Source organism: Rhizobium hidalgonense, from assembly GCF_002914525.1.
GTDB classification, from domain to species: Bacteria; Pseudomonadota; Alphaproteobacteria; order Rhizobiales; family Rhizobiaceae; genus Rhizobium; species Rhizobium hidalgonense.
Genome location: NZ_LODW01000051.1, coordinates 1 through 56775 on the forward strand (window position 1 = coordinate 1; position 56775 = coordinate 56775).

The window sequence follows — 56775 nt, forward strand, 5'->3', positions numbered from 1 at the left end:
GAACGATACCTAAAAGGCGGGTCAATTCTCGGTGGAAACGCCGGGTCAGCTCTCAGTGGAAATCAACAGCCCCTTATTAAATTGCCGTCTCTCTGGTCATCCGCAGCATCGCCGAAATGCCCAACTTCGTCAGAGTTTGCGTGCACCGAGGATGCAATCAAAAAGTGTTCCAGATCGTTTCTGAAATGTCGAATGAAGAAGCCGACGGCAGATTCTTCCACGCCCGGCTTATATTGGGCGTCCTTTTCAAAAAAACCGAGGAAGCGAGCTGATGCTCCATATCCCGCGAGATTGACTGATTGCAGTAGCAACTGAAGGGTATTGCTCATTTTAAATGCTAGCCGCTTGGGCGGTCTTGGCGGATGGCGTCGAGCCGACGATCCCTGTACCACCATTCCACGGACGGCATCTCGTTTTTTAGTCGACTCAATAAGCGCCAGCCTTCATCATAGAACTGATCCTCTTCTTCCTTTGAGGAAAAGGAAATGTCGATTTGAAAATTTGGCTGATCAAGTTTGTAAATTGAATCAAACCAATCCGACCATTGATTTACAGCCTCCGCAAGCGTCTGTGAAATTGGCAGCGTAGAGGGATCAATATTATCGAGCGTATCCACGTCCCAGATTGCCCAACATTGGACTTCGGCCATCAATTTCAGACTCTTATGGAGTAGAGTAGTAGCTTCACTGGTTGTCATTTGAAATTCGCTCCGACAATGAACCCGTTGTTTCCAACCGTGATCGCCAGCCGGTAAATCTGACCACGGTAATCAAATTCATAGATCGGACGCCCTGCTCCTCGCCCTTGATAGCCGACGACATTGTTTTGTTGAAGAGCCGCAAATAGGATGGTTGGAATTTCGAGTTCGGAAAAGCCACGCTGAGCAAATTCGGCACCATGCTCGCCGACGATATGACGAAGACCCGCAGTTGAACTGCCGGTTTCGAGCCAAATCGTCTTACCATTTACCCTTTGTATCTCAATTACACTTTGTGGGGCAACCTTGGCACCCTTTCCAATTAATTCGTCAATAAGCCGGGTCCTGGTTGTACCGGCGCTCTCAGTGGCGAGTGCCTCGCGTTCGGCCACTCTCTGCTTAACGGCGAATGGACCGCCTATTCCGGCGAAAACGCCATTGAATATCTCCCACGGCAGCATCGCCTGATCGACGTTGGCATTTGCGTTGCGTATGCCACTGATAAGCTCTGTCTGCCGTATGAGGCTGTCAACGATGCTGATCTGGGTACCATGCTCGCTGTTGTACACAGCAGATGCGAGAACGTAGAACCCAACGATTTGAGAAAAGGTCTCAGAGTTGATCGACGTATCGCGATAGACATCACCACTTGCATGGAAATAGGTCTGATTACAGCCAGCGCAGAGTCCGGGAATGGAACCTTTCGGCGCGATGCTGTCGAGAAAGGCAGATGCTGCATCGTTCTGCGGCAAGTTTGCTGCCGAGATGTCCACCTGCTTGAGCGCCTGGTTCGTCAGTTCGCCGATCGCAATGTTGATCGAGGCGCCGGAGCAAGTATCAACACTGGTGCAATATCCTTGCTGGACCGCATAGCGGGCGGCGTTAGCACCAATGAGCCTGGCCTCCTCAATGTGAAGCTGTCGGTTGAAAGTCTCGGCGTCGAGCGCAGTGGAGGCCCCTTGGTTTCCGCCAACTGCGGCGCCGACGAGAACCGCCGCCCATTGGCCGAGCGCATTGCGCTCCTCCTGCGTCAGGTTCGGATTGTCCATCAGCGCCTTGCCGATGACTGCGCCAAGCAGCTCTTGGGTGCCGCCGGCGAAGGCGCCGAGGCCTATACTTCCACCGGAGACCACCGCAGTGAGAGCGCCGGCCGCCGCATGCAAGGCAATCTTCTCGGGACTTCCGTCGGCAAAGCCCAGCTTCTGGGAGATCTCGCCGATCGCCATGTTCAGAAGTTGCGAAACGGCTGCGGCACTTGCCTGGCGGCGCTTGAGCGTTTCGATGTCATAAAAATCGGCCTGCGTGTTCGCTTTGGAGAGATCCGTGTTGAGGCTGGCGAGATCCTGCTTTTGGTCGCTGAGCGTCAGCTTGCCTGGCGACAGGGTTGCAAGCGCCTTGCCATGATCCTCCTGCCTCGCGGGCGTATCGACCACAGGCAGCGGGATACCGCTTGGGCTGAGGACGATCCCATACCCCGAAGTGGAGGCGCTCGACACGTTCTCGATGTTGGAATAGGTCAGCGCCTTGGCGCTCAACTCGTTGTTCTGAGGATCGGCGGTCGAGGCGATGACGCCGCCTTTGAGGTCGACAGTGCCGCCAGCAGCCACATGGTAACCGCCATCCCCCGCAATGATCCCGCTCTGCTCGGAGACATTGGCGAAATCGCCCTTGACTTTCCCCGTGCTAGCGCCGCCGGACAGTGCGCCGGCGGGCGACAGCCCGATCGATGCACCGGCCGTTGTTTCCCTATAGGCGGACGTGTCTTGCTGACTGACGATATTGAGGTTGCCGCCCACATTCGCAATGACGGTGTTGCCTGCGACGACAGCACCTTTGAGCGTCGTGTCATTGCCCGAGTTCAGGGCGACGGCGCCGGTGCCCATGACGTGGCTGTTCAGTTGCGTAACACCGGTTTCGCCGACTTTGCCCATCCCCACGCTGGCGCTGCCGGTCAGACCAATTCCGCCTCCGTTGGGGCCGCCGATTTCCGCGCCGACGCCAATGCTAGCGCCCGCCGACGTGCTTTTGCTCGAACTCTCGTTTGTCGCCTGCGCACTCTCCAACACGATGTCGTGGCCTGCCGACAGCAGAACATTGCCGGTGTTCGCATCGCCCGACACCGTGGGATTGCCGTTTGCATCGTAGCCAGCCGCGATCTGCGCGCCATGGCTGGTGAGGTCGCCGGATGTCGCCTCTATCGCTACCGCCCCGCCGGCCCGCACCGACGTGACGACGGGCGAAGAACTGGAAGCGGCATTTTCGTACTTTTGATAATTAAAGCCTGCCGTCAGCGACATAGAAGCGAGACTGCTGTCACCCTTCGAGATGCTGTCGAGCGTCTTATAGGCATTGATCGCCGCGAGTGCGGCCGGCGCCGCAGTGTAAAGGCCAGCATTGTCGCCGAGACCTCTTGCCGCCGATTGCACGCTCTCGGCTGCACTAACGAGTCCCGACGAAACCGAGAGAGTGATGCCGGCGAAGAACTCCTCATGCAAGTGCTCGTAGTTCGTCTGGTCCTGAGCCGAGAGCAGGTTGACATCCCGATCAGCCAAGATGGCAACATCATGTTCTGCCGAGACTTGAGCGGCCTGGAGGTTGGCGTCTCGCCCGGCTGATATCGTCAGATCACGGCCGGCAGAGAGGGTCGAGACGGCATTGGTCGCCGAAGATTGTGCAGTCTGATCGACCGACTTCCCATAGCCGATGCCAATTGAGGCGCCGCCATTGCCGGAACTGAATGCGATGCCAAAGCCGGAGCGCTTTTCCTTCTCTTCAGCAGAAGCGGTTTCCGCACCCGGTGTAATGTTGATGTCACGGGCGGCATCGAGGACAAGGTCCTGCTTGGCACTAATGCTTGAACCGAGGATGTTGACGTCGGTCTCGCGCGATTTGAGCGTCACATCCGTTCCGGCTGACAGCACCGACGCGACGTTGAGTTCCGAGGCTTGTTTGCCGCTCTTCTGTTCCTTGCCCCAGAGAGATATGAAGCCGTCGCCGGAGCCAACGAAGAGACCGGATTTCTTGCGCGTGATCTCAAGCTCATGCTGTTCGGCCGCACCGATGACAGAGACGCTGTCGCCCTCGATGGAAATTGAGCCGTCCGCATCGGCCTTGGAGCCTGCGATCACCGCTGCACCGGCGGCATTCAGGTTGATATTGCCGGATGCTCCGAGTTCGGAGGCGACGGTCGTCTCGTCATAGCTCTTGTAGCTGGACGAGCCCTTGGACAGGAAGCTGCTGCGCGAGCCCTTGTCGTCCTTGGCGCTGGTGTCCTTGCCGGATGCGATGACGAGGTCGCCCGTGGCGGTAATGTTCAAGTCGGCGGGGCCGGCCTCACTACCGGCTTCGACCCTTGAGGCGGAGATAACCGTGTCCTTGCCCGAGGTAATGTCGACACCGGCACCGCCCGTGATGGCGGAGCCGACGGCTGTCGTCGTTTCCAGATGGGTGGTCGTCTTCTCGCTCTTGCCGAGGAACCCGCCCTTGGTGCTGAGCTTGGTGTCGAGGGTCGCGGTGTCGGTGGCTTCGGCGATCGTCACGTTGCCGTCGGCCTTGAGAGCCACCTTGCCGTCGGCGTCAAGTCTGCTGCCGACGATATTGAGGTCGTGATCGCCGCTGCCGTTGCCTGCGGTCACCGAGAGATCGCCGCCGGCCGATATCTCCGAGCCGACATGGGTGATCGACGAGGCGGACTTCTTGCCGAAGGTGGACGCGGAATGCTCCTGCGCGGCCGTGACGTTGATATCGTCGCCGGCGCTGAGCGCGACATTTCCGCCGGCGTTGACGGAGGAGCCGGAGAGCAGGACGTCGTCGCCTGCCTTGATGGTCGCATTCGTGCCGGCGGAAAGCTGCGATTGCTGCTGGTCGGTGGAAAGCGTCCTGGTGTAGCCGGACTGGTTGTTGCGGGCGACATCGGTCGACACCACGGCCACCGAGCCGTTGTCGGCGGTCACATCGAGCGTCGTGCCCGCCTTGGCGGAGCTGCCGATGACGTTGACATTGTCGGTGGCCTTGATCGTCAGGGCCTTGCCGCTGGCGACCTGGCTGCCGGTGGCGTTCTGTTGGCCTGCATTGTCGACCTTGACGGCATCCAGAGTTACATTCTTGCCGGTGAGCGAGGCGTTGTCTGTGGCATTGACGACAGCACCTTTTAGCGTCAGGTCGGCTGCGGCGGCAAGGTTCGCATTGCCACCGGCGGTCACCGCGGCATTAGGATTGACCATCGCCTGGCCGCCGAGATCCATGGATTGCGCACTCAGGGTCAGCGCGCCGGAGGATGACAGCGACACGTCTTTGCCGGCCTTGAAGCTGCCGCCGTTCGACGAAATCGAGGTGCCGGACACGGAAAGGTCATTGGAGGCGACCATGGCGCCGGAATTGTTGATCTGGCCGCCCCCAACGGTGACCGATGAGGCCGACATCAGGGCGCCGGAGGCCGTCAGTTGCGCCGTTGCCGTGCTCGGAAGATAGACGACCGGCGCCCACACCTCGATGCCATTGACCACCTGCTTCTGATAGAGCACGACCGGCTTGGTCAGCGCGGCGACCGCTTCGGGGGTGAGCGCCTGGCCGAGCTGCAGATGATTGTCGCTGGCGTATTTGATGCCATTATCCAGCAGCGTCTTGACCTGCTCGGTGGCATCGCTGCCGGGGATGAAGGAGCCCGGTCCCAGGCCCTGGCCGGCAAGCTGCTGGATCTGCTTTGCGATCAACTGGTTTTCGAAATAGGCGTCGCCAAGGAAGGGAACCGTCGTGTCAGGCTGATAGCCAATGCGGTTCATGAAATAGCTGGAGCCGTAGAGGGTGCCGACATCGAGGAATTTGGCGCGCGATTCGAACAGGAAGGTCTGTCCCGGGATCGGGTCGCCGACACCACCCGATTGCGGATCGATCGGGGGCGCTAGGGCAGCGCCGCCGAGCCCCGAATTGACGTTGAACAGTGCACCGCCGGCCGTCAGCCCGGAGAGCGCCGAGAGCGGATTGCCGGGATTGCTTGCGGCGGCCACGCTGGCGCCGCCGGCCATCGAGCCGGCCGCCGACGTATTGTTGACGCTGCTGTAATTGACAGAGAGGGCGCCGCCGGCCTTGATATTGGCCGATACGCCGCCGATCGCCTGGACGGAGCTGACGATCGTCGAGCCGTTGGCGATGTTCTTCGAGGGATTGGCAGTGCCGTTGGCATTATAGGCCGTGCAGGCGCCCTGGGCGTGGCAGGTCGTCGTCGTCGTGCGAAACAGGCTGACGCCGGTATTATCAAGCGTCGAGCCCTTCAGCGTCGCGCTGCCACCGGCCTCGATCGAGCTGTAGGAATTGGTGAGATTGGTAGCGTCGATGTTGAGGTTGCGGCTCGCCCGGATCGTCGCTTCCGGGCTGAGCGTGCCGACCAACCGGTCTTCGTAGACCGACTGGCTGAGGTTTGACGACCAGTCCCATGAATAGGTGGTGCTTTCGTCAGAGCCGCTGAAATTCACCTCGTCGACGATGAAATAGCGCGACGGATCGTTGGGATCGACAACGGGATTGCCGTTCGCATCCCTCGGTACGCGGGCTCTGATCCAGTCGATGATCGGCGTGACCTTCTCCGGCCCGTCGGCCGAGATCCAGGTCCACGCGCGGTAGGTGGTACCGTCGGCAAGCGTCGCCTTCGACCAGAGCAGCGGCTGATAATCCTGCCACAACCCCGGATCGACGCCAGCATAGAGCTGGAACATGTTCTGATCCGCGGTCTCGAGATAGCCGAAAGGCAGGCCGGCGGCGACGGGGTTGAGCGTGAAGCCGCTGACGACGCCCGAGGAAACCAGCGTCCCGGTCGTCCATTGCGGAGTGGCGGCCCGCTGGTTGGTCAGATTGCTGGTCAGGATGGACATGTCGTTTCCGGCCTGGATCAGACCGGAAACATTGGTGACTTCAGCATTTCTCTGTAACGCCGTCACCCCGGCAATCGTAAGATCCTTGCCTGATATGATGGCGCCCTGGTCGTTCGTAAGGACCCCGCCGATGAACAGACGGGCATCATTGCGGGCATAGGCAAGGCCGGTGGCGTTGTTGGTCAGATCGCCGGAAATGTTGACGGTGAGATCGTGGCCGGCGGCCAATTGCCCGGCATTGGTCAGCGACGGCAGGGTCAGCGTCAGGTCGTGATCGGCGAGCAGCGCCGTGCTGGCCGAGGTGGAGAGGCTAGAGGCGTTGATGGCGATGTCGCCCGAACCGCCGGCATTGGTGACGGCATTGATCCTGGCACCGCTGAGATCGGCGGTGCCGGAGAGATTGAGGGCGAGGCCGCCGAGAGTGATGCTGCTGTTGGCGAGGTTGGCGCTGGCGGCATTGAGCGTCAGCGTACCGCCGGCGGCGAGGTTGCTCGCCCTGCCATTGGAGAGGTCGATATTGGTGGCGGTGAGCGTCAGGTTGCCGGCAGTGCTGGTGGGATTGCCGTAGCTGATCTGGCCGGAGGCGGAGAGATCGGCGTCGCCGAGGCTCCGCAGCTTGCTATAGGCGAGATTCTGGCTGGCATCGGCCGAAAGATCCCCGCTGCTCACCAGCGCATTGGAAACGGTGATCGAACCATTCGTGGCGGTAAGGCTCATATCGCCCGCCGGCTGCAGCACCAGTGCGGCATTGGCGGATTGGGCGGTGGCGGTGAGATCGACGCCGGAGGCGATCGTGGCGGCTGCAATCGAACGGCCTGAAGCCGTGACGTTGCCCTCAGCCAGGACATCACCCGATATGGCAACGTCGGCGCCGGCCGACAGCGTGAGATTGTTGCCGCTGACAAGCGAGGCGGCGGCGATCGCGCCTGAAGTCGCAGTAACGGAAAGAGAGCCTGTGCTCTTCACCGAACCTGCAATCTGGATACCGCCCAAGGTGGCGGACAGGATGAGCGCATTGCCCGCCACGACGCTGCCGGCGGCGATACCGGCAGACGACGTTATCTGGACGTTGGCGGCGCTGTTCACCTCGCCTGCGACACTCAAGAGGCCGCTGCTGCCGGACAACAGGATGTCATCATCGGCGGCGACCGTATCGAGGGTGATGCCCTGGTCCGCCTGAACGGTGACCTTTGCCTTCGACGTGACCTTGGCAGCCGTCACCTTCGCCTTCGAGGAGATCGAAACGCCCTGCTGGCCGGAGACATTGCCGAGCGAGATCTTGCCGTCGGCAGACAGGAACAGCTCGCCGGCATTGGCGGCCATGTCGCCGCGCATGCGCACGCCGGCGCCCTTTTCGGTGACGACGATCTTGATGCGGTCGGCCTGCATGGCGCCGAGCGCCGAACCGTCGATCGCATATTCCGGCGTGCCTGATGTGGCGGCAAGCGCCGTGGCGTTGCCGGTGGCATAGTCGAACTGATTGCGGCCGGCCGTGACGCGAAGATCCTTGCCGTAGACCGGGCCGTTGACGGTGACTGAACGCGAAACGATATCGAAGAGATCCACAGCGCCAGGGCCGGCGGCGAAGTTGCCGCCATTCGGTCCGATGGTGACATCGCCGCCGTTGACCGTGAATCCTTTCAGCGCGCCGTCCGCGCCGATATCGGGGACGCCTGTCGTCAGCGTCGCATGCGGCGTGTTGATGAAGCCGCAGCCGTCGCAAGTGATGCCGTTCGGGTTGGCGATGACGACATCGGCGCGCCCGCCGAACACCTCGATCGCGCCGTTCAATGCCGAGCGGTTGCCGCTGGTGACTTCGTTGAGGATGACCGATGCCGGCCCGGATGTATTGAGATTGGCATTGCCGGGCGTGACGCCGCCGAGATTGGAGTTGCCGATCTCGCCCTTGAAGTTGCTGAGGATCAGCCCCGGCGTGCTGACGTTGAAATTGTCGTATTTGTTATGCGACAGGCCCTGGCTGTTCGGCGCGACGATGTCGATCAGCGGCACGCCATTCGGCGCCGTGCCGATGGCCGGCTGGTTGGCCGCCGGCGCCGTGGTGCTTGCCGAAACCGACTGGGCGTTGGCAAGCATCGGCTGAAAGACCAGCAGCGCGCTGAGCACGATCGCAAGCGAGCGATTGGCAAATGTGCCGAGCCGGGAGGCAAGGCTTCCTGCATTCGAACCAAGATCGGTTTTCTCACGCATCGTTTTGTCTTTCCAAACGCACAACTGGTTTTGTCTCGACATCATGGCCCGGCGCTGCCTTGACTGCGGCGGTGCCGGGCTCATCGCGGTGCTTACTTCTGGGTGAGCCAGGTCTTCACATTCCGGGTGAAGGACTTGGACAGGCGCTGTGCCATGATGTCGGGCGCCCCCGAGGTCGTTGCCGCATTGATGGCGACAGCAACGATCACGCCGTAGCCACTCCCGCGCATGGAGAGGTCTTCGCCATGGATATTTTGCGCTTCGGCGATCAATTGCCCTGTCTTGGCGTCCTCCAGCCGGACGGTCCCATCGATCATGCTGTCATGGCCGCCGATAATCCGGGCCTGTTTGGTGGTGACATCGAAGACGTGCAGCGTGACGACCAACCTGCCGCGCGTGGGGCCGCCAGGCACGCCGATCAGTTCCTTCGCCATCGTGGCCTGAAGTGTGCGAACCGCCTCCTGGACCTGCTGGTCCGGCTTGTCGCCGAAACCGAATGTCTTGACGTCGGGGGCCAGCTCGATCCGAATCTCGCGCACCGATGTCCGCTGAAGGGCGGCGATCAGCCGGGGGTCTATCCTCGTGGTGACGCAGGAGGCCAACGTCGCCGCCAGCAGGAGAAGGGTTAGAAAACGCATGATACGCATAACAACTCCAGGATTCTCTAGTTCGATTGGTCTGCAGGGTTCAGTTCCGGCTGCCCGACGAGGAGGCAGGCTTCGGCTTGCTGTCGAGATGTTTGTAGAGCTCGGTCAGCTGCGACTTCGGCGCCGGGCATCCCTTCGATTTGGCGATGCTGGTCAGGACATTGTTCCTGTTGCGCAATGCATCGATCTCGACCTTCTCGGGCGATTTCGGGTCCATGAAAAACAGCGCCGGCAGGAACAGCAGCACACCGGTCGCCCCAAGGACGATGTTCTTGCCTTGCGCATCGGTCCGCTCCTTCACCGTCGACGAGATCTGCCGCTCGTTGGCCTCGAATTCACGGGTGATGCCGGCGCAATCGAAGGCGCTGTCGGACGGGTTGGTCGAAGCGACCGGACGTGCCTCTCGGCCGGCACAGCCGGCAAGAGCCAGAGAAAAGGCAAGGATCAGCGCCGTCGATCTTGGAAGGATTTAGGCGGGCTTGTTTGTCGAAATGCTGCGGGTGGTCATTGTCCTGCTTTCGTTACCAATGAGCGGATGCGCTGAAATAAAAGAGCCCGCCGTCGACATCGTCGAGGCTGCTTGCAACAATGTCGGAATAGCCGAGGTCGGCGCTGATATTGCCGCCGACGGTCCTGATGCCGGCCGTCCAGCTGGCGAGATCGCCGCCTGTCATGTCGAAGCGTTTTTGCGCATAGACATGGCCGTAGTCGAAGCCGAGATAGGGGCGCAGCTCACCGAATGCCTTCGCAGCCGCGCCGCCATTTTGGTTGGACCCCGTTCTCCAGACGATCTCGTTGTGGCTGAACGCGCCGTTATTGCCGAACAGCACGCTTTCGCGGGTGCCGCGGACATTGCCGTAACCGCCGAGCGAGATCTGTTCGGCGCCAAGGAGATTGTCGGGCGAATATTGACCTGTGATGAGCGAGGTCAGTTCAAACTGCCGGCCGCCGGCCTGGAACGGCTGCGTCACACTGATCGTGGCGTTGAATTTCGAAAATCGCGGATCGGCATTACCGGCGCCGGGATCCCCCGGGTCCACCGCATCGAACAGGCCGAGCCCCTTGTCATAGCTGGCGTCGAACATCCAGATGCCGCCGAACATGCGGCGGGAATGGGAAATGCCGATATCGCCGACCGTATAGCGGCGGCTGCCGACCTCGATCAGATTGCCGAGCAGGAAATTGTTGGTCTGTTTGTAGGTCAGGCCGCTGCGGACGGTGGTGATCGAATCCTTGTCGCGGAAGACGACGCGATCGATGCCGAGACCCGCCTGCCCCGAATTGCCCGAGGTTTCGAGCGTGCTGAAGTTTCCTTCGACGGCACTTTCATACTGGTACCAGGAGCCGTTCAGCGAAACGGTGGAGTAACCGTAGGGCACGCTGACGCTGCCGGAATAGCTGTTGCCAAAACCTTTTCCGTCGTCGCTCCACGGATAGTCCGGGCCGCTATGCTCGTAGGAGAAGTTCCACTGATCGTTGATATCGAGCAGATCGTCGAAGCCGAGCGATGCCGAACTCCGGGAAAAGCCGGTGCTTTCCTGCCCCATATTGTTGTTGCCGAAGGAAACGTGCCAGGGCCGCCCCTGACGGTTTTCGATGTTGAGGATGGAGGTTCCGTCCTTCGGACCGGGCAGCATGGCCGACTTGGCATCGTTGAACTGCAGCCGGTTCATCTGGTCGAGCCCCTGCTCGATATCGCGGATATTGACCACCCGGCCGATCAGACCTGGAAAGGCTGTCGCCAGCGAAGCGTTGCCGGCAACTTTCTGGCCATTGAGATAGATGTCGGAGAGCGTGCCTTCGACGACGAGAAGGCGGAGGATCCTGGTCTTGCGGATATCCTGCTGCGGCACATAGGCCCGCGAGGTGACGTAGCCGTGATCGATATAGAGATGGGTGACCTCTCTGAGGACCGCATTGATCTCGGCAAGACCGATGCAGCGGTTGCCGTAGGGCGCCGTCACCTTGCCGATTTCCTGCGCCGAGAGAAGGTGCGTCCCATCGATCTCGACCCGGGTGATGTCGAAACAGGCGCCGTTCCCGCCGCCGGCGGGCACAGCGCCGTGCTCCGTCTCCGCGCCGCCGCCCGGGGTGGCGCGGCGAAGCGCATCCAGCCGCTGCGTCTGCGACTGCTCGTCCTGACGGCGGTTGAAATCATCGGCCGGCGTTTGTGCATAGGCTGGAACGATCGCCACTGCCAGGGCAGCGCCAGCAACCAGAAAGCATCGAATTTCTGTGGTCATGGGTGAAAATTCGGCTACTTCGCGGCGATGGACTGGAGTTCGTCGAGGGCCGGTTTCAGCCCTTTCAGCGAGAAACGGATATTGACGTCCTGGCCGTTCATCAGCCGCACCAGCCCTTCGGCACTCGCGCCCTTTTTCAGCGCCGCGGCCGTCTTGGCATCCAGCGCCAACTGCGCCCAGCATCCGGTCTGGTTGCAGTTGCGGTAATCGAGCCTGGCGACGGGCTTGCCGTCCGCCTTGATCGACAGACCGGAGGGCAGGAAGACGTTGAGCGGCAAGAGAGCGGTCAGCACCAGCGGCGGCTTGCCCTTGTCGGCCTTGCCCTGGGAGCCGGCCGGCGGTGCTGAAATCGCCAGCGTCAGGATATTGACCGGCTTGCCGTCTTTGGCGACTTGCGCGACCTGTGCGACCTCGCACGCCTCGGTGCCTTCAGCACCGGTGCAGCGATAATACCAGTCGTCGAATTTCTGTGATCTTATTGTCGGCGCCGGTTGGGCCGGCGCCTGCACCTGTTCTTGATCCGCTGAAACGGCAGACTGCGCAAAAGACGGATTGGCACATGCAATGGATATCAAAGCCGGGGCGATCATCCGGAGGCCCCGCTTCATGCCGCTTTTCGAAAAGTATCTCATTTAAAATGCAACTTCAGGAAGATTTTATTCACGTGGCCAGTCATATCGCTACAATCCGCACCCCGGTCAACCTTAACGTGTCAGCACGGTAAAGTTTGCGTTAGGTATTTACTTCGCGTTCTGGGAGATTCCGTCCAGTCTGCCGAGACCCCACTCTCGACGACATCGCCCGCCGATTCCAAAATTAGAATGAAACCGAGTGGCGAGGCATAGGAGACGACACGCAACTTACGCGAAGCTGGCCATCAGCTCGTTATCATTGAAAATCAGGCGCATAGGCGGACGGGATGAATAATTCCGCGCTATCGGAAATCCATAGGATTTTGCGGAAGATGAGCCGCACTCATTTTGAAGAAGAGACGTTCCCAGGCGCTGGGATCATTTCCAATACTGCGCGCAAATACAGAGATGTATTTTAGAAATTCATTGCACCACCGGTTGCTATTGTTGTTCTTTCGTAAAAAGAGAGCACAACCGAATGGCGAAACGGTAATGCCGGCGTTGCTCGGAATGGAATCCGCCGATAACATTCGGGAAAATCATGTTAGCCGCGAATCGGCGATGCTGATCCTTCCTCCCTCGTGAAAGGCCGAACTGCAAGGAACGGTTTCACGCGCGGCGCAGCCGCAGGACTGTCATTTTCGAGATGACATCCGCCCCGTTCTCTGCGAAAAAGGGCGTGATGAGAGACAGGGGCGTTCGTCGGAAGACGGGCTGAGAAGCACCCTTCGAACCTGAACCGGATAATGCCGGCGGAGGGAGTCGCTCGGGGTAGCGGTTTTGCCCGCACGAATTGCCCCGTGCCCGCCCCCGCCTGAAAGGGGCCACATGCAGACCATGACCACACCAGGAGCCATGCTGAAGGCGATGCGCGAGAAGCCGCCGCTCGTTCAGTGCATCACCAATTATGTCGCGATGAATGTCGCCGCCAATGTTCTCTTGGCCGCCGGCGCTTCGCCGGCCATGGTGCATGCGGCCGAGGAAGCCGGCGAATTCGCCGGTATTGCCAATGCGCTGACCATCAATATCGGCACGCTGTCGACGCAATGGATCGACGGCATGCGGGCGGCGGCGAAGGCGGCAACCTCCGCCGGCAAACCCTGGGTGCTCGATCCGGTCGCCCATTATGCCACGGCGTTCCGCCGCGATGCGGTCGCCAGTCTGCTGGCACTCAAGCCGTCGATCATCCGCGGCAACGCTTCGGAGATCATCGCCCTTGCCGGCGGCGAAAGCCGCGGCCAGGGCGTCGACAGCCGCGACCCGGTCGAGCAGGCCGAAGGTTCGGCGCGATGGCTGGCTGAGCGCCAGCAGGCAGTGGTTGCCGTGACCGGGCCTGTCGATTTTGTCACCGACGGGGCGCAGGCGGTGCGCATAACGGGCGGATCAGCCCTGATGCCGCAGGTCACAGCGCTGGGCTGCTCGCTCACCTGCCTTGTTGGCGCCTTTGCCGCGACCGCACCCAACAATCTATTCGGCGCGACAGTCGCAGCGCTTGCAACCTTCGCCATCGCCGGCGAGGAGGCAGCGCTCGGTGCGGCCGGGCCCGGCTCCTTCGCCTGGCGCTTCCTCGATGCGCTGCACGCGCTCGACGCCGAAACACTCGACGCCAGGGCAAGGATATCGGCCGCATGAAGCATTTCGATCTTTCTCTCTATCTCGTGCTCGATCCCGATCTCTGTGCCGGGATCGGCATGGTCGAGACCGCGCGCCTTGCCGTTGCCGGCGGCGCAACGATGGTGCAGTTGCGTGACAAACACGCCGGCACCGCCGCGATGATTGAGACCGGCCGCGCCTTGAAACAGGCGCTCGCCGGGACCGGCGCCCTGCTGATCGTCAACGACGATGTCGAGGCGGCAATCGCCATCGACGCCGATGGGTTGCATATCGGCCAGGAGGATATGAATGCGTTGACGGCGCGGGGGATGATCGGCCCCGAGATGATCCTCGGCCTGTCGGTCGAGACCGAAGCGCTTGCCGCTGCCGTCGATCCCAGCCTGGTCGATTATACCGGCGTCGGGCCGGTGTTTGCGACCCCGACCAAGGCCGACCACAAGCAGCCGATCGGCTTCGAAGGTCTGGCAAAGCTGGTGAACGCCTCGCCGGTGCCGTCGGTGGCGATCGGCGGCCTCAAGGTGGAGCATGTGGCGCAAGTGTTTGCCGCCGGCGCCAAGGGGCTTGCCGTCGTCTCAGCGATCGCAGGCACGCCGGACCCTGAAGCGGCCACGCGCCGCATCGCCGCAGAAATCCGGAAGGTCCGCCCATGATCTGCAACGTTTTGTCCATCGCCGGCTCCGACCCTTCGGGCGGCGCCGGCATCCAGGCCGATCTCAAGGCCTTTTCCGCCCGCGGCGTCTACGGCATGGCGGTGCTGACGGCGCTGACGGCGCAGAACACTCAGGGTGTCAGCGGTGTGCATCTGGTGCCGCCGCAATTCGTCGCCGACCAGATAAGCGCGGTTTTTGCCGATGTGCGCGTCGACGCCGTCAAGATCGGCATGATCGCCAATGCCGGCATCGCCGAGGCTGTCGCCGCAGCCCTTTCCGCTTCTCTGGCTGCAGCACCGGCCGACCGGCGCGCCATCCCTGTCGTCATCGACCCGGTGATGATTGCCAAGGGCGGCGCCGCCCTGCTCGCGCCCGAAGCGGTCGACGTGCTGACCCGCCGGCTGCTGCCGCTTGCCACCCTTCTGACCCCGAACCTGCCTGAGGCCGCCGCCCTGCTGCATCAGCCGGTCGCAACCGACCGCGCCGAGATGGCGGCGCAGGCCGAGCAGCTGCGTGCGCTCGGCCCCGCCGCGGTGCTGGTCAAGGGCGGCCATCTCGACAGCGACGAGAGTCCCGACGTGCTGGCCACCGCCGGCGGTCTGCACTGGTTCGAAGCTTTGCGCGTGCCGACCAAGAACACCCATGGCACCGGCTGCACGCTCTCCAGCGCACTGGCGGCCGAACTCGCCAAGGGCGCCCCGGTGCAGGAGGCGGTCGCCATCGCCAAGAACTATCTCGCCGCCGCGGTCGCCGCCGCCGGAAACCTCACCGTCGGCTCCGGCCACGGCCCGGTGCAGCATTTTCATGCGCTTTGGAAAGACCGCGACTGAGCCGACCTTCTTAACAGCTGCGCAAATACCATGACTGCGCTCAAGAACGGCCCGGCCTCCCCGGGCCGTTTTGCGTTCCCCTATCGGCCCAGCAGCTCCATTCAAAAAATCCCTGTTGACAAGCCCGGCGAGATAGCCAAGTCTATCTCATTAAAAGGGTATACATTCCGCAATAACGGAATAAAAGGAGGGATGACAGGTGCCAGACCTGCTTGTGAGCCTATATTCCACGGAACTCGCCGACCTGAAACAGAAAGCCGCTGATGCCGGCATCTCCGTCCGCCCAGCCCTCCCCCCGGAACTGCATCTCGTCACCGGCTGGGTGCGCGAACGCTTCAGCCAGAATTGGGCAAGCGAGGTCACCGTCGCCTTCTCCCGTCAGCCCGTTGCCTGCCTGATATCAGTCGAAGGCGGCAGGCTGCTTGGTTTTGCCTGCTACGACACCACCGCACGGGGTTTCTTCGGCCCGACCGGCGTCGATCCCGAAATGCGCGGCAGGGGTATCGGGCTCGCGCTGTTTTCCGCCTGCCTGCAGACGATGAAGGCGCTCGGCCATGCCTATGCATTCATCGGTGATGCCGGCCCGGTCGATTTTTACGCCAAGACCGCAGGCGCAATCACCATCCCTGCCCCCGACAGGGGCATCTACGAAGGCATGCTGCGAAGCACGCCGATCATCTGATCCCGGAGTTACAGAATTGTCCTCGACCCCACTCGCCCTTTTCGTCGGCCTGCCGAACCCTGCCATTTCGGATGATGAATTCGCCCTGTTCCGCGAGACCAATCCGCTCGGCCTCTTCGTCGGCCGCCGCAATCAGCGCGAGCCGGAGCAGACGAAGCGGCTGATCGAACGTTTCCGCGAGGCCGTCGGCCGCGACGACGCGCCCGTCTTCACCGACCAGGAGGGCGGCCGCGTCCAGCATCTCGACGCCGGCCCCTGGCCGCTCTTCCGCAGCTTCGGCCAGTTTGCCGAACTTGCCCGCCGCGATTTCGATCTCGGCAAAAAGGCACTGCGCCTTTCCTCCCAGGCCATGGGCGCGATGATGACGGAACTCGGCCTTTCCAGCGGCTGCTCGCCCGTTCTCGACCTCGTCTTCGAGACGACGAGCGCGGTCATCGGCGCCCGCTCTTTCGGCCCTGATCCCGATTTCATCGCTGCCCTCGGCCGCGAGGTGGTCGACGGCCTGCTCGAGACCGGCAACATGCCCGTGATGAAACACATTCCCGGCCATGGCCGCGCGACACTCGACTCCCATAAGGAGCGGCCGGTCGTCGATGCCAGCCGCGAGACGCTCACCGCCACCGATTTCAAGCCCTTTGTCGCGCTGAAGGACACGCCCTGGGCGATGGTCGCCCACGTCGTCTACTCGGCCTATGACGCGGAACTGCCGGCGTCGATCTCGCCTGTCATGTACAACGTGATCCGCAACGACATGGGTTATGAGGGCGTGCTGATCTCCGACTGCATCTTCATGGAATCGCTGCAGGGCACGCTGCCGGAACGCGTCAGACAGGTGCTCGACGCCGGCTTCGATATCGCCCTCCACAGCCACGGCGACATCCCCGAAAGCGAAGCCGCCGCCAAGGCCGCCCGGCCGCTGACAGAAGCCGCGCTGAAGCGCATCGCCGCCGGTAAAGCCCGCCTCGGTAATCTCAAGATCGACATCCACACCGCCCACGCCGAGGTCGAAAGCATGTTTGCAAGCGCGCCGGTCTCCTGACCGGCAGATTATTTTTCACCGCATAAGAAAAGGGGAATAGAACATGAAAAAATATCTTCTTGCCGCCGCAGCCCTGACGCTGTTTTCGGGATCTGCCCTGGCGCAGACGGTCCTGACCGCGAATATCGAACCGGCGACCACCTGGGTCCGCAACTTCAACCCGTTCAACCAGACCTCGGCGCGCCAGTCGACGCTCGACTTCATCTACGAGCCGCTTGTTATTTTCAACCGCTTCGACAGCAACAAGCCGGTCTATCGCCTGGCGGAAAGCTTCAAGCTCTCCGACGACCTGAAGAGCATCGATTTCAAGCTGCGGCCGAACCTGAAATGGTCCGACGGCAAGCCGCTGACGGCAGCCGACGTCAAGTTCACCTATGATTACCTGAAGAAGTTCCCGGCGCTCGACTTCGTCAGCATCTGGAGCTTCATCACCGACGTCAAGGCCGTCGACGGCCAGACGGTGCGCTTCACGCTCGCCAATCCGAGCTCGCTCGCCGCCGAGCAGATCTCGCAACTGCCGATCGTACCGGAACATGTCTGGAAGGACGTCGCCGATCCCGTCACTTTCGCCAACGAGAACCCGGTCGGCAGCGGACCGCTGACGGAGGTGCCGCGCTTCACCGGCCAGACCTACGATCAGTGCCGCAACCCGAACTACTGGGATAATGAGCACCTGAAGGTCGACTGCATGCGCTTTCCGCAGCTTGCCGACAACAACCAGATGCTGACGGCAACGGCCGACGGCACGCTCGACTGGGGCGTCTCCTTCATTCCCGATATCGACAATGTCTATGTCTCCAAGGACCCGGCGCATTTCCACTATTGGTATTCGCCAAGCAGCATGGTCGCCTTCCTGTTCAACCTGGAAACAGCGAACGAGAACAACAAGAAGGCCTTCAACGACCTGAAGTTCCGCCGCGCCGTCTCAATGGCGCTCGACCGCAAGACGATGATCGACGTCGCCGGCTACGGCTATCCGACGCTGAACGAAGACCCCGGCCTGATGGGCGAGCTTTACAAGAGCTGGGCCGACCCATCTGTTAAGGCCGACTTCGGCAAGTTCGCCACCTATGACGCCGACGCCGCCAAGACTCTGCTCGACGAGGCCGGCTATAAGGACAAGGATGGCGACGGGTTCCGCGATAATCCCGACGGCAGCAAGATCTCCTTCTCGATCATCGTTCCGAGCGCCTGGACCGACTGGATCGATACCGTCAATCTTGCCGTCGAAGGCATGCAGGCGGTTGGCATCGACGCCAAGATCGAAACGCCTGAAGAAGCCGTCTGGACCGGCAACCTCATCAACGGCACCTTCGATGCGGCGATCAACAGCCTGCCGGCCTCGGCCTCGCCCTATTACCCCTATAAGCGCGCCTTCAGCGCTTCGGACAAGGGCAAGACCCGCTTCACCGCGCAGCGCTGGTTCAATCCTGATGTCGAGAAGCTTGTCACCGAGTTCACCCAGACCGCGGATCTTGCCAAGCAGAAGGATGCGATGAACAAGGCACAGCGCATCGTCGCTGAAAACATGCCTGTCATTCCGGTGTTCAACAATCCGAACTGGTATCAGTACAACACCAAGCGCTTCACCGGCTGGTCGACCAAGGAAAACCCCTTCGTCAATCCGTCGATCTCGCGGACCAACCCGGCACGCCTCTTGAACCTGCTGGCTCTCGAGCCGGTCAAGTAAAGCATTTTGATACCGGGGGCGGTGCCAGCGCCGCTCCCGTTACGACGGAGTCCCCATGGCTTTCCTGCTTCGCCGCCTGGTCTTCTACATGGCAGCCTTCATCGCGGCAGCGACGATCAATTTCTTCCTGCCCCGCCTGATGCCGGGCGATCCGGTGCAGATCATGTTCTCGAGCACCGGCACCGAATTGCCGCCGGAAAGCCTGCAGGCGCTGAAGCTCACTTTCGGTTTCGTCGATGGCCCGCTCTGGCAGCAATACTTCACCTATCTCGGCAGTATCTTCACCGGCGATCTTGGCCGCTCGATCAAGTATTTCCCGCTGCCGGTCACCTCGGTTCTCGGCCATGCCCTCGTCTGGACCGTCGCCCTGATGGGAACCGCGACGATCGTCAGCTTCGCGCTCGGCACCTTCCTCGGCATCGTCGCCGCCTGGCGGCGCGGCAGCCGGTTCGACGTCGTCGTCTCGGTCGGCGCGATCTTCGCAACCTCGGTGCCGGCTGTCGTCACCTCGCTGATCGTGCTCTTCATCTTCGGCTTCACGCTCGGCTGGTTCCCGAACGGTTATGCCGCCGATCCCTCGCTCGATCCGGCCTTCAGCCTGCAATATCTCGGCAGCGTCGCCTATCACGGCATCCTGCCGATGGTGACGCTCTGCACCGTGTTGATCGGCGGCTTCACCGTCACCATGCGCAACAACATGATCAACCTGCTCGGCGAGGACTATATCGTCATGGCCCGCGCCAAGGGCCTTTCCGACCGGCATGTGATGCTCCGGTATGCGGCACGCAACGCCCTGCTGCCGACCGTCTCCAGCCTTGCCATCGCCATCGGCACCATCCTCGGCGGCTCGCTGGTGACCGAGGTCGTCTATAACTATCCCGGCCTCGGCAATATTCTCTACCAGGCGATCCTCGCCCGCGACTATCCCGTCATCCAGGGCCAACTGCTGATCATGACCGCCACCATGCTGATCGCCAATTTCATTGTCGACGTCAGTTATATCTTGCTCGACCCGCGGCTGAAGGGAGCGTGAGATGAAGACCCTGCTTCGAAACCGCAAGGCGCTCACCGGCCTCGCCATCATCGCCGTCATCGTCATCGTCGCGATCGCAGCCCCGCTGCTGACGCAATATGATCCCGCCGCCCGCACCGGGCGGCCGCACCAGCCGCCGTCGCTCGATCACATCCTCGGCACCACCCGCATCGGCCAGGACGTCTTGGCCCGGCTGATCTACGGCGCGCGAACCTCGCTCGCCGTCGGCTTCGGCGCCGGCCTGCTGATTACGCTGGTCGGCACCGCGCTCGGCATCATCGCCGGCTACCGCGGCGGCAAGACCGACGAGATCATCAGCTTCTTCACCAATATGGTGCTGGTCGTTCCCAACCTGCCGCTGCTGCTCGTGCTCGCCGCCTTCATCGGCCAGGCAAGCCCCGTCGTCATTGCCCTCATCCTCGGCGCCACTTCCTGGGCCTGGGGCGCCCGCGTCACCCGCGCCGAGACGCTCTCGGTCAAGCACAAGGATTTCGTCAAATCAGCCGAGATGATGGGCGAGCCTCAATGGCGCATCATGACCTTCGAGATCTTCCCCAACGTGATTTCGATCGTCGGCATCAATTTCATCGGCAGTGTCATCTTCGCAATCATCACCGAGGCGACGCTTGAGTTTCTCGGCCTCGGCGATCCCCGGGCAATCTCCTGGGGCACCATGCTCTACAATGCGCAGAAGGCCTCGGCGCTTTCGGTCGGCGCCTGGTGGGATATCCTCACCCCCTGCTTCGCGCTCGCCTTCCTCGGCATCGGCATGTCGCTGTTGAATTTCGCCGTCGACGAGATCGCCAATCCGCGGCTGCGCACCGGCAATCATCTGAAGCGCTGGTCGCTGCTGGTCCGCTCCGGGGAGGGCCGCCTATGACGCAGCCGCTGCTCTCAGTGAGGAACCTCACCATCGATTATATCGGCGAGGAGAAGGATTTCCGCGCCGTCGACGATGTCAGCTTCGATGTCGCGCCCGGCGAAGTCTTCGGTCTTGCCGGCGAATCCGGCTGCGGCAAGAGCACCATCGCCTTCGCCATCAGCCGCCTGCACAAGCCGCCGGCGCTGATCCGCAAGGAGAGCCGCATCCTGCTCGACGGCCGTGATGTGCTCGGCCTCGACCGGCAGGCGCTTAGTGCCTTCCGCTGGCGCGAGGTCGCCATGGTCTTCCAGAGCGCCATGAACTCGCTGAACCCGGTGGCGCGCATCGAGACGCAATTCTACGACATGCTTCGCACCCACAAGGGCATGAGCCGTGCTGCAGCGCGCGAGCGCACCGCAGAGATGCTGAGGCTCGTCGACATCGCGCCGGATCGCATGCGCGACTATCCGCACCAGTTTTCCGGCGGTATGCGTCAGCGCATCGTCATCGCCATCTGCATGGCGCTCGATCCGAAACTCGTCGTCATGGACGAGCCGACGACGGCGCTCGATGTCGTCGTCCAGCGCGAGATCCTGCAGCGCATCAACGAATTGCGCCGCAGCTTCGGCTTTTCCGTGCTGTTCATCACCCATGATCTCGGGCTGATGGTGCAGTTCTGCGATCGCATTGGCATCATGCTCGCAGGCAAACTCGTCGAGCAGAACAGTGCCGAGGCGATCTACAAGACGCCTCGGCACGACTACACGAAAAAGCTCTGGGCCTCCTTCCCCTCGCTTCATGGAGCCGTGCTGTTATGAGCGATACCGTCCTCGCCCTCGATAAGGTGACCAAGACTTTCGGCCACGGCCCATCCGCCGTCCATGCCGCCCGCGCCATCTCCTTCTCGCTGCAGGCCGGCCGGGCGCTGGCCCTCGTCGGCGAATCCGGCAGCGGCAAGACCACCTGCGCTCGCATGGCAATGCGCGAGTATCAGCCGACATCGGGGCAGATCCTCTATAAGGGGCGACCGGTCGAAGTAGCGAAATCGGCCGAGATCGCCCGCTACCGCCGATCGGTGCAGATGATCTTCCAGGATCCCTTCGCCTCGCTGAACCCTGCCCACACCATCGCCCACCACCTGCGGCGGCCGCTGCAACTGCATCGCACGGAGATCAAGGGCGCCGCGATCGATGCGACGGTCCGCGAACTGCTGCAGCGCGTCAGGCTCGATCCCGATCTCGTCGCGCCGAAATATCCGCACGAGCTCTCAGGCGGCCAGCGCCAGCGCGTCAACATCGCCCGCGCCTTGGCCGTCAAGCCGGAGGTGATCGTGGCGGACGAGCCGACCTCGATGCTCGACGTCTCGGTGCGCCTCGGCGTGCTCAACCTGTTGAACGAGATGAAGCAGGAGATGAATCTCGGCCTGCTCTACATCACCCATGATATCGCCACCGCCCGTTATGTCGCCGAGGACATCGCCGTGATGTATGCGGGCCAGATCGTCGAGTGGGGCAGCGTCGCGGGGGTGATCGACAATCCGCAGCATCCCTATACCAGGCTGCTGCTCTCGGCCGTGCCCGATCCCGATGTCCGTTTCGAAGATCCGAAGGCACGCCTCAGACCCGACGAGGTGGAAGATATCCGCCGCCGTTCGGCCGCGCCGCAGGACGAGATCGTCGAAGTGGAGCCGGATCACTTCATGCGGATGATCTGACAACTCGTTTGATTGCGCCTCAGCTGAGTTCTTGAGCGAGACCGAGGAGAAGCCCGTCGGGCCCGCGGATGTAGCAGAGCCGATATGTATCTCCATATTGGACGACTTCGCCTACGAGCTGCGCGCCACGCGCACGAAGCCTTCCAAGCGTCTCGTCGATGTCGTCAACGGTGAACATGACGCGGAGATATCCCAGCGCGTTGACGGGAGCGTTGCGGTGATCTGCGACGACATCGGGCATGAGGAAGCGGGAGAGTTCGAGCCGGCTGTGGCCATCAGGCGTGCGCATCATGGCAATCTCGACACGCTGATCGCCCAGTCCGGTGATACGTCCGGCCCATTCTCCCTCGATCATGGCCCGTCCTTCGAGTTCGAGGCCGAGTTCGCCAAAGAAATCAATTGCGGCTGCAAGGTCTTCGACGACGATGCCTACATTGTCCATCCGCTTGAGCGCCATATTTCCAATCTCCAAAGTGTCGTTGCAATCACGAGGTGGCGCCTCGTTTAACAAAGGACGTTTGAGGAGCCCGAACACCGACAGCCGTCCCAACCCAATTCGCTGCTAACCACATCAAGAGCTTGAAAGATGGAACCGCCTCAAACCAGCGTCCCGTTTTCAAACGCTGGCGCCTGCTTACTGGCCCCGCTCATCACCCTATGCTAGGGGACGGTTCCTTTCCATGCGAGGCGAAACCGTCATGCTGCCCTGGATCCAGCTCGATTGCGCGACCATTCCCGGTGAAAACGGTGAACTCAGGCTGAAGCAGCGCGGCAACGAGTTCTCGATCATGCTGGGCGCCAACGAGTTGATGAACAGCCGCCTCAGCGGTTCGGAGGAGGCGTTGGCAACGCTTTCCTGGGAGCGGATCAAAGCGCATCCGAAGCCCCGAATCTTGATCGGCGGGCTCGGCATGGGCTTTACGCTGCGCGCCGCTCTCGCCGTCCTTCCCGAAGATGCCGGGATCACCGTCGCCGAACTGGTGCCGGCTGTCGTCGCCTGGGCGCGCGGGCCGATGGCCGAGGTCTTCAAAGGCTGTCTAGACGATCGGCGCGTCACCATCCATCAGGGCGATGTCGGCGAGGCAATCCGCGCCGGCAAGGGCGCCTATGACACGGTCCTGCTCGATGTCGACAACGGCCCGGATGGGCTGACCCGCAAATCCAACGATGGGCTCTACGATTTTAACGGCCTCCGCGCCGCTCGCGACGCGCTTTGCCCCGGCGGTGTGCTCGCCGTCTGGTCATCCGGTCCCGACCCCGATTTCACCCGCCGCCTCAAGGACAGCGGCTTCTCCGTCGAAGCCGTCAACACCCGCGCCAACGGCAAACGTGGCGGCGCCCGCCACGTCATCTGGCTGGCCGTCAAACCGGCTCGCTGAGATTTAACTGCCCGAAGCGATCCTGCGGGCGGCATTGATGGCGCGGCGGGCGCCGGAGCGCAATTGCGTCGTCTCCGCACCGGCAATGACCAAGTCGAAACCGAACTTCAAGAGTTCGCCGGCCCGCTCGCCATCGGCGGCATAGGCGCAGGCAAATTTGCCGTGGGCCCGGCAGCGCGCAACCGCATGCTGCATGGCGCTGTCGATCTCGGCGGCGTTCGGCGCCACCTGATCGCCATTCGACAATGCGATCGAAAGGTCGGACGGACCGACGAAGATGCCGTCGATGCCGGCAACGCCGAGGATAGCATCGATCGCCTCAAGTGCCGCCCGGGTCTCGACCATGGCGATGGCGACGGTCAGCGCGTTGGCGTTTTTCAGATAGTCGTCAGCGGACAGGCCGGTGTGGTTCAGCGCCAGCGACGGTCCCCAGCTGCGCTCGCCGAACGGCGGATATTTCGTGGTCCTGACGAAGGCTTGCGCGTCTTCGGCCGAATTGATCATTGGCGCGATGATGCCGGAGGCGCCGGCGTCGAGCAATCGCGAGGCGGAAGCGAAATCGCCGACCGGTATGCGCGCCAAGGCTGGTTTGCCGGCGAGGCGCACCTGGCCGACGGCGTTTGCTGCCGCCGGCATGTCCCACAGGCCGTGCTGCATATCCAGCACGACGGCGTCGAAAGCCTCCTGCGCCAGATGGTTGGCGAGCGTGGCGTCCGGAATACCCACCCAGGCGGAGATCATGCCGCCCTGGTGGTTCCTGATCCGTGCCGCGAAACCGTCGATTTCAGCTGCGCTCATGCCATTCTCCTCAGTTCATTGGCTCGATCAGAAGGGTTCACGGCCTCATCCTTTCCGGTGTAGCCGCGAAAGGACGATCATGACCACGACTCCCAGTCCCGCCAGGATGGCTCCCCAAAGGATCCAGATCGTTTGCCTGATCATGAAGCTGGACGACGGATAGGGAAAATAGCCACTTCCCTGGCCGATCCAGATCAGTCCGAAGATGATCATAAGCACTCCGAGAACATATCCGATCGTTCGCCACATGCTTCAGCCGCCTTCCCTATCGATTCGATCCCACAATGGCGACCGGCTTCGTTCATGACAAGGCTTCTCCTGGGCGCAAACGAAGGAATCACAACCCGCTGAAATCACTCAATTCTTTTTGAGGCAGCCTCTCATGCGCTTCAGCAACCCGGCCATGGTCATAGTGACTATTGCTGTACGTCCAATGAATGACTTTAGATTCGTGAAAATATCAATCACTATAGGACGGGTACAATCCCAACTAACGAGCCCAAGGCCGAACCATATTGCTTTGCCTTTCTTTGGTCCCTGATGATGTTGCACGCGAATTCTGCTGGGTAGAGCAGGCCGGACATTGCCGTTCTGGAGTTTCGATGAAAAAGGTGGCGCCATGACCCATATTGCACTTCGCTCCCTAGCCAAGGGACTGGGTTCCTTCGTCCTTCCGCAACTGCGAAATACGCACGTAGAAGGGGGCACTGCTTCTGCGCGCCACTGTTATGACCTTTTCTTCCGCCACTACGGTCACCTAGCGCCTTGGCTGAACGGCAAAAGGCCTGAAGTATTGGTCGAGGTCGGCCCCGGAAGTTCGCTTGGCGTTGGGCTTGCCGCACTGCTTGCGGGCGTCGACACGTACATCGGGCTGGATTTGCAAGACCACCGGAGCATCGAGCACGATCTTGAAGTCCTGAACGGTTTGATTGAACTCTTCGGCGAGCGGGCCGCATTTTGGGATAACACCGTATCGGGCGACATTTTTTTTCCGCCGTCACCGACAAACTTCGCCTGGGATCGGATAGATGGGATCGTGCAACAGCGCCTCAGTGCGGCGGCAATCGATGCGCTGAAGGCGGACCTCGTGAATGGCAGCGAACGATTAAAGTTCGTCGCACCATGGACCGATTTCAACGTACTGCAGGCGGGTGTGGCTGACTGGCTGATGACGCATTCAGTCATGGAGCACGTGGACAACCTCGTTGATACCTATATCGCTATTGCCCGGTGGCTGAAGCCAGGAGGGTTTGCGACGCACCTGATCGACTTTCAATCTCATGGTCTGTCAAGCGACTGGAATGGGCACTGGGTTTTGGGCGCCCCCACGTGGACGATGATGCGTGGACGACGACCCTACCTGATAAATCGGAAGTGGCGCAGCCATCACATCAATCTGATGCAGGAGAGCGGCTTCGAAATCCTTGCGGAACTCCAGTACATCCGTACGGACGGACTAGGACGGAAGGAATTTCGAGCGCCGTTCACGTCAATGCCAAATGGTGACGAAAAAGTTGCGATGAGTTTCTTTGTGACGAGAAAAATCGGCTAAGGATCGGACTCGAAAAGACTTCAACTATATCCATAACTTGCGAGGCGTCTGACTTGCGGATGTGGCGATGGTTATTCGGGATAACCGCCGTCAGAGCCTTTCCGTCACGCGGCGCGGCTCGAGCTAGCCGACCTTCCCCGCCTCGTTCATCAGCCAGGCGCTGAGCTCCTCGCTGTGGGCGCTTGCCGATCGCGGCGGTACCAGCCAGTAACCGCGGTCAGGCGCTTCCAGCGACGGGCCGGCTTCAACAAGCATATGCGCGAAAAGCAGCGTATCAACGAGCCCCATCCAGCCGATTGCCACGCCCTGCTCGCTGAGTGCGGCCTGAACCACCAGCGAATATGTATTGAAGCTGATGTCACCGCGGCCGGCATTGATGTCGCGGATAACCGAAAATTCCGTTAGATAGCTGCGCCAGTCGAACCAGGGCGATGGCATCGGCGTGTCGAGATGGATCAGAACCGCCTTGGCAAGCTGCGCCGGATCGTCGAATGGGCCGTTGCGATCGAGAAATCCCCGCGTGCAAACGGGCACGACCTTTTCCGGCAGCAGCAGCGTACCGATTGCGCCGAATTCCGCCCGCGTGCCAAAAACGACCGCGACATCCGCCTGGTCGCGAAAACCGGCGGCAAACCTCTGCGTCGCGACGATCTGTATATCCGTGTCCGGATGAAGAAGACGAAAGCCGTGCATGCGCGGGATCAGCCACAGCGCTGAAAAGGCATAGTCGGTTCTCAGCCGAACGACCGGCCTTTGCGCTTCGGCACGGAAACTGCGGGCGAGCGCATCAATGTCGCCGACCGCCTTGGCGGTGACCTCGAGAAGCCGCTCGCCTTCGGCAGTCAGCGTCACGCCGCGGTGCTGGCGGTGCAACAGGCTGACGCCGAATTGCTCTTCCAGCCGGCGGATCTGGTAGCTGACGGCCGGCTGGGTCAGCCCAAGCAGCGCGGCGGCCGCCGAAAAACTCCCGAGCCGCGCGACCTCGACGAAGATCCGCATCCATCCAAGCTCAGGCGGGTAGTCTGCCATAAAAATTCCTTTTGGCACCCATCGAAAAAAGCCAGCTTTACAGCAGCAATAATAGGGGCTTCAATAAAATCTTCAAATAGCATAGGAATAACCACATGGCGCGCCCCAATATTCTCATCCTGATGGTGGATCAGTTGAACGGGACCTTGTTTCCCGATGGGCCTGCCGATTTCCTGCATGCGCCGCATCTGAAAGCATTAGCGGAGCGTTCAGTGCGTTTCGCCAACACCTATACGGCAAGCCCGCTTTGCGCACCGGCGCGGGCGTCCTTCATGTCCGGACAATTGCCGAGCCGGACGCGTGTCTACGACAATGCCGCGGAATTCGCCTCTGATATTCCGACCTATGCCCATCATCTGCGCGCCGCCGGTTACCAGACGGCACTTTCCGGCAAGATGCATTTCGTCGGCCCCGACCAGTTGCACGGTTTCGAGGAACGGCTGACGACGGACATCTATCCGGCCGATTTCGGCTGGACGCCCGACTATACCAAGCCCGGCGAGCGCATCGACTGGTGGTATCACAATCTCGGTTCGGTGACCGGCGCTGGCGTCGCCGAGATCACCAACCAGATGGAATATGACGACGAGGTCGCCTACAACGCCATCCGCAAGCTGTTCGATCTATCACGCGGCCATGACGACCGCCCCTGGTGCCTGACCGTCAGCTTCACCCATCCGCACGACCCCTATGTCGCGCGTCGCAAATTCTGGGATCTCTACGAGGATTGCCCGGCCCTCGATCCGGCAGTTGCGCCGATTGCCTTCGAGCAGCAGGACCCGCATTCGCAGCGCCTGATGAAGGCTTGCGACCACGAGGCTTTCGACATCAGCCCCGAAGAAATCCGGCGGGCAAGGCGGGGCTACTTTGCCAATATCTCCTATGTCGACGACAAGATCGGCGACATTCTCGGCGTGCTGGAACGGACCCGCATGGCCGACAACACCATCATCCTCTTCGTGTCCGATCACGGCGACATGCTCGGCGATCGTGGCCTCTGGTTCAAGATGAACTTCTTCGAGGGATCGGCGCGCGTTCCGCTGATGATTGCGGCACCCGGCTGGAAGCCGAGGCGCATCGATCAGCCCGTCTCCACGCTCGACGTGACGCCGACGCTGGCTGCCCTTGCCGGGATCGACATCGCCTCGTTGAAACCATGGACCGAAGGTGAGGATCTTTCAGCACTTGCCGCAGGCACGGGCAGCCGCGGCCCGGTGCCGATGGAATATGCCGCCGAAGGTTCGGAAGCCCCACTCGTCTGCATCCGGGACGGGCGCTACAAGCTCTCGCTCAGCGAGAAAGATCCGCCGATGCTGTTCGACCTCGAAGCCGATCCACAGGAACTCGACAATCTGGCGGAAAAGCCGGCACATGCCGATACGCTGGCACGGCTTGTCGAACAGGCACGCCGTCGCTGGAACCTTGCCGATTTCGACGCAGCCGTGCGCGAAAGCCAGGCGCGCCGCTGGGTGGTCTACGCGGCGCTGCGCAACGGCGCATATTATCCTTGGGACCATCAGCCGCTGCAGAAGGCCTCGGAACGCTACATGCGCAACCACATGGATCTGAACGTGCTGGAGGAAAGCCAGAGATTCCCGCGCCAGGAATGAGCGGCAGGGGCTCGCGGTTTAAGCCGTCCGGCGCGCCGGCGCCTCGCGCAGGAAATCCTCGATGAAGGCCTTTTGCAGCAGGATGCCGTCCCATTCGTCGGAGAAAAAGGGCGAATCGTAGATCAGTGTGAAGGGACCGGCGTAACCGGCCCTTTCGCACATCTCCAGGCACTTGCGGTAATCGTCGGCATCGAGACCGGCAACGCCGTAATCGGCTTTGGCATGGCAGATTTCCGCCCGACGCATGATATCGGCAAGACCCTCGTATTTCGCCGGTGCGGCCCAGTTGCCGAGATCGCCGTTAAGGCCGACCTTGCCGTCCAGTCGATCCAACAGCCAATTCATCTCGACGGGTGACGGCAAAAGGTCGAACCAGTTCTCGACGACGACGCGCACGCCGCTGCCTTCGGCTCTTTCGGCGAGCCAGCCGAGGTGACCGGCGGAGCGGCTCAGATTTTCCTCGGTCGGTTTCTCCTTGCCGGCGATGACGCGCATCTTCTGTGCTCCGAGAGCCGCGGCGATATCAATCCACTCCGCCATCCATCTGACGTCGCGTCCGGCCGTTTCCGGATGGCTGGGATCGCCGTCTTCGACGAGCAGCGTCTGGAACAGCACGTCCGAAGCCGTCATCGCATCGTGCAGTTCGGAGAGGTAGGCAGCGTCAAGGCTCGGCAGATGGAAGGAACAGACCTCCAGCCGATGGATGCCGCGGGCTGCGAGCGCCGCCGGCATGTCGATCAATTCAGCAGCGCCCGGACCATAAGGTTCTTTCGGCGCGGCACTTTTATCAGGATCGGGGCTGTAGCCATAGACGGGGCCGAGCAGCCGATGCAGCGACCATGTCGAAACCGCGAAGCGTCCGTTCTGCAATATCTGCACGTGCCTTCCTCCAGGATCAAGTCGTGCCATCAATGGCAACAAAAGCCCGGTGGTTCAATCGCCAATCAGGCGAAATCGCCGCGAATGACCGGCTCGGCGGCAAGGGCGATCCCGAGCAGCGCCTCGTCGCGATTGGCTGTCGCCGATAGAAGCAGGCCGACCGGCATCCCCGCCTCACCCGTGCCGCAAGGAATGGAAACGCCGCACCAGTCGAGGAAATTGCCGAGCGCGGTGTTGCGCAGCGTCTTGTTGTTCGTCGCGAAAAATAGCTCGTCGTCCTCTTCCAGCGGTGCGATCGGCGGAGCGACATGAGCGACCGAGGGAAAGGCGATCAGCCGGTCGCCGACGAGACGCTCGACATCGGCGATCAGCCGGCCGCGCGCTTCGAGGATCGCCAGATAATCGGCCAAGGTGGTCTTGGCACCGAGACGGGTGCGCATCACGACGCGGTGGTCCATACGGTCGGCGTCCGGTCCTGCCAAACGTTGGTGGTGAAGCGCGAAAGCCTCCGCCGTCACCAGCGGACCATATCGCGTCATCAGATCGAAAATCTCGTTGAAGGCTGGAATGACGGCGCGGGAAACACGGGCGCCGGCCTGTTGAAGACGTTCCAAGGCTGCCTCGAACGCGGCGACGACACCGGGTTCGGCCCCGTCGAAGACGATATTTTCAGGCACCAGCAGTTCCAGCCCCTGCAGCGGACGCTCGACGATATCAGGCGCCGTCCGGCCGCGCATCGCGGCATCGATCCAGACCGCATCCCTGACGTTGCGGCAGAGCGGCCCCAGCGAATCCAGGCTCTTTGCCAGCGGATAGACACCGTCCATCGCATGACGGCCGCGGGTTGCCTTGTAGCCGACAATGCCGTTGAAGGCGGCGGGAATGCGCACCGAGCCACCGGTATCCGTGCCCATTGCGACGGGCACCAGCCCGGCTGCTACGGCGACACCGGCGCCAGATGACGAACCGCCGGGGATACGCGGGAGATCGCTGCCACGCGGATTGACCGGCGTGCCGTAATGCGGATTGATGCCGAGGCCGGAAAAGGCGAATTCGCTCATATTGGTCCGGCCGACGGCGATCATGCCCGCCTGCCGGAGAAGGTTGACGACGGCCGCATCGCGCTTGGCCGGCGCATCTGCGGCCAACACGACGGAACCAGCCGTCGTTACCAAACCTTCGATGTCGAAAAGATCCTTCCAGGCGATCGGAATCCCGTCCAGCAATCCGAGCGAGCGCCCTTCCCACAAACGCTTCGAAGAGGCGCGCGCCTCCTCCAGCGCCCGGCTTTTGGTGAGCACGGTGAAGACGGCCTTGTCGGCATAATTGCCGATCGTTTCGAAGACCGCCTCAGCCACGTCGACCGGATCGGCTGCGCCACTCTGAATGAGGACGGAAAGCTGGGCGACCGACATGGCGCCAAAGGATTTGCTCATGAGACGATCCAGACGAAAGTTGATCCCCTGGACTACCCCGGATCATTCCGGCGAGCCAGAGCTTCACGATATTTTGCATTTATTAGGACGATTTTTTGAACACTGAGTTTGCATATCGCCCCTTCAATTGCCGCGATTAAAGACACACATGCTGCACGCATGCGGGAGTCGGTTCGCCATGAGGGTTGAGAGTTTATTCTTGAGAGACCGACATCGCATGTGTTGCAGGAGTAATTAAAATGACAGATTGTGAAACTTTGACCCACCGCCAGGATATGGTGACCCTCCATGTGAAAGAGGACGAAACGGCCGGTTTGGGCGAGCGCGACTATGTGGAACATGTCAGCGCCCAGAAGCTGTCGGGCTTCGAACGTGTTGTCGTGGTCGCAGCGCTGGCTCTCTTGAGCTTTGTCGGTTTTGCCGCATATTCTTCCAGCGAGACGGACCCGGTGACGACATCGGCCATTGCCGCTCCATCAGGCGACAACACGCCGCACCATCAGCCTTACGGGCATTGCCGTGAGAGCAGCCCTTACGCTGAAAGGGTTTGCTGAGGGCGAGCGCGGCTCGCCCGGGGAGAACCCCGGGAAAAACGATCTCGCCGGGCATGGAGCCCTTGGCCCAGGCTGCATCGACAGCAAGAAAGGGAAAGGACCATGGCCGGTGGTGATATCGACTACAATCTCGACCGCTTTATCGACGCTCAGAACGGCGTCTACGAACGGGCGCTCGCCGAGCTGAAAGCCGGGCGCAAGACCTCACACTGGATGTGGTTCATCTTTCCGCAAATCGCCGGTCTCGGCAAATCGCCGATGGCCGAAAAATATGCGATCCGCTCGGCCGAAGAAGCCGCCGCCTATCTCGCCGATCCCATCCTCTCCAGCCGACTTTTACGCTGCGCCCAGACGATTCTGTCGCTCGACGGCCGATCCGCGCACCAGATCCTCGGCTCGCCCGATGACCTGAAGCTACGCTCGTCGATGACCTTGTTCGCGGCAATCAGCGACCACGGCTCACCCTTCCACCGGGTGATCGAACATTTCTATGACGGGAAGTTCGACGAACGGACGATGGAAATCCTCAGTGCTGGGGATTAGCGGCCCGGTCTGCTTTCCAGCGCGTCGATTTCGTCGGAAATTTCGCTCAGCCGCTGACGCAGATCGCTGTCGGTGCCGTCATCGACCTCTTCCTCGCCGAAACAATAGCGCGCATCATGAAGCTCCAGCTTCGCTTCGAGCTCGGCGCGTTTGGCATACAGGCGCTTGAGATAGACGTGGTTCATATGCCGGTCTCCACTTGTCCTCCGGTGATGGAAAAACGGTATGGAAGCGGTAAGGTTCCCGAAAGACCGGTCAGGCGAAAGATGCGATCGCCGCGTTGCATGCCTTGGCGAAATGACCGCAGCAGCTAGCAGCGCCCATGGTCTGGCGGCTGACGCGCGCACCTTCGAGCAGCAACGTCAGCGTATCGGCCAGCAGCTCGGCTTCGCGCGCGCCGGCCGCCGAACAGAGCGCGGCCAGGCGATCACGCTGTTCGGCCTTGTGCCGCTCGATCATTTCATGCGCGGGATGGCCCTCACCCTTCAGCTCGATGGCGGCATTGGCGAGATCGCAACCGGCGGGCTCGCCGTTCAGACATTGCGCCCGCATTTCCACCCAGGCGTAGAGCTGGGCGCGCGGATTGCCGGGATAGGCCACCTCCAGATCACGCCAGATGGCACCGGCCTTTTCGGAGGCGCGGCGCAGCGTCTCGCAGACGAGCTCGTCCTTCGAGCCGAAATGCCGGTAGAGCGTCATCTTGTTGGTCAGGGCCGCGTCGGCGATGGCATCGACGCCGATGCCGCGGATGCCGCGCTCGCGAAAAAGCTCCGACGCGGTCGAGACGATCCGTTCCCTGGGCGGGATGCGATCCTCTGAAACGGCTGCGGAGATTTCATTCGAAGTTTCTGATTTTTTTGCGGACGTCGTCCTTGACATCGATGTGACCGATCGGTAACAAATGCATTGTTACTTACCGGTAACACCACGAAACGCGAAAGTCAATGAGAACACGGCAGCGCAAAGTGGAACACGGGCGACCGCCCACGAAAGGAGGACAGCCATGAGAAAGACCAGCGACGACCTGACCATATCCGAAGCCCTTCGCGACCCCCTGATCGCCATGGTGTTGCGCGCCGATGGCGTGAAGCTTGAAGACTTCAAGCAACTCCTGGAGACGGCTGCCGGCAAACGCGAGCCACGCCCGACCTCGGTCGGTAACATGATCGGAGCGCTCGCAAGCCGCGCCAACCTGCCCGCCATGCCCTGCTTCGGCTGAACAGACCGCCTGAACATTTCGGGGGATCTCTCCCTGCCCCCGGTCAAGGGCTGCCGTCATAAAGAGGCGGCGGCCCTTGCCGCTTGATCGTAATGGCCGGAGAGCGCCCGCAGCATCGCGGCCAGCGCCGATGTCGCGGCAGGATCGAACCCGAGCCCCTTGACCGATTCCACCAGCAGCGCTTCGCGCACCGCCCGATATTTCAGGCAGATTTCCAAGCCCTTTTCGGTGGCGGCAATCAGTTTCTCCTTGCCCGCCCGTGTGCTCGTCACCAGGCCGCGCTTTTCCAGCTTCTTGATCGCGTAGATCACCAGATGCGCGTCCTCGACGCCGAGCACGCTGCAGAGATCGCCGAGCCGCTTCGGCCGCTGCCGGTGCGCCACCGAATGCAGCACCAGCACGTCGATCGCCGCACATCCGGGCTCGCCTGCCGCCGTCATGCAGCGTACCATCCAGCGATCGAAGGCATTGCCGGCGAGGATGAGGCCGAATTCCAGCTCCGAAAGCGCAGGAAGTGCGCCATCGGCCAGATGGGCGGAAGAGACGATCGGCCCGATTTCCGGTTGTCTTGCGCGACCGTCTGCCATGTCCAGCCTCCACCATTTGAGAGAGAAACGTTGACATTTTATCGGTAAATCGTCAATAAATTTTCAGTTCAACAGGAGGCCGGACGATGGGCAGTCAGTGGGATTTCTGGGTCGATCGCGGCGGCACCTTCACCGATATCGTCGCACGCCGTCCTGATGGTTCGCTCATCGCGCACAAGCTGCTTTCTGAAAATCCGGAGGCCTATCGCGACCCGGCCGTCCAGGGCATCCGTGAACTGCTTGGGCTCGAGCCGGGCAAGCCGATTCCTCCCGACCTCATCGGTGCGGTGAAGATGGGAACGACGGTCGCCACCAATGCGCTTCTCGAACGCAAGGGTGATCCGACTCTGCTGGTGACGACGAAGGGGTTCCGCGATGCGCTGGAGATTGGCTACCAGGCCCGCGCCGATATTTTCGCCAAGAAGATCGTCAAACCGGAACTGCTCTATGCCGACGTCATCGAGGCCGACGAGCGCGTGCTGGCAGACGGAACGGTGGAACGTGTGCTCGACGAGCATGGCCTGCGCCAAGCGCTGGAAGCTGCCAATGCCAGGGGCTTGCGCGCCGTCGCCATCGTCTTCATGCATGCCTATCGCTATCCCGAGCACGAACAGCGGGCCGCCGCCATCGCGCGCGCGATCGGCTTCACGCAGATTTCGCCGTCGCACGCCGTTTCTCCGCTGATCAAGCTCGTCGGCCGCGGCGACACCGCCGTCGTCGATGCCTATCTGTCTCCGGTTCTCCGGCGCTATGTCGACCAGGTCGCCACCGAACTCGGTGCGGTCGAGGGAAAAGGCCCGAAGCTGATGTTCATGCAGTCCTCCGGCGGACTGACCGATGCGCATCTCTTCCAGGGCAAGGACGCGATTCTGTCGGGTCCCGCAGGCGGTGTGGTCGGCGCGGTCGAGGTGTCGCGCATCGCCGGCTTTGGCCAGATGATCGGCTTCGACATGGGCGGCACCTCGACCGACGTTTCGCATTACGACGGCGAACTGGAACGCGCCTTCGAGACGGAGGTCGCCGGCGTACGGATGCGCGCGCCGATGATGAAGATCCACACCGTCGCTGCCGGCGGCGGTTCGATCCTCAGCTATGACGGCTCACGCTTCCGCGTCGGCCCGGAATCGGCCGGCGCCACGCCCGGCCCGAAATCCTATCGTCGCGGCGGCCCGCTCACCGTTACCGACGCCAACATCATGACCGGCAAGCTGCTGCCGGAATTCTTTCCGGCAATCTTCGGCCCGGGACAGGACCAGCCGCTCGATGCCGAGGCGGTGCGCACCGCTTTTGCCGAGATGGCGCAGACGATAGGCGGCGGCCGGACGGCGGAAGACGCCGCCGACGGCTTCCTCGCCATCGCCGTCGAGAACATGGCCAATGCCATCAAGAAGATCTCGGTCCAGCGCGGTTATGATGTTTCCGGCTACGCACTCACCTGCTTCGGCGGCGCCGGCGGCCAGCATGCCTGTCTCGTCGCCGACAGCCTCGGCATGAAAACGGTGCTGCTCCACCCCTTCTCCGGCATCCTTTCGGCCTATGGCATGGGGCTTGCCGATATTCGCGCCACGCGCCAGCGCGCGGTGCTGACGGAACTCGCCGCGGCACTGACGACGATCGGCGACATCAAATCCGAGCTTGAGGCGGAGGTGCACCGGGAACTGACGCTTCAAGGTGTCGAGAGCGGCGAGATGGAGCTCATCACCCGCCTGCACCTGCAATATAAGGGCACAGACACGGCGCTGCCCGTCGCCTTCGGGCCGCAGCAAGAGATGGTGCAAGCCTTCGCCGCCGCCCACAAGAAGCAGTTCGGCTTCATCTTCGAAGACCGCCCTGTTGTCGTCGATTCTATCGAGGTCGAAGGCATCGGCGGCGGCGCCGACATCGAAGAGGCGGACATGGAGGCGACAAGCTTCGAGCCGGAAGCACTCCGTTCGACGCGCTTCTATTCCGGCGGAACATGGCGCGAGGCCGGCATTTTCAGGCGTGAGACGCTGAAACCGGGCGCCGTCCTCAACGGGCCTGCCCTCATCATCGAAGCGCATCAGACGATTGTCGTCGAAGCCGGCTGGCAGGTGCGGCTCACCGGCCACGATCATATCGTCCTCACCCGCGAGATCCCGCCTGCCCGCAATGCCGCGATCGGCACCAGCGCCGACCCGGTGATGCTCGAAGTCTTCAACAACCTGTTCATGGCGATCGCCGAGCAGATGGGCGTGACGCTGCAGAACACCGCCCATTCGGTCAATATCAAGGAGCGACTCGATTTCTCCTGCGCCGTCTTCGACCGCACCGGCGCGCTCGTCGCCAATGCGCCGCATATGCCGGTGCATCTCGGCTCCATGGACCGTTCGGTCGAAACCATCATCCGTCTCAATGAAGGCCGCATCCGCCCGGGCGATGTCTTCGCGCTCAACGCGCCCTATAATGGCGGCACGCATCTGCCCGACATCACCGTCGTCACACCGGTTTTCGACGATGCGGGAGAGGTGATCCTGTTTTACGTCGCCTCGCGCGGCCATCATGCCGATATCGGCGGCAAGGCGCCGGGCTCGATGACGCCGCGGGCAACGAAGGTCGACGAGGAAGGGGTGCTGATCGACAATTTCCGGCTGGTCGACAAGGGCCGCTTCCGCGAGGCCGAATTCGCCGCGATGCTGCGGGACCATCCCTACCCCGCCCGCAATCCGGCCCAGAACCTCGCCGACGTGAAGGCGCAGATCGCCGCCAATGAAAAGGGCGTGCAGGAATTGCGCAAGATGGTCGCCCATTTCGGCCTCGATGTCGTCGAAGCCTATATGGGCCATGTGCAGGACAATGCCGAGGAAAGTGTTCGCCGGGTGATCGCCCGCCTCAGCGACAGCGAATTCACCTATCCCACCGATCAGGGCGCCGTCATCAAGGTGAAGATCACCGTCGACAGGCAAGCGCGCGAGGCGACGGTCGATTTCACCGGCACGAGCGCGCAGCAGCCGACCAATTTCAATGCGCCGGAACCAGTGACGCGCGCCGCCGTCCTCTATGTCTTCCGCGTCATGGTCGAACAGCCGATCCCGATGAATGCCGGCTGCCTGCGGCCAATCCGAATCATCGTGCCGGACGGTTCGATGCTGCGCCCGGCCTATCCGGCTGCCGTCGTCGCCGGGAATGTCGAGACCAGCCAGCATGTGACGAATGCGCTGTTCGGAGCGCTCGGAACGCTGGCGGCGGCCCAGGGTTCGATGAACAACCTGACCTTCGGCAATGCCACCTATCAATATTACGAGACGATCTGCGCCGGCGGCCCTGCCGGCCTGCTCAACGACGGCACCGGCTTCAACGGCGCCGATGGCGTGCACAGCCACATGACTAATTCGCGGCTGACCGATCCCGAAGTCCTGGAATTCCGCTTTCCCGTCGTGCTCGAAGATTTCCATATCCGCCGCGGCTCCGGCGGCAGGGGACAATATCATTCCGGCGGCGGCACCGAGCGCACCATCCGCTTCCTGGAAACGATGGATTGCAGCATCCTCTCCTCGCATCGCACGATCCGGCCTTTCGGCCTCTACGGCGGGGAAGACGGGCAATTGGGGAAAACCGATATCCGCCGCGGCGACGGCACGGTCGAAAGGCTGGATGGCTGCGACCAGGCAATGCTCGCCGCCGGCGACGCCGTGATCGTCACGACGCCGACCGGCGGTGGCTACGGCAAACCGGACTGAAGCGCGTTACGTCAGACTTCATCGACGCGCTTCAGTTCCTTCCTTTTTCTTGCATGTGCTTTTCCCGAAACCGCCAATTCCGGGCGACATGCATCAAAGGATCGGCTTGCCGCCGGTGACCGCGATTGTCGCGCCGGAGACATAGCTCGACAAGGGATCGGCCAGCATCACATAGGCGGTTGCAAGCTCGGCCGGCTGGCCCGGCCGCTTCATCGGCACCTGCTTGCCGAAATTGCTGACGCTGTCTTCAGGAAGGGTCGACGGAATGAGCGGTGTCCAGATCGGTCCCGGCGCCACCGCATTGGCGCGAATGCCTTTTTCCGCCAGAAGCTGGGCCAGGCCGGCGGTGAAATTCTGGATTGCGCCCTTGGTCGTCGCATAGGCAAGCAGCGTCGGGTTCGGATTGTCCGAATTGATCGAGGCGGTGTTGATGATTGAACTGCCGGGTTTCATGTGGGCGACGGCTGCCTTGGTCAGGTAGAACATCGCATGGATGTTGACCTTGAAGGTCAGTTCCCACTCCTCGTCGCTGATTTCGTCAATGCTTTTGAAGCTTGCCTGATGGGCGGCATTGTTGACGAGAATGTCGATGCCGCCGAGTTCCTTGACCGCCGTCTCGACGATCTGCCGGCACAGAGCCGGATCCTGGATATCGCCGCTGACGAGGACCGCCTTGCGCCCGGCCTGCTCGACAAGCCGCTTCGTCTCGTCGGCATCCTCATCCTCGTCAAGATAGGAAATTACAATATCGGCGCCTTCCCGGGCATAGGCGATCGCCACCGCCCGGCCGATGCCGCTATCGCCGCCGGTAATGATCGCCCGCTTGCCTTTCAACCGGTCGGAACCGCGATAACTCTCCTCGCCATGATCGGGGACGGGATCCATCTGCGCGGTAAAACCGGGCATCGGCTGTTTCTGAGACGGAAAAGGGGGCGTCGGATATTTCGTCATCTTGTCCTCCTGGGTTGAGGAGCAAACTCGGGCTACGGCCTGTTGTTCCGGCGGCATTGCAGTAAACCCATTTTCCGATTAAAATGACCAAAAAATTGGTCATCAGGACGTGTTATGGCAAGTGTCAACCTCGCGGATGCCAAGGCCCATCTCAGCGAATTGCTCAATCGTGTTGAAGCCGGCGAGACCGTCGAGATATTGCGGCACGGCAAACCGGTAGCGCAACTCGTTCCCGTGAAGGCGCCGAAAAAACCGATCGATGTCGAGCGGCTAAGAAGCTTGACGGCCTCGATGAAGCCGCCCGCCGAACCGGTCGATTCCGCAACTTTCGTCCGCAATATGCGCGACACCGATCGTTATTGATGTTTTACCTCGACACATCAGTTCTCATCGCTGCCTGGACGATCGAAAGCCGCACGGAGGACGCGCAAAAATGGCTGGCGGAGTTTGCCGCCGAAGAGATGGCCGTCAGCGGCTGGACGATCACCGAATTTTCAAGTGCCATCGCGCTCAAAACACGAAACGAACAGATCGATCCCGCCGATCGCGGCAAGGCGTTGGCCATGTTCAAGGAACTGTGCTCGACGACCTTCGTGCTTCTGCCGATTTCGCGTGCGCATTTCATGGATGCGGCCCGCATGACCGATCAGTTCGAGATTGGTTTTCGCGCCGGCGATGCTCTTCACCTTGCTATCGCGATCAGCAGCGACGCCACGCTTATCACGCTGGATAAGGGGCTGGCGAAAGCCTGCGGCATCGTCGGAGCGCGTCACCGGTTGTTATGAAGCCGAAGGTATCGTGACGAATGGATGCCGGCAATCACATAGCCCCAGATTCCGCCGCTGCCGCATCCGCCCAACGATCAACCTACAAAATATTGCGATTTGCCACGGCGACCGCTATGCCATAGTAATGTAACACAATCGCAGTTTTCATGAGGTGCGTGGAATTGGACGGAAAGACATCACCCGCAGTTTACACCGAAGATGAGGCCCATGCCGACGAAGCCGCCGGCAAGGGTGCGCGCCGTGCGCGCGTCAGCGGCATCGACCGCGCGCTCCAGGTGATCGATCACCTTTATGAGACCGGCTCGCCGGCCGGTGTCTATGCTATCGCCAAGGCGGTGAAGGCGCCGTTGTCGACCGTTTACGTCATCGTCGACGATCTGGTCGAAAAGAACATGCTGACGCGCCAGGCTGATGGTTCGATCTGGCTCGGCGCCCGGCTCTATCATTACGGCCTCGCCTATGCCCGGTCGCTGGATTTCATGAGCATCGCCACCCACGAAATGCACGATCTCTGTCGCCAGGCCGGCGAAACCGTGCAGGTCTGCGGCCGCGACGGCGATTACATGCTGGTGCTTGCCATGGCCGACGGCCCGAGCCACTTCCAGGTGGCATCCCGCGTCGGCACCCGGGTGCCGCTGAACTGGACGGCGTCGGGGCGCCTGCTCGTCGGCCACCTGGCCGAGGACGAGCGCATCGAACTGTTCAAACGCTGCGCCCGCTCGTCACCGACCGGCCGCGCCGAGATCGATCCGGGCACGCTGTCGGAATCGGCCGGCAAGGCGTTTGAGGCACGTCTGTCGATCCAGGCGGGAGAATCGGATTATGCGGTTGCCTGCATCGCCTCGCCGATCTGCGACCGCGACGGCCAGTGCGTCGCCACCATTTCCATCGTGCTGCCTGAACAGAAGGCTTTTTCCGACGAGAACCACTATACGGCGCATGTGCGCAGTTCGGCGGAGCGGATCGAAAAGCTGATGGGCTGGCGCAACCGCTGAGCGCCCAACGGCTGAGCCAAACGCTGCACCCTACCTGTAGGAATAGCCGTGGCTGTGGCGCACGAGCTTGCGCGCCCGCGGCACATAGCGGCTGGCGGCGAAGGCATCGGCGCCGATCACCGCATAGCGCGGCTCGAACAGCTTCGTGAGGACCGAGACGTCGCCGTTAGAATCCGTCGCCTCGAGCTCGGAATCGACGAGGTCGAAAATCGTGAATTCGGCCTGTGCGCCGATCGAAAGCCGGTTTTCCATCGACAACTTGATGACGGATGCCGGCGCATGGGTGACGGCTTCCACCACCTTGTCGAAGGGCATGCCGACGCTGAGCAGCTTCGACATCGTCGTCGCCAGGTCCCAGACCGGGAAGTTCATCGAATGGCCGTGCAGGTCGGTCGAAATCGAGAACGGCAGCAGCCCGCGCGCAATCGCCGCTTCGGCGACCTTGAAGGAGAAGGAGGCGCCGCCATGGCCGATGTCGAGACGGATACCCTCGGAGGCGCAGCGCTCGGCGAGAGAGAAGAGATCCTCGTCCTCCATGATGCTCGACCCCGCCTTGCCGTTGAAGCAATGGGTGACGACGTCGCCGGGGCCGAGAATCTCCAGTACTTCGTCATAGAGTGCCGGCGGCTCGCCGACATGCACCATCATCGGCACTTTCAGGATCTTGGCGATCTTCTTGCCGAGCTTGACGGGGGTGACGCCCCAGGAGCCGGTGATGACATGGCTGGCGCGCACCTTGATGCCGACGATATGGTCGCTGTTTTCGGCATAGACTTCGAGGATACGGTCAAGATCGATATCTCTGATATCCCTGAGTTCGGCGACGCGGTTGCAGGCGACGAGGCCGATCGAGCCGAGGTTCAGGAAGGCCTTGATGCGCTCGCGCGAAGGCTCGATGATATATTCGCGGAAACCGTGGAAATTCGCTTCGCCGGCCGATCCGGCATCGACCAGCGTGGTCACGCCGCGCTCGACGCCGCATTCGGACGGGCGGATGGAAATATCGGTACCGCCATGCCAGATATGCACATGCAGGTCGACCCAGCCGGGCGAGACGAAGGCGCCCTTGCCGGCGATGCGCGTCACATCCTGCGAGATGTCCAGCGACGGACCGATCTCCGCAATCCGGCCGTCGCCATCGACGAGAATGTCGACCGCCCCGGCCGGCGCGCCGGCGCCGAAAGCCATGGGTCTGACATTGGTGAGCAGGAGCGGTTTCTTCGCCGGGTCGCCGAACATGGTATGCATTCCTTTCGAAGTCTGGATCGTCCCGCGCCGGCGGCGATCCCTCTGCTGGTCATTATGGAAGGACGGACGGAAAGCGCATCGCATTCCGATAATTCCATAATTATGATATATAAATCTTTATAATAGAATATCGGTAGCAATGTCCCTGTCAAGGAAAATGACACTGCAGTTCCTGTCGCAAAACGCCGGCAGACGAGCCCTTTTCACAGCGCCCCAAATTTCGAATAGCCAACCAAACTCTGTTTGTTTTCAGTTGGAAAGAACTGAATACTCAACCTTTTCGAGATGGTCCGGATCGGCAAAGGCGTCGATCGCGACGATCACGCCGTCGGCAATGGTGAGAGCCACGAGGACGCGAACCTCGCCATCGATGCGGACGACGAATCCGACATCGCCGTCGACGATGGCGGCTTCCGCCGCCTGGGCCCGGCCCTTGAATAGCTCGGCGACAGCTGGAGCGCCGCGCACTTCGCCGACGGCTCCGAACCGGGCCGCCGTCGCGTCCGGCCGGAAGGCGACATCGGGGGCGAGCACGGCAATCAGCGCCGCCAGATCGCCCTTGCGCGATGCGGCAAGAAAGGCCTCGGCGATCGTTCGTTTGCGGCCGAGGTCGACGGCCGTCGTCTCATCGATGCCCTGCACCCGGCGGCGGGCGCGGCTTGCAAGCTGCCTCGTGGCGGCAGAAGAACGACCGATAATCGAGGCGATCTCATCGAAGGGCAGATCGAACATGTCGTGCAGCACGAAGGCGACACGTTCGGCCGGCGCCAGCGTCTGCAGCACGACCAGCAACGCCAGGCCGACCGATTCGGCGAAGGCGGCAGCGCGCTCCGGATCGTTTGCCGGATCGGCGATCACAGCATGGATTGGCATCTCCAGCGGCTCCTCGCGCCGGGTCTTGCGGGTTCGCAGCATATCAAGGCAAATGCGCGCCACCACGGTCGTCAACCAGCCGCCGAGATTGCCGACATCGCTGGTGTCGGTCCGGTTCAGCCGCAGCCAAGCCTCCTGAACGGCATCATCCGCTTCACTGCGCGAGCCGAGCATACGATAGGCAGCCGCCTTCAGATGCGCCCTGTTTGCCTCAAATTCAGCGGCCAGCCATTTTTTCTCGTCCATCCGTCACATTCCTCCGCTGCGTTCCGTCAAGACCATGACGAACGAAACCCGGCCGATGTGACACCGCCGGCGGATCGTCAAACAGTAAACCCATGAAGGAGACATACCATGCAGGAAAAAATGGTCATGCAGGAGAGAATGGGAAATCCCGCCCTCGTGCTTCCCGAGGCGATGCAGGCGCTGGCTGCCCTCAGCAAGGTCCCCACCGAGACCGGCCTTTCGCCAAAGCTGCTCGAACTCGTCAATTTGCGCGCCAGCCAAATCAACGGCTGCAGCGTCTGTGTCGACGGTCATCCCCGCATCGCCAAGAAGCTCGGCGAGACCGACGAACGGCTCTTTGCCGTCGGCGCCTGGCGCGATTCGCCCTATTTCAGCGATGCCGAACGGGCGGCGCTTGCGCTGACCGAGGCAGTGACCCGCGTCAGCGACCGCGCCGACCCCGTGCCCGATGAGATCTGGGACGAGGCGACCCGGCACTATGACGGCAGGAGCCTTGCCGCCCTCGTCATTGCCATCGCCAATATCAATGTCTGGAACCGGCTGAACATCGCCACCCGGCAGATCGCCGGCGCCTGGAAGCCGTAAATGGCGATTGCCGGCAGCGCGTCACCCCAGCGCTGCCGGCAGTCATATCTATTCAGTTCAGAAGCTCAGATGATCCCGCCGCCGCCGGCAGCCGAAGCCGGACGTTCGGCCGCCACCTTGTTGCGGTAGCCGCTGGCGCGGTAGGCGGCGATCGGGTCGATCGCACCGCCGGCCCTGCGCCGAGCTTCGGCCAGGATCGGCTCGACATCGGCGCGGTAGGCGCGCTTCAGCGTTTCCGACGCCATTAGCGCGTCGTTGTCCTGCTGATAGCCTTCGAGCGCCTTGCGGTCGACGATGAGCGCCTGCGCATAGGCGCGGCGGATTTCGTTGGCGCTGTTGATCAGGCTTTCGATCGGATCGGTGACATTGTGCGACTGGTCGATCATATGGGCCGGGTTGAAGTCGTTGACGCCGCGCTGCTCGGCATCGACCAGCTCGTTGAACACCAGGAACAGCCGGTAGGGATCGATCGCGCCGGCATCGAGATCGTCATCGCCATATTTCGAATCGTTGAAGTGGAAGCCGCCGAGCTTGCCGAACTGGATCAGGCGGGCGACGATCATCTCGATATTGGTGTTCGGCGCATGGTGGCCGAGATCGACGAGGCAGTGGGCCTTGGGGCCGAGCGTCTGGGCGATAAGGTAGTTGGTGCCCCAATCCTGAACGATCGTCGAATAGAAGGCCGGCTCGTACATCTTGTGCTCGGAGAACAGCTTCCAGTCGTCGGGCAGCGCCTTGTAAATGTCCGCCATCGAGGCGAGGTAACGCTCGAATGCCCTGGTGAAATTGCTCTGGCCGGGGAAATTCGAGCCGTCGCCGATCCAGACGGTGAGGGCCTTCGAGCCGATCGCCTTGCCGATCTCGATGCATTCGAGATTGTGTTCGACCGCCTGGGCGCGTGTTGCCGCGTCGGTATGGCTGAGCGAGCCGTATTTGTAGGAATGCGCTTGTCCCGGCGCGTCGGAAAAGGTGTTGGAATTCATCGCGTCGAAGCCGAGGCCGAGCGCATCGCCCTTGGCCTTCAATTCCTTGGAATCCGTTTTGTCCCAGGGAATATGCAGCGAAACATTCGGCGTCGCCTGCGTCAGCTGGTTGATGACGGCGCAATCGTCGAGCTTGTCGAAGATGCCGCGCGGCTCACCGGTGCCAGGGAAACGGGCAAAGCGCGTGCCGCCGGTGCCGACGCCCCAGGAGGGAACGGCGACGAAGAATTCGGCGACCCTGCGGGTGATTGCTTCGATATCGACGCCGCGACGGTCAAGGGTGGCGCCCAGCGCCTCGTAATCGGCTTTCAGTGCGGTCGCCCGCTTGTTGTTTTCGCTCGCGACCAGATCCTGCGCGATCCTGAACTCGGCCATGTCTTCCTCCCGGTTCTGCAATTTCTACATTGGAACTGCCGTGGGGCCGCCCCTCATCCGCCTGCCGGCACCTTCTCCCCATTCACGGGGGAGAAGGGAATATGCCGCTCCGGCTCAGTCCCACTCCAACATTTCGTTGGGCAAGTCCCCTCTCGCCATCTAACGTGGAAGGGTGAGGGCAGACGAATCCGCCCCGGTCAAAAAATTACCGCGTAAAGCTCTGCACGTTGCCGGCGTCGACGTTGATGATGTTGCCGGTCGATTTGGCCGAAAGGTCCGATGCGAGGAAGTAGATCGCCTCGGCGATATCCTCCGGAAACACATTGAGTTTCAGCATCGAACGCTTGCGGTAATGTTCCTCGAGATCATCCACCTCGATCTTCGAGGAGGCGGCGCGCTGCTCGCGCCATTCGCCGCTCCAGATTTTCGAACCGCGCAGCACCGCATCGGGGTTGACGGTGTTGACCCGGATGCCGGCATCCGCGCCTTCCAGCGCCAAGCAGCGGGCGAGATGGATTTCGGCGGCCTTTGCCGTGCAATAGGCCGACGCATTCGGCGAAGCGGCAAGGCCGTTCTTCGAGGCGACGAAGACGATGTTGCCGCCGAGAGCCTGGCGGCGGAACAGACGGAAGGCTTCGCGCGAAACCAGGAAATAGCCTGTCGCCAGAATATCGATATTGCGGTTCCAGGTCGAAAGCTCGGTTGCTTCGATCGGCGCGGAGGAGGCAATGCCGGCATTCGAGACGAGGATATCGACGCCGCCGAATTCGACCGAGGCTTCCGTGAAGGAGGCGATCACCGCATCTTCCTTGGTGACGTCGAGCCGGACGCTGCGCACGGCGTCAGTGCCGTATTTCTTGACGAAATCGGCTTCGGTGGCCTCAAGTGCCGCCTGGTCGATATCGGCAAGCACCACGCAGGCGCCCTCGCCGACGAGGCGGGCAGCCGTCGCCCGGCCAATGCCGCCGGCGCCGCCGGTAACGAAGGCGACGCGGCCGGCAAGGCTCTTCGGCTTCGGCATGCGCTGGAGCTTGGCCTCTTCGAGCAGCCAGTATTCGATATCGAAGGCTTCCTGCTCCGGCAGGCCCTGATATTCCGAGACCGTCGAGGCGCCGCGCATGACGTTGATGGCGTTGACGTAGAATTCGCTGGCGATGCGGGCGGTTGCCTTGTCGCGGGCAAAGGACAGCATGCCGACGCCGGGAACGAGGAAGATGACGGGATTGGCGTCGCGCATGGCGGGCGAATTGTCATGCTTGCAGTCGTTGTAATAGCGGGCGTAATCGGCGCGGTAATCCTCCAGCGCCTGGTCGAGAGCGGCGACGATCGCGTCGACATCCGGCTTGGCCGGGTCGAAATCGACGATCAGCGGGCGGATCTTGGTGCGCAGGAAATGATCCGGGCAGCTGGTGCCGAGCGCGCCGAGCGGGCGCAGATCCTTGGAATTGACGAATTCGAGCACGGCGTCCTGATCGTCGAAATGGCCGAGCTTGCGCTCCTGCTTGCCGATACGGCCGCGGATCTCCGGCATCAGCCGGGCAGCGATGGCGCGGCGCTCGGTAACGGGTAGGCTCTGGGTCAGCGCACCACCGAAAATCGTCTTGCCTTCGGTCTTTTCCGCAAACCAGACAATCGCCTTGTTGATGATGTCGAGCGTCAACTCGTAGCAGGCCTTGGCGTCGTTTGCCCAGGTGAAGAGACCATGGCTTTCGAGCACGACGCCCTTGGCGCTCGGGTTCGCCTTGACGAAGGCTTCGAGATCGAGGCCGAGCTGGAAGCCTGGACGGCGCCAGGGCAGCCAACCGATCTCGTTACCGAAGATCTGCTGCGTCAGCTCCCTAGAGTTTTTCGAGGCGGCGATCGCGATGATCGCGTCGGGATGCATATGATCGACATGGGTGAACGGCACGAAACCGTGCAGCGGCGTGTCGATCGAGGCAGCGCGGCCATTCAGGTTGAAGGTGCAGTGCGGCAGGAAACCGACCATGCGGTCCTCGTCCTCGACACCCCTGTAGATGCCTTTCAGCGATTCCAGCTTGTCCTGGTAGAGTGTGGCGAAACCGTCGAGCTTGATGGTGCCGACGTCGCCGCCCGAACCCTTGACCCAGAGCACCTTGACCTTGCCGCCATCAAGCGGATCGGTTTCCATCACCTTCGCCGAGGTGTTGCCGCCGCCGTAATTGGTGATGCGCTTGTCGGCGCCGAGCAGATTGGAGCGATAGAGCAGCTTGCCGGGCTCATCGAGGCCTGCCGCGTAACCATCATCCCACCGGTTTTCCAGAAGCCGGACGTTCGCCGCCATGTCATCCTCCCATATAGGCTTGCAAGGCGCAAACGATCAGCGCGCCCTTTCGCTGACGGTATCGCGCATCAAAACTACGCTTGTCAATCGAAAACGATCAAATTCGATTATTGTGCAGCGCAATATGAAATTTTATGATCGTTTGTGATTGACAGGCTTTAACGGATACGAAATAAATATGAGAAGAGGAGGAGCCCAATGCACGAACGCGAACGTCATCGTATTATCTTAAGCGCCGTCCAGGAAAAGTCCGTCGTCACGATCCAGGACATTGCCGAGTTGACGGAAGCTTCTGAAGCGACAATCAGGCGCGACATTGCGGCTCTTCATGTGCAGGGCAAGATCCGTCGCGTCCGCGGCGGCGCGGAGGCGGTGCATCCGCCGCAGCTCGGCAATCTCGCCGGCCGGCCTTTCCGGGTTTCAGAATCAGTCAACATCGATAAAAAGCGTGCAATTGCGCGCGCCGCCGTCGAACTTTGCGAGGCCGGCGACGCCATCATCATCAATGGCGGCACGACGACCTTCCAGATGGTGCATTATATGGCCGGCCACCGCCTGCAGGTAATGACCAACTCTTTTGCCATTGCCGAACATCTGGTGAAGCACTCGAAAAACACCGTGACGGTGCCGGGCGGCGCGATCTATCGCGAACAGAGCCTGATCCTGTCGCCTTTCGACAATGACGCGATCCGCAATTTTTATGCGCGGCGCATGTTCATCGGCGCGCAGGGCGTCGGGCCGCTCGGGATCATGGAGGCGGACGCCCTCATTATCCAGAGCGAGCAGAAGCTGATGCACCAGGCCGACGAACTCGTCGTCATGGCCGATTCAAGCAAATTCAATCGCCGGTCGAGCCTCATTCTCTGCGCGCTCGACCGCGTTTCTGCGATCATCACCGATGACGGGATTTCGGAAGAGGCAGCTCGCATGGTCGAGAATGCCGGCGTCCGGCTCATTGTCGCGAACCCGGTGGCGCAGCTTGCGAAGGAGGATTCCTCGTCGGTCGCATGAAGCGCCGCCGAGGTGTGGAAGTCTAAATCTTAATGGGAGGAAAGTGACATGAAATTCGCAAAGACACTTGCGCTCGGCGCAGCGCTAGCCGTCGCTATGATGGCCGGCACCGCCAGCGCCAAGGACATCAAGATCGGCCTCGTCGTGAAGTCGCTCGGCAACGGCTTCTTCGACGCCGCCAATAAGGGCGCCCAGGAAGCCGCCAAGGAACTCGGCGGCGTAGAAGTGATCTACACCGGTCCGACCTCGACGACGGCCGAAGGCCAGATCGAAGTGATCAACTCGCTGATCGCCCAGGGCGTCGATGCCATCGCCGTTTCGGCGAACGATCCCGACGCGCTCGTTCCGGCGCTGAAGAAGGCTGCCCAGCGCGGCATCAAGGTGATCTCCTGGGATTCCGGCGTCGCACCTGAAGGCCGCATCCTGCAGCTCAACCCATCTTCCAACGAGTTGATCGGCAAGATGTGCCTGACGCTCGTCAAGGACCACCTTGAAGGTGGCAAGGGTGACTTCGCCATCCTGTCGGCAACGACCACCTCGACCAACCAGAACATCTGGATCGACCAGATGAAAAAGCAGCTCAAGGATTTCGCCGGCCTCAACCTCGTCACCACAGTCTATGGCGACGACCTCTCCGACAAGTCCTATCGTGAAGCCGAAGGCCTCTTGAAGTCCAACCCGAACGTCAAGGTCATCGTCGCTCCGACGACGGTCGGCGTTCTCGCCGCTTCCAAGGTCGTCGAAGACAAGGGTCTCGTCGGCAAGGTCTACGTCACCGGTCTCGGGCTGCCGTCCGAAATGGCCGGCGCGATCAAGTCGGGCGCCACGAAGGAATTCGCCATCTGGAATCCGATCGATCTCGGCTATTCCGCCACCCAGATCGCCTATCACCTGGCAAAGGGTGATACCGACGGCAAGCCGGGCAGCGAAATCGAAGCAGGCCGCATGGGCAAGATCAAGATTGGCGACAATGGCGAAGCCGCCATGGCCGATCCCTTCGTCTACAACGCTTCCAACATCGACCAGTTCTCCAAGGTCTTCTGATCCGAAGCAGCTCTATAAAAGCCCGGCGGCCTGATAGCCGCCGGGATTTCTCATTCGACACTGGTATAAGCCGATGAACGCCGCCTTTCAACAATCCGTCACGGACAGCAAAACCGGCGATGCCCCCGCCATTCTGGAAATGCGCGGCATCTCGCAGATCTTTCCAGGCGTGAAAGCGCTCGACAATGTCAGCATCGCGCTTCACCCCGGCACGGTCACCGCGCTGATCGGCGAAAACGGCGCCGGCAAATCGACGCTCGTCAAGATCCTGACCGGCATCTACAGGCCGAACGAAGGCGAGATCCTGGTCGACGGCCGAACGGTGACCTTCTCCAGCGCCCAGGCGGCGATCGATGCCGGCGTCACCGCCATCCATCAGGAAACCGTGCTGTTCGACGAGTTGACGGTTGCCGAAAACATCTTCCTCGGCCATGCGCCGCGCACGCGCTTTCGCACCATCGACTGGCAGGTGATGAACAGCCGCTCGAAGACGCTGCTGACCGCGCTTGAAAGCAATATCGATCCGACGATCCGGCTGAAGGACCTCTCGATCGCGCAGCGCCACCTGGTGGCGATTGCCCGCGCTTTGTCGATCGAGGCCCGCATCGTCATCATGGACGAGCCGACGGCCGCCCTTTCCCGCAAGGAGATCGACGATCTCTTCCGCATCATCAAGGGCCTGAAGGAACAGGGCAAGGCGATCCTGTTCATCAGCCACAAGTTCGACGAGGTCTACGAGATCGCCGACGATTTCGTCGTCTTCCGCGACGGCCGCGCTATCGGTCAGGGCCGGCTCAAGGAAACGCCACAGGACGAAATCGTCCGCATGATGGTCGGCCGCGACGTCGAAAACGCCTTCCCGAAGATCGACGTGGCAATCGGCGCTCCGGTGCTCGACGTCGAAAAATACAGCCACCGCACCGAATTCCGCGATATTTCGCTGACCCTGCGCAAGGGCGAGATTCTCGGCATCTACGGCCTGATCGGCGCCGGACGGTCGGAACTCGCGCAGTCGCTCTTCGGCATCACCCGGCCGCTCTCCGGCAGGCTGACGCTCGAGGGTCGGGAAATTTCGATCCATGCGCCGCATGATGCGATCAAAGCCGGCATCGTCTATGTTCCCGAAGAGCGCGGCCGCCACGGCCTGGCGCTGCCGATGCCGATCTATCAGAACATGACGCTGCCATCGCTCGCACGCACCTCGCGCAAGGGCTTCCTGCAGGCGGCGGAAGAATTCGCGCTCGCCCGCAAATATGCCGAGCGGCTGGATCTGCGCGCCGCCGCCCTCTCCGTGCCGGTCGGCACGTTGTCGGGGGGCAATCAGCAGAAGGTCGTCATCGGCAAGTGGCTCGCCACCACGCCCAAGGTCATCATCCTCGATGAACCCACCAAGGGCATCGACATCGGCTCGAAGGCTGCCGTCCACGGCTTCATCAGCGAGCTTGCCGCAGAGGGCCTCTCGATCATCATGATCTCTTCCGAACTGCCCGAAATCATCGGCATGTCGGACCGGGTACTGGTGATGAAGGAAGGTCTGTCGGCCGGGCTCTTCGAGCGCGATCAGCTTTCACCGGAAGCGCTGGTGCGCGCGGCGACCGGAAATGCATGAGGTGATGGGCATGGCCAAACTGATCAGAAAACGCGAAACCCTGCTCTTTGCCATCATCGTGCTGATGATCGGCATCTTCTCGACGCGGGCCGCCGATTTCGCCACACCGGACAATCTCGCCGGTATCTTCAACGATACAGCGATCCTGATCATTCTGGCGCTTGCCCAGATGACGGTCATCCTGACGAAATCGATCGATCTCTCGGTTGCCGCCAATCTCGCCTTTACCGGCATGGCGATCGCGATGATGAATGCCGCCTTTCCCGGCCTGCCGCTGATCTTGCTGATCCTTGCCGCGGTCGTGATCGGTGCTGCGCTCGGCTCCATCAACGGCTTCCTCGTCTGGCGCCTCGAAATCCCGCCGATCGTCGTCACCCTAGGCACGCTTACCATCTATCGCGGCATGGCTTTTGTGCTCTCCGGCGGCGCCTGGGTGAACGCGCACCAGATGACACCGACCTTCCTCGCCGTCCCCCGCACGCCGATTCTCGGCCTGCCGGTGCTGGGCTGGGTTGCGATCATCATCGTCGCGCTGATGTACATGCTGCTGCGCTACAGCCAGTTCGGCCGCTCGGCCTATGCGACCGGCGGCAATCCGACGGCTGCCGTCTATGCCGGCATCGATACCGGCCGCACGAAGTTCCTGGCCTTCGTGCTTTCGGGGGCGCTTGCCGGCCTTTCCAGCTATCTCTGGGTGTCGCGTTATGCCGTCGCCTATGTCGATATCGCCAACGGCTTCGAACTCGACAGCGTCGCGGCCTGCGTTATCGGCGGCATCTCGATTGCCGGAGGCGTCGGCTCTGTCGCCGGCACCGTGCTCGGCGCGCTCTTCCTCGGCGTCATCAAGAACGCCCTGCCGGTCATCGGCATTTCGCCCTTCACGCAGATGGCGATCTCCGGAACCGTCATCATCCTTGCCGTCGTCTTCAACGCAAGGCGCGAGCGCAATCGAGGCCGCATCATCCTGCGTGACCGCGCAGCAGCGGAGGTCGCAGCATGAGCACCGTTTCTTCAACACCCGGAAAACGGGTCATTCCCGATCGGCTCGGCACACCTTTCAAGCGCGTCATTTCGAGCTGGGAAGTGCTGCTCTTCGGTGTCGCCGTCCTGATCTTCATCTTCAATTCCGTGGCCTCTCCCTATTTCCTCGATGCCTGGAACCTCTCGGACGCGACATTCAACTTCACCGAAAAGGCGATGATCGCCTTCGCCATGGCGCTGCTCGTCATCTCGGGCGAAATCGACCTCTCGGTCGCCGCGATCATCGCGCTTGCCTCGACGGCGATGGGGGCGGCGGCGCAGCTTGGCGTCGGCACGCCCGGACTGGTGCTGATCGGCATCGGCACCGGCCTTGCATGCGGCATCTTCAACGGCGTGCTGGTCTCGGTGCTGAAACTGCCGTCGATCGTCGTCACCATCGGCACGATGAGCCTATTCCGCGGCATTTCCTATATCGTGCTCGGCGACCAGGCTTACGGCAAGTATCCCGCCGACTTCGCCTATTTCGGTCAGGGTTATGTGTTCTGGGTGTTTTCCTTCGAATTCGTGCTGTTCATCGTACTGGCGGCCCTCTTCGCCATCCTGCTGCATGCGACGAATTTCGGCCGGCAGGTCTATGCGATCGGCAATAATGATTTTGCCGCCCGCTTCTCCGGTATCCCGGTCGAGCGCGTGAAATTCATTCTCTTCCTGCTGACCGGCGTCATGAGCGGCATTGCCGCCGTCTGCCTGACCTCGCGCCTCGGTTCGACCCGGCCGTCGATCGCCCAAGGCTGGGAGCTCGAAGTCGTCACCATGGTCGTGCTCGGCGGCATCTCGATCCTCGGCGGCTCCGGCAGGATCGGCGGCGTCGTCATCGCTGCCTTCGTCATGGGCCTCGTCACCTTCGGCCTCGGCCTGTTGAACGTGCCCGGCATCGTCATGTCGATTTTCATCGGCCTGCTCCTGATTATCACTATTGCGATCCCGATCATTGCCCGCCGCATCAAGCTCATGAGCTCCCGATGACCCTGGAAAAACACGCCTTCAAGATGCAGCTCAACCCCGGCATGGAAGCCGAATACCGCAAGCGGCATGACGAGATCTGGCCGGAACTGGTCGATCTCCTGCACCAATCGGGCGCCAGCGACTATTCCATCCATCTCGACCGCGAGACCAACACGCTCTTCGGCGTGCTGACGCGGCCGGCCGACCACACGATGGCAAGCCTGCCGGAGCATCCAGTCATGAAGAAATGGTGGGCTCATATGGCCGATATCATGGCAAGCAATCCGGATAACTCGCCCGCTCAGAGCGACCTCGTCACCCTCTTCCATATGCCATGAGCACCCTCTCCTATCGCCGCATCGCCGTTCTCGACATCGGCAAGACCAATGCCAAGGTCGTCGTCCTCGACAGCGAAACCGGCACCGAGATCGCCGTGCTGAAACGGCCGAACATCACGATCAAAACTGGCCCCTATCCGCACTACGACATAGAGGCCCTGTGGTCCTTCGCACTCGACGCGCTGAAGCGCCTTGCGCGAGAACCCGGCTTCGATGCCATTTCGATCACCACCCATGGCGCGGCGGCCGCGCTGCTCGACCGGGACGGTGCGCTCGCCATGCCCGTGATCGACTACGAGCATGAATATCCGCAGGCGATCCGCGATGCCTATACCGCCTTGCGCCCCTCCTTCGACGAAACCTTCTCGCCGCGCCTTGCGATGGGCCTCAATGTCGGCGCGCAACTGCATTACCAGAAGAGTGCTTTGCCGGCAGACTTCGCTGAGGTCGCCACCATCCTCACCTATGCGCAATATTGGGCGGCGCGGCTGACCGGCGTCTCCGCCAACGAACTGACTTCCCTCGGCTGCCACACCGACCTCTGGAATCCGAAAACATCAGACTATTCCTCCCTCGTCGACCGGCTCGGCATCCGCGATCTGATGGCGCCGATCCGCTCCGCCTTCGATGCGCTCGGCCCTGTCCTGCCCGAGATCGCCGACGAAATCGGCATTTCCGTCCCGGTCTATTGCGGCATCCACGATTCCAATGCCTCGCTGCTGCCGCACCTCGTCCATCGGGAAGCCCCCTTCGCCGTCGTCTCGACAGGCACATGGGTCATCAGTTTCGGCGTCGGCGGCGATCTCGACCACCTCGATCCGAGCCGCGATGCACTCGCCAATGTCGACGCCTATGGCCGAGCCGTCCCCTCCTCGCGTTTCATGGGCGGGCGGGAATTCGAGATGCTTTCGGCCGAGATCGGCCCAGTGAACGACGACGCCGCCTGGGCGGCGATCGGTGCTGTGATCGGCAAGGGCATGATGCTGCTGCCCAATATCGCCCCCGCCTCCGGACCCTTCCCAGGAAAAATAGGCCGTTGGATCGGCGCGGAGGAAGTAAGCCGCGAGGCGCGTCATGCCGCCGCCTGCCTCTATCTGGCGCTGATGACCGACGCCTGCCTCGGGCTGATCGGCGCCAAGGGCCCCGTCGTCGTCGAAGGACCTTTTGCCCTCAACGAGACCTATCTGAAGCTGCTTGCGGCACTTGCCGGCCGCGAGGTTATGGCCCTTCCCGGCACAACCGGCACCAGCCAGGGCGCGGCGTTGCTCACCGGCATCCGGCCGGTCTCAGGTGCCGAGAGGCATTTTGCACCGGCCGATATCCCAGGACTGATCGCCTATCGCGACCGCTGGTACGCCGCGATGGAATAGGAGTCTTTCCAAGAACGGCCTTGTCCGTCCTTGGCTTGCGGTTAGTGTGTCACCTCGAAAATGAAGTCGAGGAGACACCATGACAGAGACATTCGATCCGCGCGCCCTTGCAGCCAGGCTTCACAGTCTGCATCAAGACGCCAGGCAGGAGGCAACGAGCACGTTCGCGCTGCCGGCTGATCTGCATCAGGCCATGGAGGCGCAGAATTTCCTCGCCGCCGCCGAAGGCATTTCCAGCAATGCGTGGAAGGTGACGGTTTCGCCGCAGGGCCAGGCGGTCGCTGCGCCGCTGCATCCCTATGCCGAAGCCGTCTCCGGCGCTGATATTGCCTGGTATCCGGGGCTGAAATTCGAGACCGAGATTGCCGTGCGCCTCGGCAAGGATCTGCCGATCCGCGCAGGCACTGCCTACAGCCGTGCCGAAGTGGTCGAGGCGATCTCCTCCGTCTATCTCGGCGCCGAGCTGCTGGTCAGCGCCATTAAGGAAAGCGGTGCCGTTTCCTTTCTGCTGTTCGTCGCCGACCGCCTCGGCAATAGCGGCTATGTGCTCGGCCCGCAGGTCGAAAAGAGCGCCGTCGACACCGCCGGCGGCACGCCGCTCAAGGTCACCCATGCCGGCTGCATTATCTATGACGGTCCGGCGCAGCATCCGAAGGGGGACGTTCTCACCTGGCTCATCGATTACGCCAATGACGGTCTGCGCCCCGAAACATCGCTGAAGGCAGGCGCGCTGATCACCACGGGCACGTTGAGCGGCGCAATCGAACTGACCGAGCCCGGTGCAATCGACATCCTCTTCGGCGATGTCAGGCTGAGTTTTTCTGTGTCGAAGTCATAATTGACACCGGTTCTGGCTGCGGCCGCGGCCAACCCCAAGGCCGCCTTCACGCCCGGCAGAAATGTTAAGTTGACAATCTAGGTTTAGTTTTGCAGGAACCGGATCCGAGGAGGGCTTATAAACGTCCGGAGCCTTCCCGAACCTGCAGCGCCGAACCTGGAGCAGACCATGCCTTCGTCTTTCCTTGCCCTGTCTGATATCAGCTATGCCATCGGGCCAAGATCCATCCTGCATGGCATCGACCTGACGCTCGAGCAGGGCCGCATCTATGGGCTGGTGGGGCCGAATGGTTCCGGCAAGAGCACGCTTTTGAAGATCATCGCCCGCCAGATCGCACCGAAATCCGGCGCCATCGCCTTCGGCGGCAAGCCGGCGGCTGATTGGGGCGCTCGGGAATTTGCCCGGCACGTCACCTATATGCCGCAATTCACCCCGGCGACCGACGGGATGACCGTGCGCGAACTCGTGGCGCTCGGCCGCTTTCCCTGGCACGGAACGCTCGGCCGCTTCACCGCGACGGATCGCGATATGGTCGAAGAGGCGATCGCCCGCACCGAGCTCGAGGATTTTGCCGATCGTCTCGTCGCCAACATGTCCGGCGGCGAGCGTCAGCGCGCCTGGATCGCCATGATGCTCGCCCAGAATGCCCGCTGCCTGCTGCTCGACGAACCGACATCGGCGCTCGACCTCGCTCATCAGGCAAGCGTTCTCTCGCTGGTGCAGGAGCTCAGCCACGAACGCGGGCTGACCGTCGTCATCGTACTGCACGATATCAATCTTGCCGCCCGCTACTGCGACGCGATCGTCGCGCTCAGCCGCGGCCGGATCAAGGCCGAAGGCACGCCCGCCGAGATCATGCAAGCCGACACGCTGCACTCCATTTTCGGTGTCGGCATGGGTGTCTTCCCGCATCCCGTTCGAAAAGAGCCGGTCAGCTATCTCCTCTAGAGCATGTCGCGCAAAAGTGTGCAGCGGTTTTGCGATAACGACATGCGTAAAAACAAAGACCTAAAGCGCGAGGAGCGAATCTGAAAGATCGCGACGCGCTTTAGGCCGTCGCCTACACCTTCTCGCGAAACATCTCGATGATGGCGGAGAAATCCCGTCCGCCATTGCCCTGCTTTTCGAAGAGCGCAAAAAGCTGCGCAGCCTCGGCACCCATCGGCGTTGACGCACCGCTCGCCAGCGCTGCCTCCTGCGAGAGTCTCAGATCCTTCAGCATCAGCGCCGCGGCAAAACCCGGCTTGTAGCCGTTATTCGCCGGCGACGTCGGCACCGGCCCAGGCACCGGGCAATAGGTATTGATCGCCCAGCACTGGCCTGATGAGGTCGAGGCGACGTCGAACAACGCCTGGTGCGAGAGGCCGAGCTTCTCAGCCAGCACGAAGGCTTCGCAGACGCCGACCATCGAGATGCCGAGGATCATGTTGTTGCAGATCTTCGCCGCCTGGCCGGCGCCCGCCTCGCCGCAATGGACGATCTTCTTGCCCATGGCCTCCAGGATCGGCTTGGCCCTGGCGAAGGCCTCGTCCGAGCCGCCG

The 56775-nt window shown here is 61.7% G+C and carries 52 protein-coding genes and 1 riboswitch (1 of these 53 only partly in view); of the genes, 30 read left to right on the forward strand and 22 right to left on the reverse strand.

Annotation, left to right across the window (positions count from 1 at the left end; translation table 11 throughout):
• Positions 1 to 62: 62 nt before the first annotated feature.
• The 7 genes from ATY29_RS13495 to ATY29_RS13525 form a co-directional block, all read right to left on the reverse strand.
• Positions 63 to 329, reverse strand: a complete 267-nt coding sequence (locus ATY29_RS13495) for a hypothetical protein (RefSeq protein ID WP_097536639.1) — start codon at positions 327 to 329, stop codon at positions 63 to 65.
• A gap of 8 nt (positions 330 to 337) precedes the next feature.
• Positions 338 to 697, reverse strand: coding sequence for an immunity protein CdiI family protein (locus ATY29_RS13500; RefSeq protein WP_097536640.1), 360 nt, complete (start codon positions 695 to 697; stop codon positions 338 to 340).
• Positions 694 to 8772, reverse strand: coding sequence for a hemagglutinin repeat-containing protein (locus tag ATY29_RS13505; RefSeq protein ID WP_244597404.1), 8079 nt, complete (start codon positions 8770 to 8772; stop codon positions 694 to 696). The genes ATY29_RS13500 and ATY29_RS13505 overlap by 4 nt, the downstream gene beginning before the upstream one ends.
• Before the next feature lie 92 nt (positions 8773 to 8864).
• Positions 8865 to 9419 (reverse strand): hypothetical protein, encoded by a 555-nt coding sequence (locus ATY29_RS13510; protein WP_097536641.1) that lies wholly within the window; start codon positions 9417 to 9419, stop codon positions 8865 to 8867.
• Between the two features lie 40 nt (positions 9420 to 9459).
• Positions 9460 to 9888, reverse strand: coding sequence for a hypothetical protein (locus ATY29_RS13515; protein ID WP_097536642.1), 429 nt, complete (start codon positions 9886 to 9888; stop codon positions 9460 to 9462).
• A 52-nt stretch (positions 9889 to 9940) separates the two neighbouring features.
• Entirely contained in the window at positions 9941 to 11662 is a 1722-nt protein-coding gene (locus ATY29_RS13520; RefSeq protein ID WP_097536643.1) for a ShlB/FhaC/HecB family hemolysin secretion/activation protein, read from the reverse strand.
• Positions 11663 to 11676: 14 nt separating this feature from the next.
• Positions 11677 to 12294 (reverse strand): invasion associated locus B family protein, encoded by a 618-nt coding sequence (locus tag ATY29_RS13525; RefSeq protein ID WP_097536644.1) that lies wholly within the window; start codon positions 12292 to 12294, stop codon positions 11677 to 11679.
• Between the two features lie 681 nt (positions 12295 to 12975).
• A riboswitch (TPP riboswitch) is annotated at positions 12976 to 13072 on the forward strand.
• 50 nt (positions 13073 to 13122) lie between these two features.
• Here ATY29_RS13525 and thiM point away from each other — a divergent pair.
• From thiM to ATY29_RS13575, 10 genes are all read left to right on the forward strand, one after another.
• Positions 13123 to 13926 carry a hydroxyethylthiazole kinase gene (thiM, locus tag ATY29_RS13530; protein WP_097536645.1) on the forward strand — a complete coding sequence of 268 codons (804 nt, stop codon included), beginning with the start codon at positions 13123 to 13125 and terminating at the stop codon, positions 13924 to 13926.
• Positions 13923 to 14558 carry a thiamine phosphate synthase gene (gene thiE, locus ATY29_RS13535; protein ID WP_003563932.1) on the forward strand — a complete coding sequence of 212 codons (636 nt, stop codon included), beginning with the start codon at positions 13923 to 13925 and terminating at the stop codon, positions 14556 to 14558. Before thiM ends, thiE begins: the two co-directional genes overlap by 4 nt.
• Entirely contained in the window at positions 14555 to 15388 is an 834-nt protein-coding gene (gene thiD / locus ATY29_RS13540; protein ID WP_097536646.1) for a bifunctional hydroxymethylpyrimidine kinase/phosphomethylpyrimidine kinase, read from the forward strand. The genes thiE and thiD overlap by 4 nt, the downstream gene beginning before the upstream one ends.
• A gap of 199 nt (positions 15389 to 15587) precedes the next feature.
• Complete coding sequence (locus tag ATY29_RS13545; protein WP_003563936.1) at positions 15588 to 16070, forward strand: GNAT family N-acetyltransferase; 483 nt, start codon at positions 15588 to 15590, stop codon at positions 16068 to 16070.
• A gap of 16 nt (positions 16071 to 16086) precedes the next feature.
• Positions 16087 to 17109, forward strand: coding sequence for a glycoside hydrolase family 3 N-terminal domain-containing protein (locus ATY29_RS13550; RefSeq protein WP_003563938.1), 1023 nt, complete (start codon positions 16087 to 16089; stop codon positions 17107 to 17109).
• Between the two features lie 43 nt (positions 17110 to 17152).
• Positions 17153 to 18799 (forward strand): ABC transporter substrate-binding protein, encoded by a 1647-nt coding sequence (locus tag ATY29_RS13555; RefSeq protein ID WP_097536647.1) that lies wholly within the window; start codon positions 17153 to 17155, stop codon positions 18797 to 18799.
• Between the two features lie 55 nt (positions 18800 to 18854).
• Entirely contained in the window at positions 18855 to 19832 is a 978-nt protein-coding gene (locus tag ATY29_RS13560; protein WP_097536648.1) for an ABC transporter permease, read from the forward strand.
• A 1-nt stretch (position 19833) separates the two neighbouring features.
• Positions 19834 to 20712 carry an ABC transporter permease gene (locus ATY29_RS13565; protein ID WP_003563943.1) on the forward strand — a complete coding sequence of 293 codons (879 nt, stop codon included), beginning with the start codon at positions 19834 to 19836 and terminating at the stop codon, positions 20710 to 20712.
• On the forward strand, positions 20709 to 21512 hold the full coding sequence (locus tag ATY29_RS13570) for an ABC transporter ATP-binding protein (protein WP_097536649.1): 804 nt from the start codon (positions 20709 to 20711) through the stop codon (positions 21510 to 21512). The genes ATY29_RS13565 and ATY29_RS13570 overlap by 4 nt, the downstream gene beginning before the upstream one ends.
• Complete coding sequence (locus ATY29_RS13575; protein ID WP_097536650.1) at positions 21509 to 22408, forward strand: ABC transporter ATP-binding protein; 900 nt, start codon at positions 21509 to 21511, stop codon at positions 22406 to 22408. Before ATY29_RS13570 ends, ATY29_RS13575 begins: the two co-directional genes overlap by 4 nt.
• A 19-nt stretch (positions 22409 to 22427) precedes the next feature.
• Here the strand turns inward: ATY29_RS13575 and ATY29_RS13580 are convergent, their stop codons facing one another.
• Positions 22428 to 22865 (reverse strand): VOC family protein, encoded by a 438-nt coding sequence (locus ATY29_RS13580; RefSeq protein ID WP_097536651.1) that lies wholly within the window; start codon positions 22863 to 22865, stop codon positions 22428 to 22430.
• 241 nt (positions 22866 to 23106) lie between these two features.
• Here ATY29_RS13580 and ATY29_RS13585 point away from each other — a divergent pair, with 241 nt between their 5' ends.
• A complete protein-coding gene (locus tag ATY29_RS13585) occupies positions 23107 to 23787 on the forward strand; it encodes a spermidine synthase (protein ID WP_097536652.1) in 681 nt (226 codons plus the stop codon).
• A 3-nt stretch (positions 23788 to 23790) separates the two neighbouring features.
• On the opposite strand, the gene ATY29_RS13590 is transcribed toward ATY29_RS13585, so the two are convergent.
• Both ATY29_RS13590 and ATY29_RS13595 read right to left on the reverse strand, forming a co-directional pair.
• A complete protein-coding gene (locus tag ATY29_RS13590; protein WP_003563951.1) occupies positions 23791 to 24585 on the reverse strand; it encodes an HpcH/HpaI aldolase family protein in 795 nt (264 codons plus the stop codon).
• A gap of 45 nt (positions 24586 to 24630) precedes the next feature.
• Entirely contained in the window at positions 24631 to 24834 is a 204-nt protein-coding gene (locus ATY29_RS13595) for a hypothetical protein (RefSeq protein ID WP_003563952.1), read from the reverse strand.
• Between the two features lie 370 nt (positions 24835 to 25204).
• Between ATY29_RS13595 and ATY29_RS13600 the strand changes: the two genes are divergently transcribed.
• Positions 25205 to 26137, forward strand: coding sequence for a hypothetical protein (locus ATY29_RS13600; protein ID WP_003563953.1), 933 nt, complete (start codon positions 25205 to 25207; stop codon positions 26135 to 26137).
• A gap of 123 nt (positions 26138 to 26260) precedes the next feature.
• On the opposite strand, the gene ATY29_RS13605 is transcribed toward ATY29_RS13600, so the two are convergent.
• Positions 26261 to 27166 (reverse strand): choline sulfate utilization transcriptional regulator, encoded by a 906-nt coding sequence (locus ATY29_RS13605; RefSeq protein WP_025418912.1) that lies wholly within the window; start codon positions 27164 to 27166, stop codon positions 26261 to 26263.
• 95 nt (positions 27167 to 27261) lie between these two features.
• Here ATY29_RS13605 and betC point away from each other — a divergent pair, with 95 nt between their 5' ends.
• A complete protein-coding gene (gene betC, locus ATY29_RS13610) occupies positions 27262 to 28776 on the forward strand; it encodes a choline-sulfatase (RefSeq protein WP_097536653.1) in 1515 nt (504 codons plus the stop codon).
• A gap of 18 nt (positions 28777 to 28794) precedes the next feature.
• Here betC and ATY29_RS13615 read toward each other — a convergent pair whose 3' ends face one another.
• Positions 28795 to 29655, reverse strand: coding sequence for a sugar phosphate isomerase/epimerase family protein (locus tag ATY29_RS13615; protein WP_025418914.1), 861 nt, complete (start codon positions 29653 to 29655; stop codon positions 28795 to 28797).
• A 65-nt stretch (positions 29656 to 29720) separates the two neighbouring features.
• Positions 29721 to 31091, reverse strand: a complete 1371-nt coding sequence (locus ATY29_RS13620) for an amidase (RefSeq protein ID WP_097536654.1) — start codon at positions 31089 to 31091, stop codon at positions 29721 to 29723.
• Positions 31092 to 31366: 275 nt separating this feature from the next.
• Between ATY29_RS13620 and ATY29_RS13625 the strand changes: the two genes are divergently transcribed.
• The gene (locus tag ATY29_RS13625; RefSeq protein ID WP_172643003.1) at positions 31367 to 31645 is read left to right on the forward strand and encodes a hypothetical protein; all 279 of its coding nucleotides are present in this window, start codon (positions 31367 to 31369) and stop codon (positions 31643 to 31645) included.
• A gap of 102 nt (positions 31646 to 31747) precedes the next feature.
• Positions 31748 to 32188, forward strand: a complete 441-nt coding sequence (locus ATY29_RS13630; protein WP_025418916.1) for a DUF1810 domain-containing protein — start codon at positions 31748 to 31750, stop codon at positions 32186 to 32188.
• On the opposite strand, the gene ATY29_RS13635 is transcribed toward ATY29_RS13630, so the two are convergent.
• Complete coding sequence (locus tag ATY29_RS13635) at positions 32185 to 32373, reverse strand: hypothetical protein (RefSeq protein WP_003563960.1); 189 nt, start codon at positions 32371 to 32373, stop codon at positions 32185 to 32187. The two genes, ATY29_RS13630 and ATY29_RS13635, sit on opposite strands and share 4 nt — an antisense overlap.
• 70 nt (positions 32374 to 32443) lie before the next feature.
• Positions 32444 to 33067: a TetR/AcrR family transcriptional regulator gene (locus tag ATY29_RS13640; protein WP_097536655.1), complete on the reverse strand. Its 624-nt coding sequence runs from the start codon at positions 33065 to 33067 to the stop codon at positions 32444 to 32446.
• A 124-nt stretch (positions 33068 to 33191) separates the two neighbouring features.
• Between ATY29_RS13640 and ATY29_RS13645 the strand changes: the two genes are divergently transcribed.
• Positions 33192 to 33407 carry a hypothetical protein gene (locus ATY29_RS13645; RefSeq protein WP_097536656.1) on the forward strand — a complete coding sequence of 72 codons (216 nt, stop codon included), beginning with the start codon at positions 33192 to 33194 and terminating at the stop codon, positions 33405 to 33407.
• A gap of 56 nt (positions 33408 to 33463) precedes the next feature.
• On the opposite strand, the gene ATY29_RS13650 is transcribed toward ATY29_RS13645, so the two are convergent.
• Positions 33464 to 33994 (reverse strand): winged helix DNA-binding protein, encoded by a 531-nt coding sequence (locus ATY29_RS13650; RefSeq protein WP_097536657.1) that lies wholly within the window; start codon positions 33992 to 33994, stop codon positions 33464 to 33466.
• Between the two features lie 86 nt (positions 33995 to 34080).
• Between ATY29_RS13650 and ATY29_RS13655 the strand changes: the two genes are divergently transcribed.
• Positions 34081 to 37692, forward strand: a complete 3612-nt coding sequence (locus ATY29_RS13655; protein WP_097536658.1) for a hydantoinase B/oxoprolinase family protein — start codon at positions 34081 to 34083, stop codon at positions 37690 to 37692.
• 93 nt (positions 37693 to 37785) lie between these two features.
• Here the strand turns inward: ATY29_RS13655 and ATY29_RS13660 are convergent, their stop codons facing one another.
• Entirely contained in the window at positions 37786 to 38643 is an 858-nt protein-coding gene (locus ATY29_RS13660) for an SDR family oxidoreductase (RefSeq protein WP_003563966.1), read from the reverse strand.
• Positions 38644 to 38757: 114 nt separating this feature from the next.
• On the opposite strand from ATY29_RS13660, the gene ATY29_RS13665 reads away from it, so the two are divergent.
• The 3 genes from ATY29_RS13665 (at position 38758) to ATY29_RS13675 (ending at position 40426) form a co-directional block, all read left to right on the forward strand.
• On the forward strand, positions 38758 to 39006 hold the full coding sequence (locus ATY29_RS13665; RefSeq protein ID WP_097536659.1) for a type II toxin-antitoxin system Phd/YefM family antitoxin: 249 nt from the start codon (positions 38758 to 38760) through the stop codon (positions 39004 to 39006).
• On the forward strand, positions 39006 to 39428 hold the full coding sequence (locus ATY29_RS13670; RefSeq protein WP_097536660.1) for a type II toxin-antitoxin system VapC family toxin: 423 nt from the start codon (positions 39006 to 39008) through the stop codon (positions 39426 to 39428). Before ATY29_RS13665 ends, ATY29_RS13670 begins: the two co-directional genes overlap by 1 nt.
• A 149-nt stretch (positions 39429 to 39577) precedes the next feature.
• The gene (locus ATY29_RS13675) at positions 39578 to 40426 is read left to right on the forward strand and encodes an IclR family transcriptional regulator (RefSeq protein ID WP_037091210.1); all 849 of its coding nucleotides are present in this window, start codon (positions 39578 to 39580) and stop codon (positions 40424 to 40426) included.
• A gap of 30 nt (positions 40427 to 40456) precedes the next feature.
• Here ATY29_RS13675 and ATY29_RS13680 read toward each other — a convergent pair whose 3' ends face one another.
• Together ATY29_RS13680 and ATY29_RS13685 are read right to left on the reverse strand one after the other, a co-directional pair.
• Positions 40457 to 41665 carry an amidohydrolase/deacetylase family metallohydrolase gene (locus tag ATY29_RS13680; protein WP_097536701.1) on the reverse strand — a complete coding sequence of 403 codons (1209 nt, stop codon included), beginning with the start codon at positions 41663 to 41665 and terminating at the stop codon, positions 40457 to 40459.
• A 258-nt stretch (positions 41666 to 41923) separates the two neighbouring features.
• Positions 41924 to 42793, reverse strand: coding sequence for a sigma-70 family RNA polymerase sigma factor (locus ATY29_RS13685; RefSeq protein WP_097536661.1), 870 nt, complete (start codon positions 42791 to 42793; stop codon positions 41924 to 41926).
• A 126-nt stretch (positions 42794 to 42919) separates the two neighbouring features.
• On the opposite strand from ATY29_RS13685, the gene ATY29_RS13690 reads away from it, so the two are divergent.
• Positions 42920 to 43378 (forward strand): carboxymuconolactone decarboxylase family protein, encoded by a 459-nt coding sequence (locus ATY29_RS13690; protein WP_097536702.1) that lies wholly within the window; start codon positions 42920 to 42922, stop codon positions 43376 to 43378.
• A 65-nt stretch (positions 43379 to 43443) separates the two neighbouring features.
• Here the strand turns inward: ATY29_RS13690 and rhaI are convergent, their stop codons facing one another.
• Both rhaI and ATY29_RS13700 read right to left on the reverse strand, forming a co-directional pair.
• On the reverse strand, positions 43444 to 44736 hold the full coding sequence (gene rhaI, locus ATY29_RS13695; protein ID WP_097536662.1) for an L-rhamnose catabolism isomerase: 1293 nt from the start codon (positions 44734 to 44736) through the stop codon (positions 43444 to 43446).
• Positions 44737 to 44941: 205 nt separating this feature from the next.
• Entirely contained in the window at positions 44942 to 47038 is a 2097-nt protein-coding gene (locus ATY29_RS13700) for a bifunctional rhamnulose-1-phosphate aldolase/short-chain dehydrogenase (RefSeq protein ID WP_097536663.1), read from the reverse strand.
• A gap of 198 nt (positions 47039 to 47236) precedes the next feature.
• On the opposite strand from ATY29_RS13700, the gene ATY29_RS13705 reads away from it, so the two are divergent.
• The 9 genes from ATY29_RS13705 (at position 47237) to ATY29_RS13745 (ending at position 56182) form a co-directional block, all read left to right on the forward strand.
• On the forward strand, positions 47237 to 48049 hold the full coding sequence (locus ATY29_RS13705) for a DeoR/GlpR family DNA-binding transcription regulator (protein ID WP_003563982.1): 813 nt from the start codon (positions 47237 to 47239) through the stop codon (positions 48047 to 48049).
• A gap of 48 nt (positions 48050 to 48097) precedes the next feature.
• Positions 48098 to 49093 carry a rhamnose ABC transporter substrate-binding protein gene (gene rhaS, locus ATY29_RS13710; protein WP_003563984.1) on the forward strand — a complete coding sequence of 332 codons (996 nt, stop codon included), beginning with the start codon at positions 48098 to 48100 and terminating at the stop codon, positions 49091 to 49093.
• 73 nt (positions 49094 to 49166) lie between these two features.
• Positions 49167 to 50702, forward strand: coding sequence for a sugar ABC transporter ATP-binding protein (locus ATY29_RS13715; RefSeq protein WP_097536664.1), 1536 nt, complete (start codon positions 49167 to 49169; stop codon positions 50700 to 50702).
• A gap of 10 nt (positions 50703 to 50712) precedes the next feature.
• Positions 50713 to 51702, forward strand: coding sequence for an ABC transporter permease (locus ATY29_RS13720; RefSeq protein WP_097536703.1), 990 nt, complete (start codon positions 50713 to 50715; stop codon positions 51700 to 51702).
• Positions 51699 to 52709: an ABC transporter permease gene (locus tag ATY29_RS13725; RefSeq protein WP_003563988.1), complete on the forward strand. Its 1011-nt coding sequence runs from the start codon at positions 51699 to 51701 to the stop codon at positions 52707 to 52709. The genes ATY29_RS13720 and ATY29_RS13725 overlap by 4 nt, the downstream gene beginning before the upstream one ends.
• Entirely contained in the window at positions 52706 to 53026 is a 321-nt protein-coding gene (gene rhaM / locus ATY29_RS13730) for an L-rhamnose mutarotase (protein ID WP_097536665.1), read from the forward strand. The genes ATY29_RS13725 and rhaM overlap by 4 nt, the downstream gene beginning before the upstream one ends.
• Entirely contained in the window at positions 53023 to 54396 is a 1374-nt protein-coding gene (locus ATY29_RS13735; protein WP_097536666.1) for an FGGY-family carbohydrate kinase, read from the forward strand. The genes rhaM and ATY29_RS13735 overlap by 4 nt, the downstream gene beginning before the upstream one ends.
• Before the next feature lie 79 nt (positions 54397 to 54475).
• Positions 54476 to 55234: a fumarylacetoacetate hydrolase family protein gene (locus tag ATY29_RS13740; protein ID WP_097536667.1), complete on the forward strand. Its 759-nt coding sequence runs from the start codon at positions 54476 to 54478 to the stop codon at positions 55232 to 55234.
• Between the two features lie 168 nt (positions 55235 to 55402).
• Positions 55403 to 56182 carry an ABC transporter ATP-binding protein gene (locus tag ATY29_RS13745; RefSeq protein ID WP_097536668.1) on the forward strand — a complete coding sequence of 260 codons (780 nt, stop codon included), beginning with the start codon at positions 55403 to 55405 and terminating at the stop codon, positions 56180 to 56182.
• A 112-nt stretch (positions 56183 to 56294) separates the two neighbouring features.
• Here the strand turns inward: ATY29_RS13745 and mmsB are convergent, their stop codons facing one another.
• Positions 56295 to 56775 carry the 3' portion of a 3-hydroxyisobutyrate dehydrogenase gene (gene mmsB / locus ATY29_RS13750; RefSeq protein WP_003563999.1) on the reverse strand. 401 nt of this gene lie beyond the right edge of the window, so only the last 481 of its 882 coding nucleotides appear in the window; the start codon falls outside the window, past its right edge; its stop codon occupies positions 56295 to 56297.

Bases quoted from the DNA above. Each gene is read 5' to 3' on its own strand.
- ATY29_RS13705 (WP_003563982.1), top strand. From the start codon at position 47,237: ATGCACGAACGCGAACGTCATCGTATTATCTTAAGCGCCGTCCAGGAA.
- ATY29_RS13525 (WP_097536644.1), bottom strand. From the start codon at position 12,294: ATGAGATACTTTTCGAAAAGCGGCATGAAGCGGGGCCTCCGGATGATC.
- ATY29_RS13625 (WP_172643003.1), top strand. From the start codon at position 31,367: ATGGTGACCCTCCATGTGAAAGAGGACGAAACGGCCGGTTTGGGCGAG.
- ATY29_RS13660 (WP_003563966.1), bottom strand. From the start codon at position 38,643: ATGACGAAATATCCGACGCCCCCTTTTCCGTCTCAGAAACAGCCGATG.
- ATY29_RS13725 (WP_003563988.1), top strand. From the start codon at position 51,699: ATGAGCACCGTTTCTTCAACACCCGGAAAACGGGTCATTCCCGATCGG.
- ATY29_RS13570 (WP_097536649.1), top strand. From the start codon at position 20,709: ATGACGCAGCCGCTGCTCTCAGTGAGGAACCTCACCATCGATTATATC.
- ATY29_RS13640 (WP_097536655.1), bottom strand. From the start codon at position 33,067: ATGTCAAGGACGACGTCCGCAAAAAAATCAGAAACTTCGAATGAAATC.
- ATY29_RS13690 (WP_097536702.1), top strand. From the start codon at position 42,920: ATGCAGGAGAGAATGGGAAATCCCGCCCTCGTGCTTCCCGAGGCGATG.
- ATY29_RS13520 (WP_097536643.1), bottom strand. From the start codon at position 11,662: ATGACCACAGAAATTCGATGCTTTCTGGTTGCTGGCGCTGCCCTGGCA.
- ATY29_RS13565 (WP_003563943.1), top strand. From the start codon at position 19,834: ATGAAGACCCTGCTTCGAAACCGCAAGGCGCTCACCGGCCTCGCCATC.
- ATY29_RS13745 (WP_097536668.1), top strand. From the start codon at position 55,403: ATGCCTTCGTCTTTCCTTGCCCTGTCTGATATCAGCTATGCCATCGGG.
- ATY29_RS13605 (WP_025418912.1), bottom strand. From the start codon at position 27,166: ATGGCAGACTACCCGCCTGAGCTTGGATGGATGCGGATCTTCGTCGAG.
- ATY29_RS13555 (WP_097536647.1), top strand. From the start codon at position 17,153: ATGAAAAAATATCTTCTTGCCGCCGCAGCCCTGACGCTGTTTTCGGGA.
- ATY29_RS13655 (WP_097536658.1), top strand. From the start codon at position 34,081: ATGGGCAGTCAGTGGGATTTCTGGGTCGATCGCGGCGGCACCTTCACC.
- ATY29_RS13685 (WP_097536661.1), bottom strand. From the start codon at position 42,793: ATGGACGAGAAAAAATGGCTGGCCGCTGAATTTGAGGCAAACAGGGCG.
- rhaI (WP_097536662.1), bottom strand. From the start codon at position 44,736: ATGGCCGAGTTCAGGATCGCGCAGGATCTGGTCGCGAGCGAAAACAAC.
- rhaM (WP_097536665.1), top strand. From the start codon at position 52,706: ATGACCCTGGAAAAACACGCCTTCAAGATGCAGCTCAACCCCGGCATG.
- ATY29_RS13585 (WP_097536652.1), top strand. From the start codon at position 23,107: ATGCTGCCCTGGATCCAGCTCGATTGCGCGACCATTCCCGGTGAAAAC.
- thiM (WP_097536645.1), top strand. From the start codon at position 13,123: ATGCAGACCATGACCACACCAGGAGCCATGCTGAAGGCGATGCGCGAG.
- ATY29_RS13665 (WP_097536659.1), top strand. From the start codon at position 38,758: ATGGCAAGTGTCAACCTCGCGGATGCCAAGGCCCATCTCAGCGAATTG.
- ATY29_RS13560 (WP_097536648.1), top strand. From the start codon at position 18,855: ATGGCTTTCCTGCTTCGCCGCCTGGTCTTCTACATGGCAGCCTTCATC.
- ATY29_RS13495 (WP_097536639.1), bottom strand. From the start codon at position 329: ATGAGCAATACCCTTCAGTTGCTACTGCAATCAGTCAATCTCGCGGGA.
- ATY29_RS13600 (WP_003563953.1), top strand. From the start codon at position 25,205: ATGACCCATATTGCACTTCGCTCCCTAGCCAAGGGACTGGGTTCCTTC.
- ATY29_RS13670 (WP_097536660.1), top strand. From the start codon at position 39,006: ATGTTTTACCTCGACACATCAGTTCTCATCGCTGCCTGGACGATCGAA.
- ATY29_RS13680 (WP_097536701.1), bottom strand. From the start codon at position 41,665: ATGTTCGGCGACCCGGCGAAGAAACCGCTCCTGCTCACCAATGTCAGA.
- ATY29_RS13510 (WP_097536641.1), bottom strand. From the start codon at position 9,419: ATGCGTATCATGCGTTTTCTAACCCTTCTCCTGCTGGCGGCGACGTTG.
- ATY29_RS13645 (WP_097536656.1), top strand. From the start codon at position 33,192: ATGAGAAAGACCAGCGACGACCTGACCATATCCGAAGCCCTTCGCGAC.
- rhaS (WP_003563984.1), top strand. From the start codon at position 48,098: ATGAAATTCGCAAAGACACTTGCGCTCGGCGCAGCGCTAGCCGTCGCT.
- ATY29_RS13620 (WP_097536654.1), bottom strand. From the start codon at position 31,091: ATGAGCAAATCCTTTGGCGCCATGTCGGTCGCCCAGCTTTCCGTCCTC.
- ATY29_RS13650 (WP_097536657.1), bottom strand. From the start codon at position 33,994: ATGGCAGACGGTCGCGCAAGACAACCGGAAATCGGGCCGATCGTCTCT.
- ATY29_RS13500 (WP_097536640.1), bottom strand. From the start codon at position 697: ATGACAACCAGTGAAGCTACTACTCTACTCCATAAGAGTCTGAAATTG.
- ATY29_RS13720 (WP_097536703.1), top strand. From the start codon at position 50,713: ATGGCCAAACTGATCAGAAAACGCGAAACCCTGCTCTTTGCCATCATC.
- ATY29_RS13700 (WP_097536663.1), bottom strand. From the start codon at position 47,038: ATGGCGGCGAACGTCCGGCTTCTGGAAAACCGGTGGGATGATGGTTAC.
- ATY29_RS13580 (WP_097536651.1), bottom strand. From the start codon at position 22,865: ATGGCGCTCAAGCGGATGGACAATGTAGGCATCGTCGTCGAAGACCTT.
- ATY29_RS13735 (WP_097536666.1), top strand. From the start codon at position 53,023: ATGAGCACCCTCTCCTATCGCCGCATCGCCGTTCTCGACATCGGCAAG.
- thiD (WP_097536646.1), top strand. From the start codon at position 14,555: ATGATCTGCAACGTTTTGTCCATCGCCGGCTCCGACCCTTCGGGCGGC.
- ATY29_RS13635 (WP_003563960.1), bottom strand. From the start codon at position 32,373: ATGAACCACGTCTATCTCAAGCGCCTGTATGCCAAACGCGCCGAGCTC.
- ATY29_RS13715 (WP_097536664.1), top strand. From the start codon at position 49,167: ATGAACGCCGCCTTTCAACAATCCGTCACGGACAGCAAAACCGGCGAT.
- ATY29_RS13595 (WP_003563952.1), bottom strand. From the start codon at position 24,834: ATGTGGCGAACGATCGGATATGTTCTCGGAGTGCTTATGATCATCTTC.
- betC (WP_097536653.1), top strand. From the start codon at position 27,262: ATGGCGCGCCCCAATATTCTCATCCTGATGGTGGATCAGTTGAACGGG.
- ATY29_RS13675 (WP_037091210.1), top strand. From the start codon at position 39,578: ATGAGGTGCGTGGAATTGGACGGAAAGACATCACCCGCAGTTTACACC.
- ATY29_RS13575 (WP_097536650.1), top strand. From the start codon at position 21,509: ATGAGCGATACCGTCCTCGCCCTCGATAAGGTGACCAAGACTTTCGGC.
- thiE (WP_003563932.1), top strand. From the start codon at position 13,923: ATGAAGCATTTCGATCTTTCTCTCTATCTCGTGCTCGATCCCGATCTC.
- ATY29_RS13630 (WP_025418916.1), top strand. From the start codon at position 31,748: ATGGCCGGTGGTGATATCGACTACAATCTCGACCGCTTTATCGACGCT.
- ATY29_RS13505 (WP_244597404.1), bottom strand. From the start codon at position 8,772: ATGCGTGAGAAAACCGATCTTGGTTCGAATGCAGGAAGCCTTGCCTCC.
- ATY29_RS13740 (WP_097536667.1), top strand. From the start codon at position 54,476: ATGACAGAGACATTCGATCCGCGCGCCCTTGCAGCCAGGCTTCACAGT.
- ATY29_RS13590 (WP_003563951.1), bottom strand. From the start codon at position 24,585: ATGAGCGCAGCTGAAATCGACGGTTTCGCGGCACGGATCAGGAACCAC.